This window comes from Blautia sp. HCP28S3_G10, from assembly GCF_052065235.1.
Classification (GTDB): domain Bacteria; phylum Bacillota; class Clostridia; order Lachnospirales; family Lachnospiraceae; genus Blautia_A.
On the sequence record NZ_JBQHUL010000019.1, the window covers coordinates 1 to 57154 of the forward strand.

A 57154-nucleotide genomic window follows, 5' to 3' on the forward strand; every position below is an offset into this window, starting at 1 on the left:
CTGTGAATGATCTTTCAACATGACAGAACCTCCTTCCTCATGATTCTATTATAACAGGGCCACTAAAAAAAGCCCAATTCTTTTTTGGAATCAGACTTTTTCAGTGCCCTTTTTCATAAGGGGTTCCTTCTATTTCGATATAAGGAAAATTATCCATATTTTTCCTCCTCTTTATAAAATCCCCAATTAAAAAGTATACAAAAAGAGGGTACAGTTCAATCACCTGCATACTGGTCAACCGCGCCCTCTTCCTTTTACCTGTTTCTACAGGCTATACTATTCACTTGTTTATTCGCAGGCAATATCCTCGCAGATTGCCGCATATCCTACCAGAGCCTCTTCCATCAGAGAAATTTTAATACGGTCTTTCGGACTGTGGCAATATTCTTCTTCAGCCGGAGAATATCCGATACAGGTAATTCCGCATTCTTTTACAAAATATGCTGCATCTGTTCCATAATCCCAGTAATAGGTCTTGGGATTCTGACCTACTTTTTTCAGTGCACCGATTGTTTTCTGCACATACTCGTTATCAATAGAAGTCACAAAACTTGGTTTATTCAGTTCGGCAAATTCATGAACTCCTGTATAACTGGTATGTTCCAACTGACGAACACGTACTTCATAAGAAGATTCCGGATCTTTTGCTTCCAGCTCATCAATGATCTTCTGGAATTTTGCAAGAATAGATTCTACTGTTTCATTCACCAGGAAACGATAGTCAATATTAATTGTACAGGTATCCGGTACTACACAGTTGAATCCCGGATGGCATTCAATATTAATGATAGACAGTGAACCTTTGAAAATATCATCCTGAGGCATATTTTTTGCCATTTCATCAATTGCTTCGATCATTGGGGCCATCTTTGAAACTGCATTAATTCCAAGCCACGGTGCGCTGGAGTGGCTGTTTTTGCCTTTTGAAATAACTTGAACTTCCAGTTTTCCTCTGTGTCCGAGCGCAATATCCATACTTGTAGATTCACCAGAAATACAGAAAGCGATCGGAGTATCTTTCAGATAATCCTGACACATTCTCAGAGCTCCCCACATATCTCCTGGCTCTTCTTCTACTACAAAAGTAAAAATAAGATCCCTTTTAAGTTTAACATTCAGGTTTTTGAGCATTGCTCCAAGGTAAATCTGCGTAGCAATCGTTCCTTTTGTGTCACTTGCACCTCTTCCGTGAATATATCCATCAGCAATAATGCCACCATAAGGATCATATTCCCATGCAGAAAGGTCACCCGGATCCACCTGATCCATGTGGCAATTAAACATCAGAGCGGCTTCAGAGCCGTCACCTTTCAGGATTCCAATAACATTCCCTGTTCTGTCTCTATTAACAACATCAAATCCCAGTTTCTGCATCTCTTCATAAATTGCATCTGCAGTTTCTTTTTCATGTCCTGTATCACTTCTTCGCCGAATAATCTTCTGTGCAAATGCAATCATTGGTTCTTTGACTTCCTGCGCTGCTTTTTCTAGCATTTCTCTGTTAATTTCCACCTTCATGCCCTCCTTTTCCAACCTCTTCTCAACGATATTGATGTTGGGGGCAAAAGCCCCCAACTATGATATCTACGAATTGTTCCGTGTAATACACTCCCACAATCCTACCCTGGTATCTAATATTTATTCAAGCACAAATCCCATCTGGTATGTAAGTTTTTTGGAAACTTCGTAAACTTCCAGTACAGAATCAAGATCTGCATATTCATCTACCTGATGATAATTTGCACCTTTCGGTCCATAAGACATACATTCAACGTTACCTGTTTCTGCTGCAATAACTCCTGTATCTGTATATCCTGTAAATACAGCTGTTTCAGCATATTCACCTGTAACATCTTTGACAACTTTCTGAAGTTCTCTCAGAAGTACAGAGTTTTCATTATGAAGAATATATGGTCTCTTCGCAATAATTTTGTATCCGCCTGTCAGTCCCGGAACCTTTTCGCACGCTTCTTTAATCGCCTCATCTACCAGTTCAAGAGAACCTTCTGATGTAAGCGGCGGTGCAAGACGCATATCAATTGTGATCGTACATTTATCTGCAACTACATTTGTATTAAATCCACCTTCAATAGTTCCAAAGCATACGGAACTTCTTCCAAACGTCTCATCTTCCGGAAGTGCATCAATTCTTCTCTTGATTCCACATACTACTTCAGACATACCCACGATGGCATCTACACCTGTCCATGGCATGGATCCATGAGCCTGTGCACCGTTTACTGTAATCTCAAACCATGTTTTTCCTTTATGTGCCATAAACACCTGTCCACAGCTTGGTTCATGGTCAATACAATAGCTGTTCTTTGTCGCATATCCGCTCTTCAGTGCCTGCATTGCACCTTTCATAATGCAGCCTTCTTCATCAGCTGTTGCAATAAAGATAATGTCTCTTTTAGGTTTTTTGCCAAGTTTCACCGCATCACGAAAAGCAAGCATTCCGGCCGCAAGACCGGCCTTCATATCTACAGTTCCACGTCCATACATGCGATTATCCACGATCACAGGGTCAAACGGTTCTGTTTTCCACCCTTCGCCTGCCGGAACAACATCCATATGGTGAATACTGATAAATGCCGGATCATGAATTTCACCCTCCAGTTTGCATACTACATTAAATCTGTCAGGTTCGAATTCGTCTTTTACTACCGGAAGACCGGTCTCTTTTTCCATCCAGTCTGCCACAAAATCTCCGATTTCTTTTTCGAATTTTCCAACGTTTGTACTTTCTATTCTTACAAGCTGTTCCAGAAGCTGAACAACTTCCTGTGACTTATAATCCATATTTTTATGTCCTCCATTTCAATTCATAAACATTAAATTGCTACTCACAGTAACTTAATCAAAATCGATTTCAAATCAGATAATACCCTGAACTCTCAGCAGTACTTCAGCAATTGCTGCTGACCAGAAGAAAGTTCCGAAGATAACAATAAGTCCTACAATGATAGCTTTCCAGCCAAGTTCTGCAAAAGCTTTCCAGTCACGTCCTACTGTAAGGCCTGCATAAGCAAGGATTGGTGTAACTACAGCCATCAGCTGAATTTTGCTTGCATATTCTACAATGATCGGTGCCAGTGGATGAATCGGAATCGTTGCGAGAATTGCAAGAATAGAAACATGCAGGAATGCCGGAAATTTCTTCAGAACGACCTTGCTCAGAAGCCAGCCCAGAAGACTGATAGCCGCAAATATAAGCATTCCTGGAATAGATTCCAGTGGCATTATATGATTGTAACCAACAAAGTTACCAACTACCCCAAAAACCACACTTATCAAAAGTGCTACTATACACTGCCAAAAATCCTCTTTTGTTAATTTTGCGTTTTCCTGCATATTAGTTTTCCCCCTCTGTTGATTTTTTTCCACGTCTTCCAAGCTTAGGCTCCAGTTTTTTATACATAAACTCAGCCAGCGGCAGTCCGATAAATACATTCAGATAAATTGCTATTGCGGTAGATATCAGGTTTGATATCGTTGCAAATGAGGTTATCTTGTCCGCCATCTGAGGATACAATTCTGTAAGTGTTCCAATTCCGGCTGTTGACATAGCCGCACTACCAACGCCACATGCCATTGATACAGAATATACATGGAAGATACCTGTTGTTGAAAGAATACTTGCCAGAAGGCCTACAAGAATCGTACCAAATACAGTTCCTACAATATACATTCCGATTACACCTCGGAATTCAGCTCCCGGACCATATTTCTGTTCAATAACCGCAATACCTGCCTCACGGGAAGCAGCAAATGTAAGACCTATAGACTCTCTCTTCATACCAAGAAGAAGAGCAATCGGCATTGCCATTACACAGGTAAACGCATCACCAAAGTTCTGAAGAAGAAGTGGAAGACCTGCACCTGCCATCTCACTTATAGTCGGACCTACGTTACAACCAAGCTTTGCGCCAAGCATCAGACAGGTTACTGTCATCATAATTCCACCACTCGGACCACATTTTTCATTAATCCATTTTATCGGTTTCAGAAGGTAAAGCACTGTTACCAGCACCATCGCATACAGCAATGGTAAAAGAGAAACTTTAATAATGGGAGTAATTGCAAATGTGATTGTACCTATCCTGTCTGATATCATACAGCAGATAAGCATTGTTACATGAAGCCGCCAGTCCTTTAACAGTTTTATTGCATCATTCATATTCCACTCTCTCCTTTTTCTTTTTTTAGCAAAAAAGTGCCGCACATAGTCTTCTTTTCGCAAAGAAGACGATCGCGACACCTTTGTCACTTCATCATATCTTTTGCGATTCCGAATAACTGTTCACTCCTTTTACAATAGTGAATAACTATTTAAAATTCAGAATCTATTTAGCCTGGTACGGGTCATCCCAAAGTTTTAATTTTGTTCCAATTCCTTTATCTAATGCTGTGTGATAAAGGTCATATCCCAATCCTACATCGAATGTAGCCATTCCACAAGCCACAAATGTAATTCTTTCTTTATCATCTGTACGACCTGCTTTTTCACCAAGGATAACCTCGCCGATACTTGTTGAATCTTCAAGTTTCGGCATCTTTCCTGCGTCGATCAGTGTATAGATTGGTCCACCGATAACGCCTTTGTAATATCCGGCTTTATCACCGGAATCAATTGCTTCCTGCACATAAGCTTCATGAAGTCTTACATTATCATAGATCAGTTTTGTACTCATCCAGAAAGAATCATCTGTCTGCATCGGTCCTGTAATCAGAACAGTAACTCCTTCTTTCAGCCATTCATCTTTCACATAAAGTGGTTTCAGTCTGGAAGCTGCTACTGTAAGAACATCTGCATCCTTAACAGCTTTCTCAAGATCCATTTCTGCTACTGCATCAATTCCGATCTCTGCTTTTTCCCATTCTACAAATTTATCTGCCGCAGCTTCAAAAATATCATAACATATAATTTTCTTAACATTTGGAAGCTGTGTCAGAATGGAACGGAGGCAGGATTTGTTGATCTGTCCGCATCCGAGAACTGCAACTACTTCTGAATCTTTTCTTGCAAGATGTCTTGCTGCAACTCCTGGAACGGCACCTGTTCTTGCTGCACTTAACAGGTTTGCTGACATGAATGCCAGTGGCTCTCCTGTTTCCTTATTATTTAATGTAACTGTAAGTACTGATCTCGGAAGTCCGTTCTTCGGATTGGCTGCGTTTGATCCGTACCATTTATTACCGCAGACATCGAATCTTCCGCCAAGGTAAGCAGGCATTGCCACGAATCTTCTGTCCGGCCCTGCAACAGGCATATTCGGAAATGGACTTTCTTTCGGGAAAACAAGTCCCATTCCATGACTGTTGTGATTTGCTCCACCCATCAGATAATCGCCTTTACTTAATAAGGTAAAAACCTCTTCCGCATTATTAATACATTTTTCCGCATCAAGAACACCTGCATCTATTGTATCCTGTTCGGATAAATAAAGAAATTCTGTTTTATGTGCCATTTGTTTTTCTCCTTTCATCATGCACATCTTGTTTTTTCGCTCTCAATGTTTTATTTAATACAGTCATATTATATCAATATATTGCATATGTCAACATTTTTCTGTAAATTCTAACGCTTTTAGATATTTTCACAATATTCAACATTCTTTTTTAGGTATTTTATACATTCTTTGAACCAAACACATTTTTCTATTGACTTTTGCGATATATTACTGTATTGTTTAAGTATAATTTAATACATTTTGTTTTTTACTTGTTGTTTTATTTAATACAAAAGTCACAACACACAAAACACAGAAATGGGAGATTTCTATAATGAATAAGATCAAAAACTATGAATCCCTCACTTCCCACGGTGATATTGAATCAAGGAAAATTGTACTGGATATTACAAATAAGACACTTCAACGCCTTGATTCTTATGAACGTATCAAAAGCATCATGCATCTTGATGGCGATATACTTCATATAGGAAGCAAAACCTGGGATCTATCAAAAAAGAAACATGTATATCTCCTTGGTGCCGGAAAAGCCTGCAACCATATGGCAATGGCCGTAGACGAAGTACTCGGAGATAAACTTACTAAAGGAATCGCTATTGTAAAGATATCAGAAGAAACTGATCATTTTCAGCATACAGATGTATATGTAGGAGGTCATCCTCTTCCCAACCAGGCCGGATATGAAGCCTGCCTGAAGATTCTCGATCTTGTAGATCACGCCGGTCCTGACGATCTCTTTATCGTAGTTATCAGCGGCGGAAGTTCAGCGCTTATGAGTTGTCCTATCGAAGGGATCTCTCTGGAAGATGAAATCAAGACAACCGATGTTATGCTGAAATCCGGTGCAGGAATTTATGAAATAAATGCAATTCGTCGTCATATTTCTGCAATGAACGGCGGTATGCTTGCCAAACGTATCCAGTCTGTCGGAGCAGAACTGATCGGTTTCGGAATCAGTGATGCAGTCGGAAATCCTGCAACAGGTGATATTGGTATTCCTTATGAAAAATATGCCAGCACTCCTATGGGCCCGGACAAAACAACTCTGGAAGATGCAAGGCGTGTTATCCATGACTACAACGTAGCAGACCGCCTTCCGAAGAATGTTGTTGACTACCTGATGAATGTAGGTCCGGAAGGTGAAACTCCAAAAGCTTTCCCGGACAACACCTATTTTCTTCTGAATACGCTTCCGGATTCCTGCATTTATGCGAAAGAAATCGCAGAAGAAATGGGACTTCAGGCAATTATTCTTACTTCCTTCCTGGAAGGCGAAAGCAAAGACGCAGGTTCTTTCTTCGCTTCTATTGCAAGAGAAGCTCAGACTTATGGAAATCCAATCAAACCACCATGCGTTATCTTAAGTTCAGGCGAAACTACAACTCAGATTCTGGATAACAGCATTATTACAGGCCACGGTGGTCCCGGTCAGGAACTGACATTAAGCTTCTCTATCCTGGCAGCTAAGACAAAAGGTGCCTGTATGCTTTCCATCGACTCTGAAGGCACAGATGGCACTACCCCTGTAGCAGGCGGAATCTGCGACTCTACAAGTTATCAGACTGCACTTTCCAAAGGTGTTGATGTTTATGGAGCACTTCGCGGACATGCCTGCTATGAAGCACTCGATGCAATGGGCGATGCTGTATTTACAGGCAACACCGGCACAAACCTCTGCGACTTTAATGTACTGTATATTCCTGCAACAGAAGACTGATTAGCACCGCAGGCACAGCAAATAATAACAGCCAGACTGACTGTTTCAGTTTTCTGACTATACATAGAGTCTGCCCATTACCAAATTATAACAACGAGGAGATATTATATGAATGCAAAAATCAAATCCGTACATGCACGCCAGATCGTAGACTGCAAATGCAGACCTATGGTAGAAGTTGATATCGTAACAGAAGATGGAAAGCTCGGTCGAGGCTGCGCTCCTACCGGCTCTTCCGTAGGCATGTTTGAGTCCTGTGTTCTCAGAGATAATAATCCTGATGAATACCATGGAATGAGTGTGCATAAAGCCGTTGACAACGTTAACAATATCATTGCTCCAGCACTTATCGGCACAGATGTACATGACCAGAGAAAAATCGACCAGATCATGATCGATCTGGACGGCACTGCCCAGAAAGAAAAACTTGGTGGAAATGCGATCTATTCCACATCAATTGCTGCTTTCCGCGCTGCTGCTGAATCAGAAAACCAAACACTTTATAATTATATTGCAGGTGGAAACATCAAAACAGTTCCTGTTCCAAGCTTCAACGTTGTAAATGGCGGGCATTACGAAACCCTCACTCAGCCTTTCAATGAATTTATCATTATGCCATATGGCGCATCCAGTATTTATGAAGCTGTAGAAATGGGTATCAATACTTTCCAGGAACTGGAAAAAGTAATCACAAAATACCTCGGTCACAAGCCGGCTGTAGCTCCTTCCTATGGATATGCAGCACCTTCTGAAGATGCCGAAGTGATTCTCGAACTTATTTCTGAAGCAATCAAGGTTTGTGGTTATACCGGAAAAATCGGTTTCGCTTTTGACTGTGCTTCCAGCGAAATGTACGACAGAGAAAATAACACTTACCTGCTGAAAGGTAAACGCGTTGATGCAGATGAACTGATTGCATATACAAAGATGCTTACCGAGAAATTCAACTTTGTATTTATCGAAGACCTTCTGGATGAGGAAGACTGGGAATCTTATCCCAAAGCCCACCAGCAGATCACAAGAACAAATATCATCGGTGATGACTTTATCGTAACCAACATGAAACGTCTGGAAAGAGCATACAGTCTTAATGCACTGGACGGCTTTATTCTTAAACCAAATCAGGTTGGTACTATTACAGAAGCTATGGACACTTACGAATTTGCAAAAGCCCACAACCTCCTTGCGATCCCATCCGGAAGAGCAGGCGGTGTAATCGGCGATGTTGTCATGGACTTTGCAGTCGGTCTCCAGGTTGGCTTCATCAAAAACGGAGCTCCACGTTCCGGAGAGAGAATCGATAAACTTAACTTCCTGATGCGGGCATGTGACCTTGCACCTGGCTGTAAGTTATCTGATATCTCACCTATATTAAGATTTTAAGGCCTTTAGGCCTTTGCCTTTTGTTTGATTTCCTTCGCTGCTGCTGGAAAGAGATTTCTGTGGCTCCAACCAGCAGCAGCAAACATCCGAAATCAAATCTCAGATATTTTATCTGATTTCATTTTCAGGCGTATTATTTTAGGCCTATTGCGATATATTGCATATCGCAGCGTCAGGTATTGCTATATCCAATTTAATATCTACACATATTAACACTCATTCAAGCAAAAATACATATGGCAAATTTGCCAGGAAAGGATGTCTTATTATGAGTACCACAAAAAAATACAATCCCTATGACAATGTACAGGCTGTAGTTAAGAACGCAGCTTCTATCCTGGGTTATTCCCACGATGATTATGAAGCTGTCCTTTTCCCTGAAAGAGAGCTGAAAGTCTCCATTCCGATCCGCATGGATGATGGAAGCGTTCATGTTTTTGAAGGCTATCGTGTACAGCACAGTACTTCTCGCGGCCCCGCAAAGGGCGGAATCCGTTATCATCAGAATGTCAATATCGATGAAGTCAAAGCTCTTGCTGCATGGATGACATTTAAATGTGCTGTTGTAAATATTCCTTACGGCGGCGGCAAAGGCGGCATTGTATGTGACCCCTCCAAATTGTCTGACAGTGAACTGCGCAGACTGACCCGTCGTTTTACAGCCATGATAGCTCCTATCATAGGACCGGATCAGGATATTCCAGCTCCTGATGTAGGAACAAATGCAAATGTTATGGGATGGATCATGGATACTTACAGCATGCTGAAAGGTCATTGCGTCCCTGGTGTTGTAACCGGAAAACCGCTGGAACTTGGCGGTGCCCTTGGACGTCACGAAGCAACCGGACGCGGCGTCATGCTCACCACACTCAACATCCTGAAAGCACTTGATATCCCTGTGAAAGGCTCCACAGCGGTTATCCAGGGTATGGGAAATGTCGGCAGCATTTCTGCCAAGCTGATTCACAAAGCAGGTCTTAAAGTTATCGCTGTAAGTGATGTATCCTGTGGTATTTATAACCCGGAAGGACTTAACATTCCTGAAATCATCGAGTATCTTTCCGCAAAGAAAGGCAATCTGCTGAAAGATTATAAAGGCGACGGAGTAAGCTATATCTCTAATGAAGAGCTTCTTGAGCTGAAAACTACTGTCCTTGTTCCTGCTGCTCTCGAAAATCAGATCAACGAAAAAAATGCAAAGAAGATCCAGGCAAAAGTCATCGTAGAAGGCGCAAACGGCCCTACTACTGTTGAAGCAGATGAAATTCTCAAGAAACGTGGAATCATTCTCGTTCCAGACATCCTTGCCAATGCAGGCGGTGTTGTTGTTTCCTACTTTGAATGGGTTCAGAACATCCAGTCCGTAAGCTGGAGCGAAGAATATGTCAACGAACGCCTGAAAACAATTATGGATCAGGCCTTCCAGGCAGTATGGGATATTGCCCGCGAAAAAGACACTTCCCTCAGAACAGGCGCATATCTTATTGCAGTCAAACGTGTCGTTGACGCCAAAAACCTTCGCGGCATCTGGCCGTAAATAAATTAATTCCAGTTAGATTTACTCCAAAATTCCCCCTCTCAATACAAAAGCGAAGATGAAATCCCATTCATCTTCGCTTTTTGCAATTTTCATCTCACATCTGATATATCTTCCGCCAGCACCGGCGGATCGCGGTGTTCTACAGATGTTGAAAAAACAATTAGTGTTTTTGTCCTGCCGAATTGTTGAAGAACATTAATAAAGTGATCCAGTTCAACCGTTGATTCAAAAACAACTTCAATCAGCATGGAGTAATCCCCTGTCACACAATTGCATTCTATAACATTAGGAATCGCCTGAATAAATGGATAAAATTCTTTCTTACGTACAGGTTCAACTTCCAGATTTACAAACGCTTTTATGTGATAACCCAGAAGTACCGGATTAACCTGTGCATGATAGCCTGAAATAACCCCTGTTTTTTCCATATGTTCTATTCTTGCAGATACTGCCGGTGATGACAGAAATACTTCTTTTGCGATTTCCTTTACAGAAGTACGCGCATTTTTTTGAAGCATTTCTATAATTTTTCTGTCTATATTATCAATTTTATAGTCCATATCTATCTGCCTCCCAGCTTTCGCATTTCTTATAAGTAGTATACCACTTTTTTCATGATCACGTGATTCTGTTGCTTAATATAATTAATAAAATTATGGATTTTACTTTTCTATTTTAAGTGCACATATCCATTTTCCCTTATAATAATGGTTTTCACTTTAAAGTCTTTACATCAGCAAAAATAAGTGCTAGGTTTTATGCATCAAAGATGACAGCCGCTGACATATAAAATTCTAACAACCACTATGCCACTAAAGAAAGAAGAGGTATTTTCGATATGAGCAGAACACGTTTGGAAGCAGATTCAATCGGAGTTATGGAAGTCCCGGCAGATGCTTATTATGGAGTACAGGCACTCAGAGCCAGTCGGAATTTTCCAATCACAGGGACGAAACTTCACCCGATTTTTATCAAAAATCTTGCACAGATCAAAAAAGCTGCAGCTATAACAAATGCCGAAGCAGGTGTCCTCGAAAAAAATGTTTCCGATGCTATTGTCAGTGCATGTAATGAGGTAATTTCCGGCAAGCTGCGTGAAGAATTTATTGTAGATGCTATTCAGGGTGGTGCAGGAACAAGTGCAAACATGAATATGAACGAAGTTCTTGCCAATCGTTCCGGAGAATTTCTTGGTGACACAAAAGGAAGTTATCTCAAAGTTCATCCAAATGATCATGTCAACATGGCCCAGTCAACAAATGATGTTATCCCGACTGCCGGAAAGCTGACTGTTCTGGATCTCCTCAGACCTCTGGTCAGTGAACTCAGCCGACTGGAAGCTACTCTTTCCGATAAAGCCCTTGAATTTGACGATGTGATTACTATGGGACGTACTCAGCTCCAGGATGCTGTTCCTGTACGCCTTGGTCAGATTTTTCATGGCTACGCTTCCATGGTAGCCCGCGACAGAAAACGTATAGAAAAATCTTTCAGAGAGATGTATTCTGTCAACCTGGGTGGTACTGCTGTCGGAACTGCGGTCAATGTTTCTGATTTTTATTTTTCACATATTGTACCGGTTCTTGAAAAAATTACCGGTTATCCTCTGAAACAGGCAGATGATCTTTTTGACGCTACTGAAAACCTCGACGGTTTTGTAACAGTTTCCGGTACTCTTAAAACCTGTGCCATAGATCTCTCCAAAATGTGCAATGATCTGAGGCTTCTCTCTTCTGGTCCCAAAACAGGTTTTGGCGAAATCAATCTTCCTGCCAAGCAGAACGGATCTTCCATAATGCCAGGCAAAGTAAATCCTGTTATTCCGGAAGTTGTCAGTCAGGTAGCTTTCCATATTGCAGGTCATGACACTACTATTACCATGGCGGCCGAAGCCGGTCAGCTTGAATTAAATGCTTTTGAACCTGTAGTTTTCTGCAATCTTTTTGATTCCATATCCACACTGGAAAAAGCTGTCACAACGCTCATTGACAACTGTATCTCCGGCATTACCGCCAATCGCGAACACTGCCGTGAACTCATGGAAAGCAGCGCCGGTATTGCCACTGCTCTCTGCCCTTATATTGGTTACAAGTCAGCTGCAGTAATCGCCAAAACAGCTGTAAAAACCGGCAAATCCGTACGTTCTCTTGTACTTGAACAGAGATTACTCACGGAAAACGAACTGGAGCAAATTCTTGATCCATATCTCATGACAGGGCTCAGCACCTCCAACAAAAACACTATTAAAAAAGCTATATAAGATAAACAGGCAGAAATTATGAACACTCATTCATAATTTCTGCCTGTTTTTATTTCGTAAATGTCATAGCATTCAGCTGACAAATCTGTCCTTTCAGCTGTTCTGCCTGTATTTTTAATGTCTGTTTCCTGCTCTGCGGATAATATCTTGTAGAAAATACTACCTCTCCATCATTAAGATAAATTTCAGCTGCAGTTGTATCCACAAGGATTCGAATATCTGTAAGCTTTCCTGAAGGAATGATCGCCTTTCGCTGTTTTCGTCCTGCACCAGCCTGCTCAGAAAGATTCAGAACGACTTTTCCATCTTTATATTCCACAGAAAAAGCATTCTCCAGTTCTATCAAAATCTCTGTTCCCTGAACTTCCGCTTCCAGATCAAACGGAACTTCTGTAAGTATTTCACTGTCACAGGTATCTATTTCTGTTGAATTTTTTCGGAGCCTGTTTATTTCTTCAACAGGCTTCTGATAAAGCCTTCCGTTCTTTAATGTAACTTCCCTTGGCACGGTAAGGCAATGCTGCCATCCCTCTTTTTCAGCTGTAGGATTGGTATAATCATCATCTGCATCCGGCATGCCCATCCAGCCTATCAGAATTCTGCGTCCTCTTTTATCCAGAAATGTCTGTGGAGCATAAAAATCAAATCCCATATCCCATTCCTGAAAACTTTCTTCTGAAACCCGATCATTCTGCAGGACAAAATATCCCGACTGATAGATATTCTGGAAACGGTATTCCTCACATTTCAGTCCCTGTGGGGAAACTGAAAGAATTTTTTCACCGGAAAGCTCAAATAAATCCGGGCATTCCCACATATATCCGAAAGCATTTTCGGTGGTAAGTTCTCTGTCAAATTCCCATGTATTCAGATTCTCAGACCTGTAAAAAAGCACTGCTCCACGTTCACCTTTCTGCCGTCCTCCGAGCACCATATGATATCCATCTGTATCTTTCCAGACCTTCGGATCTCTGATGTGACAGGTGTAATTTTCAGGATAATCTCTGTAATATACTGCTGCTTTTTTCACTCCGAACTGAAGTCCGTCTTCGCTCTCCACATGAAGTGTACTTGCCTGTCTTCCGTTATTTACATAGTCAAAATCGCCATCTTCTTCCTTGACATTTCCTGTAAAAAACAGGTGAAGTTTATCTCCTTCAGCAAGAGCTGATCCGGAATATACGCCATGACAGTCCATAACGCTGTCCGGATAAAGTGCCACTCCTTCGTACTTCCAGTTCAGCATATCTGCACTGGAATAATGTCCCCAGAATTTCAATCCACCTGTAGCATCAAAAGGATTATACTGGAAAAACACGTGATATTTTCCTTTGAAATAGCAAAGTCCATTGGGATCATTCAGCCATCCTGTCGGCGGCATCAGATGATGTGTCAGTCTGGCACTCTGCAACACTTTTTCTGCCAGTGCAGTATCTTCAATTTTTCTGACGGAATCGCAAAGTACCTTTGTTAATGTGCTCATTATTGAACCTCCAAAACCCTGGAATCATTATTAACTGTTCCCGCATTCAGGAAAGTAACTTTTTCAAAATCATCTGTATTTGTAACGATCATCGGTGTTGTCACATCATAGCCGGCTTCTTTTATTTTATCTATATCAAATGTAATCAACGTCTGGCCTTTTTGTACCTTATCGCCATCATTTACATGTACTGTGAAATACTTTCCTTCAAGTTCTACCGTATTCAGACCTACATGAATCAAAAGTTCCAGACCGTTTTCTGCGGTAAGTCCGATAGCATGTTTTGTATCAAACACCATAGAAACTTCTGCATCACAAGGTGCTTTTACTACACCTTCCGAAGGTGTCACAGCCATACCTTTACCAAGTACTTCTCCTGCAAAAGTTTCATCTTTTACTTCTGAAAGAGGGATTGCTATACCATTTAAAGGACTGTACAATGTGCGAGTTTTTGATTTCTTATCTGTATTATCTGTTGATTTTTCTTTTGTTACAGTTGATTCTGATATTTCTGCAACTTCTGTTACAGCTTCTTTTGTTGCTTCTTTCTCAGGAGTTTTTTTCTGTACTGTCTCTGCCGCAGGCTGTACTTCATCTTTGTATCCGAACAGCCATGTCAGAACAAAAGCCACACCGAAAGAAATCGCAAACATAAGGATATAAGTGATCGGATTATTCAGGCAGAGGAGCAATCCAAAGATACCTGTAACACCTGTTCCTGTAGCTCCAAGTCCTGTGACAGAAGCAAACAGCGCACCGCAGGCACCACCCAAGCAGCCCATGATAAATGGTTTACCAAAACGGATATTCACACCGAAAATTGCAGGTTCTGTAATTCCCATACACGCACTCAATGCGGACGGAACTGCCATGGATTTAATCTTCTGATTCTTTGTTTTAAGACCTACTGCAAAAGCAGCACCACCCTGGGCAACATTGGCTGCTGATGCAAGCGGAAGCCAGTACGTAACGCCGAATTTTGCAAGCTGGCCAAGGTCAATGATGGTATACATATGATGCACACCGGCAACTACTGTAGGTGCATAAAAAGCGCCCATAATAAAACTTCCAATTCCGAACGGAAGTGCGATCAGCCACTGAACTCCGTCCAGAACACCATTTTCTACTGTTACAAAAATCGGTCCAATAATGGAAAGTGTAAGGTAACCTGTTACAAAAACGCTGACAAGCGGTGTTACAAAGAGATCAAACATGGCAGGCACGACCTTGTGCAGCCTCTTTTCAATCTGCGCAAGCACCCATACTGCAATGATAACCGGGATTACATGTCCCTGATAACCAACCATATCAATTGAGTAAAGTCCAAACCATACTTTCTGTGTTGCCTGAACACCTTCTGTTGCCACAGTCCATGCATTCTGCAGGTTCGGATGGATCATGATCATGCCGATAACTGCACCAAGGTATGGATTGGCGCCAAATACTTTCGCTGCACTGTAAGCAATCAGGATCGGCAGGAATGTATAAGCAGTGTTACTGAAAAGCTGTGCAAATACATAAATCGAACCTGTCGTATTAATATGGATAAAGTTGTTGTTTACCATGAAATTCAGGGCTTCCATGATTCCCATAAGGAAACCACTGGCTACAATGGCAGGAATGATCGGAACAAAAATATCTCCCAGTGTTTTAATCAGTCTCTGGAACGGATTCGCTTTGGAAGCTGCTACTTTTTTCAGTTCTTCTTTGCTGCTTTCAGAAATCCCTGCAATCTGAATAAATTCGTCATATACTTTATTTACCACGCCAGTTCCAAGAATAATCTGCATCTGGCCCTGTGCAAAGAAAACACCTTTTACTCCATCAATATTTTCCACATATTCTTTGTCTGCTTTTGCATTATCTGCAATAACCAGGCGAAGTCTTGTTGCGCAGTGGGCTGCCGAAATAATGTTTTCCTTTTTTCCAATATGATCATAGATTTCCTGTGCCGTTTTTCTGTAATCCATGTTCGTCCTCCCTTTTCCTTTTATGGTTACTTTGTGGAATCGTTCTCACATCTTGTTTGTATTATAATCCCTGATTTTAGTTTTTGTAAATATGGAAGATGTTACAAAGATTTGGTTTGAGTTTTGTATACTTTCAACGAATTCAGATGTCTTCTGTACTTTTATGTTTCATTCACAAACTCATTTATCTGAGCAAAAAGGAATGCCGGACATATGAAATCAATCACATATCCGGCATTCTTTTTATCTGTGAGAATCTCTTTCTACCAGCTCACAGCTCATCTTTATTTCTTTATGTATTCCTTTTTCACTGTCAATAAGATCTGTCAGCATGGAGGCAGCCTCCATTCCACTGGTCTTATAATAAAAGTGTACTGTCGTTAGTTTCGGATCTATAAGCTTCCCCAGTGCTCCATCGCCAATTCCCGCTACCTGCACATCTTCCGGGATCCGAAGACCTTTTTCCTTTATACAGGTTATCGCACCAATCGCCATGGTATCTGTTGCACAGAGCAGGGAATCTATCTCCGAATCTGTTTCAAAAAGTTCGCATGCTTTCTCATATCCGGAATCCATGGTAAAATTGCCCTCTTTTATCTTGTCATCAGAGATGCTGATCTTATTTTTGTGAAGAACAGTCATAAAACCTTTTTTACGCTGCTGTCCAACCGCCTCATCACGGTCTGTCACACCAATATAGGCAAAGTTTCTTCCTTTTTCTGCCAGTTTTTCTGTCACAAGAACTGACGCTCTGTAATCATCCTGATAAATACAGGGATATCCCTCCAGGTGCTGTCCCAGAATTACGATCGGTACTTTATAATCTTTCAGCATCTGTTTATGTTTTCTTGTAAACATAGTGGCAATAAAAATAACGCCATCTACCTGTCGTTCCTTAAACAACGACAGATATTTCAATTCCTCTTCCAGATTATTATTCGTATTTGCAAGAATCAGCTGATAGCCTCTTGCAGTCAGCACATCACTGATCCCCGCTACTTCTCTGCTGATAGTATCAGAATTGATCTTCGGCAAGATCACTCCTACAAGGCTGGTTTTCTTTGTACGTAATGTCTGGGCCTGAGCCGATGGCTGGTAGCCTGTCTCTTCGATCACTTTACGAATAACTTCTTTTTTCTCTTCGCTTACATATCCGTTATTCAGATATCTCGACACTGTAGCCCGGGAAACCCCTGCCAGCCTGGCAATCTCGTTAATATTCATAAAATGTACCTCTCTCCACAACTCGTCCGTAAAATTTATCTGTTACTGTTCACAGGTAATATTTATCTTCTTTCCACATTATACACAAAAAATCCCCAGTTGAAAATGGGGCAACTGGGGTTAGGTCATTACCATGCTGGTCTTCCGGTCTCAATTAAACTTCCCATCTCACTCAATCCATGCTATGATAACCATAACATTGAACCGGCAGGGATTAATCTTTACCTCCTGTCCGGATTCCGGGGAGGCATTTATGTATCGGATTTATATTGTAGAAGATGATGAAACTATCGCCAATCTGCTTCAGAAAAACTTAAATTCCTGGGGTTATGATGTTTTCTGTGCAGAAGATTTTTCCAGTATTTTGCAGGAATTTGTGCGCCGGGAGCCCCAGCTCGTGCTTCTCGACCTGAAGCTGCCTTACTATAACGGTTTTCACTGGTGCGAGGAAATCCGCCGGATTTCCCAGGTTCCTGTTATCTTTATATCTTCCGCTTCTGACAATATGAATATCGTCATGGCAATGAGCCGCGGTGCAGATGATTTTATCGCAAAGCCTTTTGATACAGATGTACTGATTGCCAAGATCCAGGCACTTCTCCGTCGAACATATTCCTTTGGAAATCCGGGAAGCCTTCTGGAACATAAAGGCGCTGTACTGAACCCTTCCAAAGGCGTCCTCACATGGGAAAATACAGATATCGAACTGACCAAAAACGAACAGAGAATCCTCGAAATTCTCTTCGAACATGCCGGCAAAACAGTCTCAAGAGATGCCATTATGACACGTTTATGGGAAAGCGACAGCTTTGTGGATGACAATACCCTCACCGTAAACATCACCCGACTCAGAAAAAAACTCGATGCAGCCGGACTTCACGACTTTATTATTACCCGTAAAGGACTTGGCTATATAATACAGTGAATAGAATAACTGCCATGTTCACTGTGCTGATAAGAGGTTTTTTATGAACATACTTTTTGCTTATCTGAAAAAAAGCAGGCTTTATCTGATGTCCATGCTTCTGCCTGCAATCATCACCGGAGTAATTTTTTATCTGTATCACCTGCCCGCAGAACCAGCAATCTATGTAACAGTATTGTGGATTTTTTCCAGTTCCATGGCACTTTTATATGGCTATTGGGGCTATAGAAAAAAATACCGGCAGCTTCTTATTGTAAAAAATGCTCCCGAACTAAATCTTGACCGGCTGGATATTCCTTCCGACGCAGTTGAACAGCTTTATCAGGAAATTTCCCTGACTTTAAACACAATGCGAATGGATCTGGAAACAAATATCCAGAAATCAACAGAAGAAATGAACGATTACTACACAATGTGGGCTCATCAGATCAAAACTCCGATTTTTGCTCTCCGTCTGCTCCTGAAAGAAACTCCTGAGCAGAACAAAGCTGCGCTCACAGAATTGTTTAAAGTAGAAGAATATGTTGAAATGGTTCTCGGCTACCTGCGTACAGAAAATATTTCCTCGGACCTTACACTTTCAAAATATTCCCTGGACAAAATCATCCGGGATCAGATCCACCGATATGCAGGGATTTTTGTTTCCAAAAAACTGTCTCTTGATTACAACGGCACCTCAGAAACCATCCTTACTGATGAAAAATGGCTTGGTTTTGTCATCGGTCAGATTCTTTCAAACAGCCTGAAATATACGAAAGAAGGCGGACTCAAAATATATGTTCAGAACAACACTCTTTTTATAGAAGATACTGGTATCGGCATCCGCCCTGAAGATCTGCCCAGGGTATTTGAAAAGGGCTATACAGGTATCAATGGACGCACAGACAGACACTCCACAGGCATCGGTCTGTACCTCAGCAAAAAAATCCTCAACAGGCTCGGACATGATATTTCCATAGAATCACATGAAGGAAAAGGCACCTGCGTCCTTATTCATTTTCCACAGGACAACCTTACTTTATACTGACCTTACAGAAATGTAAGGTTTTTTCCTGTTTTGTAACCTGGTTCGATGGCTGAATGCATCAGATTTTTTTATACTTATTTCATCAACAACAGGAAAGGAGCCTTAACATGGCATTACTTGAAGTATCAAATGTAAAAAAAATATACAGCACCCGTTTTGGTGGAAACAAAGTACAGGCATTATCCAATGTGACTTTTTCTGTAGAAGAAGGCGAATTTGTAGCAATTATGGGCGAATCTGGTTCCGGCAAAACAACTCTTCTTAATATTCTTGCTTCTCTTGACTGTCCTACCTCAGGTGAAGTTCTTCTTGAAGGAAAAAATATCGTACACCTGACAGAAAAAGAAATCTCTGCTTTCAGACGGCAGAATTTGGGCTTCGTTTTTCAGGATTTCAACCTTCTTGACACTTTCAGTCTCAGAGATAATATTTTTCTACCTCTAGTACTCACAGGCGAAGACTACAGAGAAATGGAGCAGAAACTCCGCCCTATAGCACAAGCCTTAAAAATCACTCAGTTCCTGGATAAATTTCCCTATGAGGTATCCGGTGGTCAGAAACAACGTGCCGCTGTAGCAAGAGCACTTATTACCAGCCCCAAACTTATTCTTGCTGATGAACCGACAGGTGCACTTGATTCCAGAGCAGCTTCTGCACTTCTTACAATGTTTGGCGAAATCAACAAAGAAGGCCAGACAATTCTGATGGTAACACACAGTGCTCAGGCAGCAAGTCATGCCTCCCGCGTACTTTTTATCAAAGACGGCGAGGTTTTTCACCAGATTTACAAAGGTTCAAAAAATAATCAGGAAATGTATCAGATGATCTCTGATACTCTCACAATACTAACGACAGGTGGTGATCTTCATGCATAAAGGACTGTTCACCAGACTCGCCCTGCAGAATATCCGCAACAACAAAAGGACCTATATCCCTTATATAATCACCTGCGTCTTCTGCATCGCCATGATGTACATGATGGAATTCCTGCGCGACTGTCCAAATCTTGCTCAGGCAGTTCCACAGGTTTCTGAGGTACGGATGCTTCTGACTACAGGTGAAATTGTCGTAATTATTTTCTGCTGCATTTTTCTGATTTACAGCAACAGTTTTCTTATGAAAAGGCGTCAGAAAGAAATCGGTCTCTACAATATTTTAGGACTTGAGAAAAGACACGTTGGAAAAATTCTGTTTCTGGAAACAGTAATCACCGCATTTCTTTCAATCGTTGCAGGAATTGCTTTTGGCATTCTTGGAAGTAAACTTTCACTGCTTTTGCTTCTCAGAATTTTGCATGTTCCATCTATTCTCGGCTTTTATATTTCCCTTCAGGGAATACTTGTCTGCCTTATCATGTTCGGGATTATTTTTCTTATAATTCTGCTTCAGAACATGGCAAGAGTGAAGATGAATCAGCCAATTGAACTATTACGTGGAAATAACACCGGCGAACGTGAACCTAAAGCTAAATGGTTAATAGCTTTGCTTGGTTTTATCTGTCTCGGAACCGGGTATTACATCGCTGTAACCACAGAATCCCCGTTACAGGCTATTACTCTTTTTCTGGTTGCTGTACTGCTTGTTATGGCAGGAACTTATCTGCTGTTCACCGCAGGCAGTATCGTTATCCTGAAACTTATGCGCCGCAGAAAAAGTTTCTATTACAGGACCAGTAATTTCATCAGTATTTCCGGTATGCTTTACCGAATGAAACAAAATGCTGTAGGTCTCTCCAGCATCTGTATCCTCAGTACCGGTGTCCTTCTCATGATTTCCATGAGCAGCTCCCTGTACGCAGGTATGAATGATATTATGGTAAACCGCTATCCATACGAAGTAGATATGGATATTGCCGGAATCAGTCAGGAAGAAGCTTCCGCAACTCAAAAAACATTTGAACAGGTTATTGACGAACGCCAGATACCCGTTGACAGTATGACTGAGGAAATCTATCTGTTCCTTGCCGGCGTACAAAGTAATTACAACATTACTCTGGATGATATAGCCTATATCACCACTACAGGAAAAGAACTGCAAAAAGCTGTCAGTATTTATGTTATCCGCCAGTCAGACTATGCAGTCCTCACCGGCACTGACCCCAACTTATCTGACGGCTCTGTCTGGGCATGGTTCCCTGGTGCAGAAAGTAAAAAATCTCTGAAAATAAATGATACGGAATTTTCTGTCAACAAATGGCTGAAGGATTTTCCATTGAACATGAATTACGATATGATCATTGACTCTGCATCTTTTGTAGTTACAGATAATGATTTCGCCAAACTGGATCAGATGCGTTCCGAAGCATATAAAAATGTGTCTGCCTATCCTGCCGGTCAGGATCTATCGTTACATCTCGGACTGAACATTGACGGCTCCAAACAGGATCAGATTCTCCTTGGAACGCCTGTACTCAAAGCTATCAAAAATCTTAAAACCAGTGGACAGTTAAATGAATCTTCCAACATCACCTGTGGAATCCGCCAGCAGGAATATGAATCCTATTACGCAGACAACGGAACTCTGCTTTTTATCGGAATTTTTCTTGGGTCACTGTTTCTTCTCGGAACTGCAATGATTATTTATTACAAACAGATATCCGAAGGCTATGAAGACCAGGGACGATTTGAGATCATGCAAAAAGTAGGCATGAGCCATAAAGAAGTAAAGAGCTCCATCCAGCGTCAGATCCTGATGGTATTTTTCCTGCCTCTTCTGATAGCTATGGTCCATATTTCCATGGCATTTCCACTGATTCGGAGAATTCTTCTCCTCTTCGGTATGAACAATACGGACTTATTCATAAAATGCACTGCCATAACTGTCCTGATATTCGCAGTTGTCTATGGAGTTATTTACTCAATAACTGCAAAATCCTATTACCGGATTGTGGAAAGGAAATAATCTTATGTTGAAATGAGGGAATCCGCTGAATGGATTCCCTCGCTTTTTATCAGTTATTCTGTTCTGCTTCCATCTCTGCATTTATAGTGTCTTCACTTGCCGCCATTGCCTCCAGCGTCATTGTCAGAAGTTTCTGAAGCTCCCAGCCAAGCTGGTCTGTGCCACGCTAGATTACTTCTCTGGAACATCCTGCTGCAAAACCCTTGCTCTTATATTTTTTCTTAAGGGATTTCAGTTCCATGTCCTTTGTGCTTCTGGACGGACGCATCAGCGCAGCCGCCCAGATTAATTCCTGTCAGGTGAATTAATTTTTTCAAACAAATCCGCTATCACACATCCCGTGGTTTCAAAATGAACATAATCCGTTACTTTCTTGTCAAAAAGCACCTGTACCTGTGCCGGAAAATCTTCATCTGCATCCCAGAAGATTATCTGTACCTCCATAAAAGGAAAAGCGGCAAACTGAAATGCCACATCTCCCTTATCAAATTCTTTTCCTCCGGCATTTATACATGCCTGCTTTAATCCGGCACAATTACCGGACCATTTTCGGGCAAAAGGTGTCAGCAGCGGATCCGGCATATTTCTGTTTCTTGTCACCCTTTCATCTAACGTTGCATTTGGAACCCAGATTCCCGCTTTTCCCGGATTGTCTTTTGTGTATTTCAGCAGATGATAAATTACCATGCACTCATTAAAGTAGAGATTGTCCTGCCACTGTCCGTCTTTATCCTGTTTTGACAGTTTTCCTTCTTTTATTTCCAACCTGTACAGTACATCAAAATATGTAATGTAAAGATATTCCTCATCGTATTTCAGCTTCAGGATCCGGCTGATACGCTCCGGCTTAAAACCTGTAAATTCCTGTGTCCACTGTTCATATAACGCTTCACACTCTGCAAAAAGTACTCCTATATTCTGAAATGCATGAAAATTTACGCTCATATCATCAGTCCACCCCTTCTATCAAAAAACAAAACACTCCCCGAACTATACCGGGAAGTGCCTGTTTATATGTTTTATTTTACCTCAACCAGTTCAATTCTGAAGTTCAGTTCTTTTCCTGCCATCTCATGGTTTGCATCAAATGTAATTGTTTTTTCTTCTTTTGCAAGAACTTTCACTGGGAACGGCTGTCCATACTGGTTGGACAGATACACCTTTTGTCCGACTGTCAGGTCTTCGGAACCTGGAAGCTGTGCGATTTCAAGTGTAAAAACAGCATTCGGATCTGGCAGTCCATATGCTTCTTCAGGTGACAGATGTACATCAACGATCTGACCAACTTCCATATCTGCAACTGCTGCATCAAATCCTTTGATCATCTGACCTGCTCCGCAGACAAATTCCAGCGGTTCTCCACGGTCATATGAAGAATCAAACTGTGTTCCGTCATTAAATGTTCCTCTGTAATGTGTACGACAGGTTTTGCCTACATTACGGCCTTTTAAGGTACTCTGGGAACCACAGCCGCCGCCACAGCTGCCGCCGCAGGAATGTCCTTCTTCTCCGCAGGAATGTCCTTCTTCATGGTGATGATGGTCGCATGTTGTTCCTGCTGAAACCAGTTCTCCATTAAGGTAAGCTTCTACTGCTTTATCTGTATCTCCCTGTGCTCCTGAACACAGTTCAATTCCGGCATCAGCAAGGGCAGTCTGTGCACCGCCTCCGATTCCGCCACAGATCAGTACCTCAATTCCCTGATTTGCAAGAAGTCCTGCCAGTGCACCATGTCCTGTACCATTGGAACTGATCACTTCGCTGGAAACAACTTTGTTGTCTTCTACTTCATAAACCTTGAATGATTCTGTTTTTCCAAAATGCTGAAAAACATTTCCGTTATCATAAGTTACTGCAATTTTCATATAAAAATCCTCCATTAATCACAAATATATGTCTATTAAGTATAGACTGTCATACCGGTAAATGCAAGCATCCACCCAAAATCTCTCCTCTATTATCTGTTTTCAGGTTACTGTGAACAGTTACGTTTTCAGATCATATTTGTCTTTCAATCCATTTCATGATTACATCTACGATATATTTTTGTTCTATTTCTGTCAGTTCACGGCCCTTGGGAATGTGATGCCATTTTTCCAGGCATCCTCTGCAGCATGTTGCAGTCGCATGCTGTGCCACAAAAACCGGATGTCCACGCATAGGTGTTTGCTTTCCGTCATTCCGTGGTTCTGCAGGGGCAAGCCTTTTTCTGATAAAATCCTGTGCATGGCTCCGTACAGTATCTATTCCTTTTTCTGCTATGTAATTTCGGTCATTTGCCTTCAGTGAAAAACTGCTCCTGAACTTTGACTGTGACAGTCTTTTCCACAAATTTCCCTCATAAATTTCAGGAGTTTCCGTAACTATTGATGGCTGAATCCCACTTTTATACGTAATTTTTTGTACTGTTTCTTTCTGCTTCTGTGCTTCCGACTCTCTGGATTCTCTGCTTCCTGGTTTCAATCTTTGTACAAGTCCTGTATTCCTGCATGTAGTCGTCTCATTTTTTATTGCATAATATACTGCTCTTTTTTCACCCACCAGTACAAGAATTTTTTTGGCTCTTGTTACCCCGGTATAAAGAAGATTTCTCTGAAGCATCACAAAATGGCTCATAGTAAATGGCATAACAACAATTGGATACTCACTTCCCTGTGATTTATGTATTGTTACCGCATATGCCAGAGATAATTCATCCAGTTCTGTCACATCATAAACCACATCCCTGTTATCAAACCGGACTTTCAATTCTCTTTCTTCCATGTCCACTCTTGTAATTGTCCCAATATCTCCATTAAAAACTTCCTTATCATAATCATTCCGTATCTGCATTACTTTATCATTTAACCGATATTGCGTACCACCTCTTTTCAGAAATATTTTTGATGGATTTATGGCCTCCTGCAATACCTGATTCAAATTAACAGCTCCACATTCTCCTCTCTGCATCGGTGTCAGTACCTGAATATCCTGCAAAGGATCTACATGATAATATCTTGGAAGATTAGTTTTGCAGTACTGGACAACGGTATCTACAACTTCCTGATTTGTCTGTTTTGTGGCAAAGAAAAAATCCGAGTCTTTTCCGCCCCTCATATCAATATTTTCACCTTTATTGATTCGATGAGCATTCATAATGATTCTGCTTCCCTGTGCCTGCCGAAAAATTCTTGTAAGTCTTACTACAGGAACTCTGCCGGAATCTATAACATCTCTGAGTACATTTCCTGCACCTACACTCGGAAGCTGGTCAATATCTCCTACCAGAATCAATGACATATGTTCCGGCAGAGCTTTAAGAAGATTGTACATCAGCATTACATCAATCATGGAACACTCATCTAAGATCAGTACATCTCCTTCCAATGGTTTTTCTTCATTTTTCTGATATCCTTCCGGTGGTTTATATTCCAATAGACGATGGATTGTTTTTGCCTCCATACCTGTTGCTTCTGACATTCGTTTCGCTGCTCTTCCTGTCGGTGCTGCCAGAATAATTCTACATCCCGCCTGTTTATATGCGGCAATAATTCCAAGCGTAGTTGTCGTCTTTCCTGTTCCCGGTCCGCCCGTAAGAACCATTACTTTTGAAGAAATTGCTATCTTTACCGCTTCCAGCTGAATATCATCATATATGATTGAAGACTGTGAAACTACTTTCTGTAGTATTTCTTCCGGATCTGCTTTACGTCCCTGCCCACAGGATATAAGCCGTATCAGCCTTTTGGCGCAGCCACTTTCTGCGAAATAATAAGGTGGTAAATATATTGCCGTCTGACTGTTTTTTTCCGATATAATAATTTCCTGATCCTGAATCACATCATTCGTGCGAAGCATCTCATCCAATGTAATTTCCAGCTCCGGTTCTTCCACTTCCAGAAGTTCCTGTGCTTTCGCTATCAGCTGATCTCTTGTTGCAAAGCAATGTCCATCTTCTGCAAGCCTGTTCAGTGTGTAAAAAATCCCGCTGCGCAATCGGACAAATTTACCTTTATCAATTCCCATCTTCTGTGCAATCGCATCTGCTGTCTTGAATCCGATTCCCCATATATCTTCTGCAAGCCGATATGGATTTTCTTTTACAATGGCTATACTTTCACTTCCATAAGTTTTAAATATCTTTGTTGCATGAGAAGTACTGACATCATTACTCTGCAAAAACAGCATGATATTTTTGATCTCTTTCTGTTCCTGCCAGCTGATTTTTATCCGGTCTACCCGGACCTTTCCAATACCAGATACTTTCAGCAGTTCCTCTGGTGTATCTTCAATAACATCCAGAGTATCTTTTCCAAATTTCTCCACAATCCGTTTTGCAAACTTCGGTCCTACTCCCTTTACCAGTCCGGAGCCCAGATATTTTTCGATTCCATAAACAGTTGCCGGAAGCGTTTCTTCAAATTTTATTACAGAAAACTGACGCCCATACTTTGCATCCATTTTCCACATTCCCTCCAGCGACAAAACCGATCCCACATGCGTATCCGGCATAGTACCTACCACAGTAACCAGATCACTGTAATTTTTGACTGCACATTTCAACACCGTATAACCGTTTTCAGCATTCTGATATGTAATTCTCTCCACTACGCAACGTAGATTTTCCATACAAAAAGATCCTTTCACCCGGAATCATTCTTTTGTGCAACAGTGTAAAACTTCTCCTGAATATTCTTCATAAACCGCCAGATATTCATCTTCCACTTCTTTAAAGCTTCTGACTGTGTAGTCCAGGTTGATATGTAATTCCGGTGCCTTTTCAGATTGTTTTTCACCAAGAAGTTTCTCCAGATCATACCAGAGAAGTGCATTGTCTATCTCTTTCAACTGTTTCTGTTCTTCTTCTGTCAGATCAGATCCAAGAAATTTCTCATAGATTATCTTTAACAATCTGTCTTCATGTTCCTGATATTCCGGAAGTTCTTTCTTGAAAGGACTCGGCACATCTGACATATAACATTCACTGGCATCATGAAGTAGACACGTAAGAACCATACGATCTGATAATCCCCTGGCTGCTGCTTCTCTGGCACAGCAGATACAATGTTCTCCCACTGACCAGAAAGTTTTTACATGTCCGTTTCCACGGCATATCATTGAAAGCGCATGTGCAATATCTTCGATACGAATTTTCTCCGGATTCGGATTCAGCGGTTCAAAATGTAGTCCTGTATATGTTGTAATATGTTCACTCATTTTCAGTCACTTTCTGACATCATCATCTGATATCTGTCATTCATTAATTTCCATCATTATACAATTATTATAAATATGTTTTCTGATATTGTACATATTATTTATTTGCATATTGAGTTGCTGTTGCTGTGAACAGGTAATATCCCGCGAGGTGTTTTGCCATGAATATGGCAAAATTCCGAGACATACGGGGCAAAATGCCATCACCGAAGGTGATCTGGAATGCATTTTGACCAAGTTACTGCGAACGGAGTGAACAGTAACAGTTGCTGTTGCTGTGAACAGAGTGAATACGCTGTTACTTGTAATTTCTCTGCTTCTGTCTTGAACAGATTTTTATACCATGATAAAATATTAAAATCAAGCGGATTTTTACAGACTTATCTTTAACAGAAATATTAAAAATTTAGATGGGATTGATTAAAATGAAAACATATGAAGAATTACTTTCAGATATAGAAGATGATATGGAACTCATGGGAGCTTCACATATAGTTTATCTTATGAAAGAAAATGGTCTTATCACTGACTATGACTACCTTCCATCAGATTCCTATACAATTTCCATGACTTTAAAAGATCTCCAGGAAAATCTCCGTCAGAAAATACTGTTTGACAAAGCTGCCAGTCATTCTGCAGATTCTGACAAAACTAAACCGAAACTGGCTGTTGTTTTCCCGGGTATCGGATACACAGCAGACAAACCGCTCCTGTACTACACCATTCGTCTTGCAAAACACTGTGGATATCAGATCCAGACTGTATCCTATCATTCTCTCCCGGAAAATGTAAAAGGTAATCCGGGAAAAATGAAACAGGCTTTTGATATTGCTTTCAAGCAAACAGAAGAGTATCTGCAGAATGTTGACTGGACTTCCTATGGGGAGATTCTGTTTATTTCCAAAAGTGTCGGTACTGTTATATCCTCAGCTTATACTGCCAAACACAACCTGACCGTAAAAAATATTCTTTTTACTCCTCTGACGGAAACATTTAAGTTCCCACAGATCGGCAGCATCGCTTTTCACGGTACTACAGATCCATGGGCTCAGACGAACTCTGTCAAATCACTGGCTGCCGAAAAAGAAGTGCCCCTTTTTCTTACCCCAAATGCCAATCATTCCCTGGAAACCGGTGATGTAAAGACGGATCTTTCCATACTCAGAACTACAATGGAACGCGTTGAACAGTTCATAAAAGGATGAAATATAATAATCTTATACTCCCTGTATCTTTTTCCATTTTTCTTCAAAAAGAGCATAACTCTTCCACAAAACATCTGCTCCTGTGATATCTTGTTGCACTTCAGCTCCTTTATAACCTATCACGTAGGCTCCTGCTGCTTTTCCTGCCTGGATTCCGGAAGGAGAATCTTCTATAATCACTGTCTCTTCCGGCATGACTTCCAGATACTCCATTGCTTTCCTGTAACCCTCTGGGCTGGGTTTCTTCTTTGTTACCATATCCCCACAGATGAGAACCTCCGGAAAGCCCATAAGTTTCATCCGATTTAACGCTGTTACAATAAGTCTGGTACTGGTAGATGATACAATACCTATTTTATACCCTGACTTTTTCAACCATACAAGAAATTCTACCAGTCCGGTCATAGGCTTCAGATCCTGACTGTTCTCGTATACATTACCCAGTGCTCTTCTTTCTTCCAGAAATTCCTCCACTGTTTTACAGATTCCATTTTTTTCAAGCAATTTTCTGGTTGGTTCCTTTCCATCTGTTCCTATATATGAAATTTTTTCCTCCATACTCAAAACTGCACCATACTTTAAAAACTGCTTCTCAATATAAGCAATTGACTTCATTTCCGTGTCTGCGATCACACCATCAAAATCAAATAATACTGCCTTCTTCATTTTTTCCTCTTTTCGTGATTATTTATATTCCATACAGAGTTTATAGTTCCTGGCACCAAGAGTGTTCTGCTCCATGATACGTCCTATTTTTACCTGATGTCCTTTTGATTCTGCATAGATATCCATAGTGCTCTGAATATCCTTATGCCCCATGATCGACTGGATTATTTTCAGGTTCGTTTCTCTTTCACAAAGCCTTGTGCAAAATGTGTGTCTCAAGCTGTGCGCTGAAAAATCCGGCAACATAAATATCCAGACCGTCCATCTGATCTTTCATGAGCTGTGCTTCACCTTTCCGCAGGACTCTGCCCCGCAGATCTTTTCTTGTCTGTGCCATATAAAATTCTCCTTCAAATAAAGGAAGGACTACATATTATTCAGGTCTGTTCAATACTTTTTCCAGTCCCTGCAAGACAACTTCTGTCACAGTCATTTTGTGTTTCCTGGCATAATCACAGATACACTTATACATAGAATCTTCCACCCGGATACTCAACACTTTCTTTTTTACATTTTCCGACTTTGGTCTTCCTATTTTCGCCATATCTGTTCTTATTCCTCCACATTCACATTATAATTTTCGTATGACAAGAAATCAATCCCTATTTTTCGTCCTTCCACGATTTTCTGTTTCCTACGCAATCCGAAATGTCTCCAGATATTTCTCAAAAATCTCACAATTTACAAAAGCAACCTTGTCAGTCTTATACACTGCTTTGGCTTCTTTCGCCAACTCCTGGAATTTCGTCAGTCCAATGCTGTAAAGCTCTGCCCCTTCTTGATAGCGAACAAATTTCTTTGCTAATTTCTTTGTTTTCTCTACATCTTTACGTGCATATCCCATACACGGTACCTCCTTTTTTGCATGAAAAAAGCAGCTAACCTATTTTTCATAGACTAACTGCTCGTGTTTTTGTTCCATATTCTGTTTTAATTTACTGAAACGTCTTCTGTTTGACTTAACTGTTTATGAACATCACGTCCACCATACATAATTCGCACTACATATACTATTTCAGTTTCATCATCTGTTTTGTAAAATACCAGATAATTACCCACCGGAAAGAATCGAAGTCCTCTGCTGTGCCACGGTTCTTCCTCATAAAGCCGATTTCTGTTCGGCATAGTATCCAGCTTCCGAATTGCCGTCATAATCCGCTCTGTCTGTCCTGCAGCATTCTCCGGGGCTAACAGTTCCTCTGAAATATATCTGAAAATATTTCGCAGATCTTTCTTTGCTCCTGCTGTATACATCACTTTATATTTCATATACCAAATTCCTGTTTCATTTCTGCTTCAACTTCATCTGCTGAATACACTCTGCCAGCCTTAATATCTTCCATGCCTTTTTCTATTTCTGCATTGAACTGTTCCTTTGTCAGAGAGCCATATGCCACAGGCTCCTCATAAGCTGGAAGTTTCATCTCAAAAGGAATTCCTCTCTGGAGTACAATCTGTCTCAGAAACATTCCTACTGCATTGGACATTGGAATTCCAAGTCGCTCAAGCACCTGCTCTGCCTGTTCTTTTACTTCAGGCTCAACACGTGCAAATACATTTGCTGTTCTTGCCATAGATATCGCCTCCTCTTTTTTCTTCATTATATCTTGTTTGATTGCAAGTTGCAAGCGATTCGCAATCTGTTTTCGTAATTTCATACACCGGCAGACGGCAGGTGGCAGATCCCGTACTTTTAATTCCTCTGTAACACTCTCTGCACTTCGCATTTTTGCCTCAACCAATTCATACCGTTCCTGTGCCTGTTCATTCAGATCTGCCAGGTAACTGTCCAGTTTTCCAGTCAACAAAAGATAAGAATACATGATGCTTTCCTCCAAAATTAGATTCACTGTTTTACAGAAGTTGACTGCCGGGATATATTTTTTAGTACGAAAAAAAGCACCTCTCAGATTAACTCTAAGAAGTGCTCTTGTTGTCAAATTGTTGTCAACTACGGTCTGACATCATGGTTTTAGAGATTTTATATTTAATTTTAGTACAGCTTTGCACCTGCCGGAATATGGTTATCAACCATCAGAAGATGCAGTTCTTCACCCTCTGAATCCTTCAGGTTATTCACTGCTGAAAGCAGCATACCGCAAGACTCGATTCCCATCATCTTTCTTGGCGGAAGGTTGGTGATTGCGATCAGTGTCTTACCAACTAATTCTTCCGGCTCATAGTAAGAGTGGATTCCGCTTAAGATCGTGCGGTCTGTACCTGTTCCGTCATCCAGTGTGAACTGAAGGAGCTTCTTGCTCTTCGGAACTGCTACACACTCTTTAACCTTTACGGCACGGAAATCAGATTTGCTGAATGTATCGAAATCAACCTCTTCTTCAAATAAAGGCTCAACCTTTACGTTGGAGAAGTCAATCTTCGCGTTGTCTTTGAAGAATCCTTTGTTGTCGTTTGCAGTTGCTTCTTCTACTGCTCCGGATTTTCCTGCTTTTTTGTCAGAGTCAAGACTCTTCATTGTTGGGATTGTCAGAACATCTCTTTATATATCCCTGCTATATCCTACAAATGCCTGTTTTTCTGTACTTTTAAGATTTGGCTGGGCTGTGCAAATCTTTATATCTCTACGATATTTTTTACAGATTGGTACAAAATTGGTACATGATTGGTACAAAAATCAGAACCTCATATTCAGTAACAATGGTTTTGCATTCACCAGCATATGTAAGACTCTCAGCACGTATACTGTTCTAACTCTTTCATCTATAAAGAAATATATCTTATAGTTTTTATAATAGCACTTCCGGATTTCTCGCACCGCTAATTCTTCATCCTCATCCAATTCATGCTGTTTAGGACGATAAGCGGGAATCCTTGGCAATTCAATTACCGAGATGAAAGCGTAGAATTGTGCATATCTGCACATTGAAATAATATAATAATCCCTTTTCCCCCTTTGATATTAAGCTTGATATTAATGCCGTAACCGGCATACAATTAATCGAAAATATGTTCGATTTTTATTGTGCATTTCCACTCATTATGTTATACTATATGTATGAAAGAAAATCTAATACATTATAGAACTTGTGTATGTAATATTAACTACCATATGGTATGGTCGGTGAAATACCGACGGAAAATATTAAAACCAGAAATTGAGGAATACCTTCAGGAACTGGTGCAGCAGATTGCTGAGGACAAGGGCTTTGCCGTTCATTTATTTGAATGTGGTGAAGGTGACTATGTCCATTGTTTTGTATCAGCTCCACCAAAGCTGTCTATAACAGAAATTGTCAAATATCTGAAGGGGATCACCGGCAGAAAATTATTCAAACGTTTTCCGGAAATAAGAAACCAGCTATGGAAGGGAGAGCTGTGGAACCATTCCTATTATGTGGAGACAATCGGATCTGTATCTGAAGAAAATATCCGCCGTTATATTGAACATCAGAGCAAATCGTATTAAATCAGGGTGGAGTGTAAAGATCCATCTGTATAGCTGTCTGAAGGAGGAGAGAGGAATGCGGCTGTCACACAGAGCATCGTTAAAGATCTGTCCGGAATATTCTAACATTATAGGGCATATGTGTTATGCGGCTTCCAAACTCTGGAATGTCTGCAACTATGAACGCCATCATTATAAAGAACTGGGACTGGAAAAGTATCCTGACTGGTATTATCAGAAAAAAGCACATAAAGGAGATCTGTGGTACAGACAGCTGCCGGCACAGACAGCGCAGGAGACCTGCAAGCAGCTGGATAAAGCATGGAAATCTTTTTATGTCCTGAAAAAGACCGGAGGGATCAAAGAGCCAAATCCGCCCCGTTTTAAACAGGACAATATACCGGTCACATACATGCAGATGGGGATCCGGCATGAGAAAGGCTCAGACCAGCTGCGTCTGTCTCTGCCAAAAGATCTGAAAAGCTATATGGAAGAAACCTATGGAATCCATGAAGAATTTCTATATCTTGAAAATAAGATTTTCAGGAACATGGATCGTATAAAACAGCTGCGGATCTATCCACCAAAAAACGGAAAGTGCGACCTTATTGTCATTTATGAGATTGAAGAGCCGGAACAGCTTTCTCAGAATGGACATTATTTATCTATTGATCCTGGACTCCATAATCTGATGACCTGTTATGATTCCGGAAATGGCAGGACTTTTATCCTAGGAAGGAAATACCTTTCATTGGAAAGATATTTTCATAAAGAGATCGCCAGAGCGCAGTCCTTATGGTATGCACAGCAGTCGGAAAAAGGAATAAAATATCCAAAATCATCGAAACATATTCGGAGACTTTACAGGAAAAAGCAGAATGCAGTGAAGGATTATCTTCACAAAGTGACCAGATGGATTGCAGAATACTGTAAAAAAGAAGATATCCGCTGTGTGGTTGTGGGAGACATCCGAAACATCCGTAAAGAGAAAGATATGGGGCATAAGACCAACCAGAAGTTTCACGGACTGCCATATAACAAGCTGTATATCATACTGGAATATAAGCTGAAACTGTATGGGATACAATTGATAAAGCAGGAAGAAAGCTATACCAGCCAGTGCAACCCGTTATCACCAGAAGTATCAAAAAGATATGCAGAAGCATCAAATCGAAAAGAACGGGGTATATATATAACTGATGGAGTAAGATTTAACGCCGATGCAGTCGGCGCATTTAATATCCTGCGGAAATATCTTTCCCTATCCGGAAAACAGAAGGAACTGTCCGTAACCGGACTGAAAACTCCAGAAATAATAAAAGTAGCTGCATAGCCGAAAGGCAAGCAGTATTGGTGTTATGGACGCACCCTGAAAAAAGGCGGTATCCCGCCAGATTTCAGATGCTCTGGTAACTCAGTTGCCGAGTAGTTCACGCATAAACTCAAGTTTGGCAATGGTGTTACGAAAACCCATTGCCAATTCTAACGCTGTTTCAGGTGCTTTTTTCTCGAACGCAATATAATCCGTATTATTCATGATATCTTCCTCTGCCATAGGAAGCATCATAACTTTATACATTTGCATTCCTGTACCTGCTTTCTAATTCTGCAAAAAACTCTTTGTAATCTCTTCCTTTTCCTTTTTCAATATCATGGTAACTGTCCATTACCATCTTACGGACATCCTTTTGGTTCTCTTCCATTGCATCTATAAAATCTGATTTTCTCACTGTTGCTGTTGCTCCCATCGACACTTCCTCCTTTCAAATTATCCAATGTTTCATTCACTTGTTATAATCTATAGCTCCATAGCTTATCTTTTGTTTCCTTTACATTTATTATAATCTTACTACCACTGCTTATGCAATAAGATTTTTTCGACAAAACAGGAAGAGAATCATGCCTCCTCTTCCTGTCTGTTTTTCCACTCCTGCTTCTTTTCTTTCAGTTTTTTCTGGAAATCATCAAACTCTGTCTGTTTTAATTACGGTCGTATATATATCAAGTGTCACATCACTTCTACTATGACCACACAGGTTCTGGATCACTTTAATATTTACTCCTGCTTCTACCAAGCGTGTTGTAAACGTATGTCTGAGTGAGTGGCAGGAAGAATTCGGAAGTAACACCGGATTCTTTTTTTCTTTCAGGAGCTGTTTGTCATTACAGTCTCTTATAATACGCCGTAACCTGAGTTGGAAGTAACGGATAATTTCTGTCCGACCACTCGGCAGCTATATCCGGCAGAAGCGTTGCAAGGTTATTAAATCCTGCCAACACTTTATTATGAGAGCAATACGGGCAACCCGTTTTATTTATTGTCCTGCTCTTAACGACAGCTTCCCACTCGTGACCTTTCTCACATCTCCAAATCACTTTCTTATGAGAACCAATAGAAACCTCTGTCGGTTTTATCTTATTCTTTTTCGACCACTCCGAAACAAGCTCCGGGTGTACTTCTGGTGAACTGTTACTCATATCAAAACCTCCACTTCCTCTGTGCTTAGAGTATATGAAGTTTTATCTTTATCTTGAAGTTTGCGAATATCCGTATAAATAGAAAAAGCCCTTTAAGAAAAGGATTTTCTCCTCTCTCAAAGGGCAAGTTGACAAACTTGAATTTATTGGCGTGACAATGCAAAATATAGCATCCGCCTTTACTTGTTTTCTTTGATCACTCTGCAGGGATTTCCAACTGCAATTACATTGTCTGGAATGTCTTTCGTTACAACACTGCCAGCTCCGATTACGACATTATTTCCAATCGTAACGCCAGGCAGAATAATAGCGCCACCACCAATCCAGACATTGTCGCCGATAATAACAGGTGCCGTTCTAGTTTTACAAAGCTCAAATGAGCCATCCTCTTTCGGCTCACCGAAACGCTCCACCGCATTTATCGGATGAAATGCTGTATAAATCTGCACATTTGGTGCAATCAAGGCATTATCCCCGATACGAATTATATTGCCATCCAAAAAAGTGCACTTCATATTTACTTCGCAGTTATTTCCGAAATAAATATTGTTTCCATAATCCACATAGAACGGAACAGTAATCCACTCGAAAAGATTAAAGTCAAGTTTTTGAGTTGATTTCTTTTATTTTAATATTTTTAGTATTCTACTTTCCACATGTATCTACGTGTTGTGTAATCAGTTCCTGTTGCTTTTGATAATGCTTTCATATATACATTATTTAAAATTGGTGTGAAAAGAAGGTGATTGAAGTATTCTGAAACAGAATCTTTCAGATTATTTAATCCTAATTCTTTTGCATCTAATATGTATACTTTATCTCCAGCATATTTGTTCATAAATGTAATCGCTCTCTCATCTGCTTTTCTTGTTCTTCCATCAGCCACAAGGAGGAAAAACGGCTCATTTTTGTCTGTAATCTCAAAAGGACCATGGAAGAAATCACAGCTGTTAAATGTTGGAGACTGAATCTGAAGCATTTCAAGGATATTACATGTTGAGAAAATATGTCCAGATCCATATGCCGGACCACTTGCAAGTACAGTGATGCATTTTTCATCTTTCATCTGTTCTGCCCATTTTTCAGCCAATGGTCTGCAGTATTCACGAGCTTTCACATATGCTGGCTGAACTTTTGTGAATGCATCCATAGCATCTGCATAATTGTCATATCCTTCTACAATATCTACAATTGCCATCGCCATGCGAAGTGCATTTCCTGCATTGGTTTTGCTCTGATCTTTATCATCTTCCCAGATGCTTCCATACTGAACATTGTAATCACACACTTTTGTAAGTTCAGACTCATCCACATACTGGCTAATTGTAACTGCTCCAAGCTGTTTTGCAATTTTTGCAGCTTCGATTGTTTCTTTTGTACCTCTCATAGAAGTAAGAACAACTATTGTATTTTTGCCTACACATTTTGGTGCTGCATATACAAATTCACTGCTTGTGATCTGCTGAGAACGTACAGCTGTAGATTCGCGATCCATAAAGTACTGTGCCGCATAATGTCCATCATGAGATCCTCCAGCTGCAACCCATACAACACTCCTAAGACCTCCGTCTCGTTCCATATCTTTAATTACTTTTTCAATAAGTTCTCTGATTTCCATTTTATTCTTCTCCTTTTCTAATTGTTCTAACTTTTTGATTGCTACTGCAACCGCATCATGATTGTTATCTGTCAAATTTATATTGCCAATTTATAGTGCCTGACATCAATGTGCCACAGATCCGCAATTACGATCAACTCATCTTCCGGCTGAAGTGCTGTAAGTTTCTTTTCAATCTCCACTTTGATGTCATATTGTCCATCCGTATATGCACACACTACATCCACACACTCCTGTTCACCCAGGATTAATTCCAATGATGACTTCATTCCCTGGACCAGATACGCATGGGATGTTAACAAAAACTTTCTCCTCCTATTCGTTGACATCTCCACTCGTATCGTGACATCTGCATACATCTTGTTTCTAAACAAATCATAACATTGATTTTGTACTCTTGTAAACCCATATTTTTTATTTTGTGAATACATCACAATACAACACAGTTCATTTTATGCATTTTTTATCAGAATATACGTTTTTCGAAAACACATCTGCATACATCTTGATTTGCAATTTTTATTTGCTATAATATACATATAAACTTATTATTTATAAGTCGGAGGTATGTTTATTATGGAACAACTCAACACATCTATTAGTAAAACTTTATACGATCAGCTGGCCGATCAGATACGTTATGATATATATGAAGGAAAATTCAAACAAGGAGAGAAAATCCCTTCCGAATTCGAATTGAGCGATATGTACAAAGTAAGTCGAAGTACTGTAAGAAAAGCTATTTCTATACTTGTCCAGGAAAGTCTGCTCGAAAAAGCACATGGAAAGGGAACTTTTGTATCCTCAGCAACAACCAGACAGAACAATTCTTCCTTCTTAAGTTTTACCGATAACGTTCGATTGATGGGGCAAACACTCACCACAAAGACCATACTTGTGTCACATGAAATGCCAACAAAAGGGCAACAACATTTTTTTAATTTAAGTGGAAATAAATCTCTTTTAAAAATTGAAAGATTAAGATATGTAGACAATATCGCGATTTGTATGGAAACCACCTGGTTCACTACTGCTTTTGATTCTCTTCAGACAAAAAATCTGAATGGTTCACTTTATGCGATTTTACAAAATGAATATAACATCCGCCCATTAACAGGTAGCAAGACCATCGAACTGTGCTATGCTTCCTCAGAAGAATCAGAACTCTTAGATGTTACAAGAGGTTCTGCTTTGATGTTAATTGAAGACAAGGTATATGACAGCACTGGAAACCCATTACATATTTCAAAACAAGTGGTAAGAGGCGATAAATTCAAATATGCCTTGAAATAATCTAAACACTATTCCAACATTTTGTCATAAATTTCAATCAAAAAAAGCACTTCTCAGATTAACTCTAAGAAGTGCTCTTATTTTATATTTAATTTTAGTACAGCTTCGCACCTGCCGGGATTCTGTTATCAACCATCAGAAGATGAAGTTTTTCTTCGCCCTCTTCCTCATGGATTGCACTGAGCAGCATTCCACAAGATTCAATTCCCATCATGGCTCTCGGTGGCAGGTTGGTGATCGCAATTAAGGTCTTTCCAACCAGTTCTTCCGGCTCGTAATAAGCGTGAATACCGCTTAAAATCGTACGATCTGTGCCTGTTCCGTCATCCAGAGTGAACTGTAACAGCTTCTTGGATTTCTTAACAGCTTCACAAGCTTTTACTTTTACAGCTCTGAAATCAGACTTGCTGAAAGTATCGAAATCAACAAATTCTTCAAATAAAGGCTCAACCTTTACCTTGGAGAAGTCGATAACTTCTTCTTTCTCCGGTGCTGCTGTGGAAGTGCTGTTTTCTGACTTCGCAGCTTTCTTGTCAGCGTCCAGTGACTTCATTGTCGGGAATTTTTTTGATTTTTCTTCATTACCCTTCGTGATGCTTCGCTGAGCTATTCCTATTAAATTGTCTTCTCTTCATCACCATTCATGATGAATCATTGTCAAATCATATCTGTTGTCAATTTGATGTCATTTGGTTATTTCTGTTGTCAGATGAAAGGGTTCATAAGCCCTTCTTAAAATATATCCATTGTTGCAGCCAAATGTTCAAATGTTTCCTGTTTCTTCTCCTCTGTCGCTTCTGCATAGATATCCATAGTGGTCTGAATATCCTTATGCCCCATGATCGACTGGATTATTTTCAGGTTCGTTTCTCTTTCACAAAGCCTTGTGCAAAATGTGTGTCTCAAACTGTGCGCTGAAAAATCCGGCAACAGCACCGGCTCCCGATGCTCTTTTTTTGCCTCTATTTCTTCTGTTGCATTATAAGCAGATGAGATTCTCTTGATTGCCCGATTGACTGACTGGGCATTCATTATATTTCCATAACGGTTACAGAAAACAAAGCCTGTCATTCCATCAATCTCTGCATCTGTCCAGCCATTTTCTTTCTGCTCTTCCCAGATCATTTCAAAAGCATCTTTCACTGTATCCAACATGGGAATCGTACGCATTCCGGCTTCAGTTTTCGGCGTTGAAATGTGATTTTCCGATGCCCGGTCTTCTCCTACTGGATAATACGTCAGATTATGATTGATGCTGATAATTCGCTTCTCATAATTGATGTCTTCCCATCGAAGCCCTAAAACTTCGCCGATTCGGCACCCGGTTCCAAGAAAAATCGTAAAAATCGGCCACCAGTGAAAATAAATCGGATGCGTAGCAATATATTCCATGAATGCTCTCTGCTGTGGAATAGTCAGTGCATGTCTCACACCGGTTTTCATGCCTAAGTTTTTCTTTAATTCTGCCATGACTCCATCCGTAGGATTTTTTCTGATAATGTCATCCCTTACAGCCAGTTGAAAAGTCGGATGCAATAACGTGTGAATGGTTTCCAACGTGTTGATTTTCAGTTCCTGCTTCTCAATCAGGTGATTATAGAACTGCACCACATCAGAATACTTAATCTCTGCTATATTCCGCTTTCCAAATGTCTCCCGGATAAATCGGTCATACATATAAAGATAATTGCTCTTGGTCGTTGGTTTCAGATTGTTTTTGAGACTCATGTAACGGTCAAATACAAAATTTATTGTAGCCTTTCCGGCAACATAAATATCCAGACCGTCCATCTGATCTTTCATGAGCTGTGCTTCTTTTTCCCGAAGCGTTACAAGGTCTTGTGCATAAACATATTTACGTCTTCCGAGAGGATCCGTATAAGTATATACATATCTCCCATCTGAACGTCTCTGTGATTCACCTTTCCGCAGGACTCTGCCCCGCAGATCTTTTCTTGTCTGTGCCATATAAAATCCTCCTTTAAATAAAGGAAGGACTACATATTATTCAGGTCTGTTCAATACTTTTTCCAGTCCCTGCAAGACAACTTCTGTCACAGTCATTTTGTGTTTCCTGGCATAATCACAGATACACTTATACATAGAATCTTCCACCCGGATACTCAACACTTTCTTTTTTATATTTTCCGACTTCGGTCTTCCTATTTTCGCCATATCTGTTCTTATTCCTCCACATCCATATTATAATTTTCGTATGACAAGAAGTCAATCCCTATTTTTCGTCCTTCCACGATTTTCTTCTGTTCCCTACGCAATCCGAAATGTCTCCAGATATTTTTCAAAAATCTCACAGTTTACAAGAGCAACCTTGTCAATCTTATACACTGCTTTAGCTTCTTTCGCCAACTCCTGGAATTTCGTCAGTCCAATGCTATAAAGCTCTGCCCCTTCTTGATAGCGTACAAATTTCTTTGCTATTTTCTTTGTTTTCTCTACATCTTTACGTGCATATCCCATACACGGCTCCTCCTTTTTTGCATGAAAAAAGCAGCTAACCTATTTTTCATAGACTAACTGCTCGTGTTTTAGTTCCATATTCTGTTTTAATTTACTGAAACGTCTTCTGTTTGACTTAACTGTTTATGAACATCACGTCCACCATACATAATTCGCACTACATATACCGTTTCAGTTTCATCATCTGTTTTGTAAAATACCAGATAATTATCCACCGGAAAGAATCGAAGTCCTCTGCTGTGCCACGGTTCTTCCTCATAGAGCCGATTTCTGTTCGGCATAGTATCCAGCTTCCGAATTGCCGTCATAATGCGCTCTGTCTGTCCTGCAGCATTCTCTGAAGCTAACAGTTCCTCTGAAATATATCTGAAAATATTTCGCAGATCTTTCTTTGCTCCTGCTGTATACATCACTTTATATTTCATATACCAAATTCCTGTTTCATTTCTGCTTCAACTTCATCTGCTGAATACACTCTGCCAGCCTTAATATCTTCCATGCCTTTTTCTATTTCTGCATTGAACTGTTCCTTTGTCAGAGAGCCATATGCCACAGGCTCCTCATAAGCTGGAAGTTTCATCTCAAAAGGAATTCCTCTCTGGAGTACAATCTGTCTCAGAAACATTCCTACCGCATTGGACATTGGAATTCCAAGTCGATCAAGCACCTGCTCTGCCTGTTCTTTCACTTCAGGTTCGACACGTGCAAATACATTTGCTGTTCTTGCCATAGATATCGCCTCCTCTTTTTTCTTCATTATATCTTGTTTGATTGCAAGTTGCAAGCGATTCGCAATCTGTTTTCGTAATTTCATACACTGGCAGACGGCAGGTGGCAGATAAGGTATCTATAAAAATCTATATTTTCTTCAATGACTCTACCACCCATCATTCTTTTAATCGAATACTATTCTCCTGCTTTTCATTTACTTGGTACTCCAACTCATTCTTCATCCGTCTTCTCACATCACGCATTGTTCGCCCGGATATTCCCTGTTCCTTTGCTTTTTCATCTAATTCCCTGATTGAAATTTCTTTTTTATCAGCAAGAAGTTCCCTGATTAACTTTGCCCCTCTCTCCAGCTTTGTTTCTGTTGCTTTTCCTTCTTTTCCATCTAACAATTCATCTGCGGAAATCTCATAGGCTCCCACCCATCGAAAACCTTCTTCGTCTCCCAGTTTAAATGCCATTGTCTCCCCCGGTGGTGCAAGAGAACTTTTTTCATGAATCAATACCCTCGTGGTTGGATCTTTTCTTACTTTTCCAATGAACATCAAGCTTCGCACTGCTGCCATAATATCAATAGAACCAAGTCCCCGATACGTGCTCTGTGTCCCGGAAGATTTATTCAGATGTCCGATCAGCACAATGGCACATCCGGTCTTCTCTGCAATCATTCCCAGTTTTCGGAACACCGGACGTACTTCATTTGCCCGGTTCATATCCACATCTGCTCCAATAAATGCCTGTACCGGATCAATAATTACAAGTCTCACCTGATTCTGTCTGACTGCTTTTTCAATTCGATCATCAGATAAGGTTAATGCTTCTTCCGTATCATCAATTACCATAACCCGGCTCAAATCTGCTCCTGCCTCCACCAGTCTAGGCTTGATAGTATCACCCATGCCATCCTCTGCTGTCTGATAAATTACATTGAACGGCTCAATATCTTCCATGTTGGGAAACAACTTTCGATTGGTACAGGCTGCCGTCAGCATCATTGCAAAATAAGTTTTTCCCTCTCCCGGATTACCCTGAATAATTGTCAGTTTTCCAAATGGAATATAAGGAAACCACAACCACTCCACACTGGTCTGCTCAATATCTTCATAACATAACATCGGCACCAGTTCTTCTGCTTCTGGTACTTTAATTGTGATTGTTTCTGCGATTGCTTTCTTTCTGTCAGCATTTTTATCACAGAGGATTTCATTCCAATCTTTTCGTGACGGTTTCAGACGAATTACACTGTATCCTTCTAAGATTTCCCCTGCCAGTTTCTCACAGGCTTCATTCCCTGCCTGGTCATTATCCAGACACAGAAAAACAGAAGTAATCTGAGGGCGTTCAGAAAGAAAAGCCGTCAGTGCCATACTGGAGACACCACCCAGACTCAGGTAGCTGCGTTTCTTCCAGTCTTTTGGAAATAATTGGATAAAAGAAATCAGGTCAATGGCTGCTTCAAACACAAACAACTGATTATCTGTTCCTCTGTGGCAAAATCCAAAAGATTTATCAGAACCAGCTACATCTCCACGATATTTCGTTTCACCAGTTCCACGGCAATGTGCATATCTTGGAATACCATCTGCATCTCTGCCAACAAATATAACATTATGGTGTTTCTTTTCTTCGTAAATATCTCCTCTGACAATCCATTCCATCACAAAATTTTTCTCAAGCCCTCTGCTTTCTGTCAGATACTTTACGATCATTTCATTATCTTCATTTTTCTCTGGTAATTGGAAGTCTTTGGACGGGGCGGGGCAGGACTTCTGCCTGCCTTCGCCTTCTTCCCCGATCAGCATTTTCACTGCTTCCGGGAATGTTGCATAATAAAATTCCATCACAAAATCTACCGGATAACCTCCCTTACTCTGACTATGCCGATACCATCGGTTTTCGGATACCGTTACACTGTCATGCTTTTTCCAACGATATTCTCTGCCACTTTTCACCAACTGTTCTCCCTGTGCCTTCAGAAAAGAAACAAGATCAGTCTGGTTGGCTCTTGCAATCTGTTCTTCTGTATACTGCATTTTCATCATCCTTTCCTATTTGTCCTGCTGGCGGACTGTTATAAACTCATCTCATGGTTCCGTTTTTTCTTCACTGCCTGTTGTTTTGCATCACGCTCTGCACATTCTTTCTTCTTCTCATCCAATTTTCTCAGAAGAGAAGTCTTCTTTTCTGATTTCTGCTCCTGTTGATTCACCGGCTGTTGCTCTGTTTTACCGTTTTCTTCAAAAATATCTTCCGTCTGAACTGCGTGAAATGCCGGAAACTTTGTCTGCTTCTCAGTTTTTTCTTCTGATTGCCCGGAAGTATCTGCTTCTGCCATTTCCCGGTCACGTCTGGCAATATCCGCACAACTCTGTACCTTTTTTACAAACGCAAGTTCCTCCTTATACGGCTGGTTATCTGCTTTCAATTCTTCAATCACCGCCCGGAGTTCTTCTTTCTCACGTTTCCATCTGGCAGTTGGCACTTTTCCATTTTTGTCCAGGTGTTGTTTTAATTCCCGTTCGCATTTACGGTAATAATTGATTTCCTTTTTGTGCTGCTGATAATATTTATCCCGTTTTTTCTGAAAAAAGAAATGGTTGTACTCATCAATCAATGGCTGGTTTGTCTTTATTACCTCTGCCATCTTTTCCAGATTTTCCAATTTCTTTAATTGCTCTCGCTTTTCGGAAATTTCCCTTTTACTGACAGAAACAACACCCTTCAGTTCATCAATCCGTTCCTGCAAGTCATCCATCGTCTCTATCTGATGTGTCTGAAGATAACTGATTGATTTTGCAAACTCCTGTAAGTTGGAGAGATTTTTCCCCTTTCGTTTCATCTCCGCATAGAAATTGGGAAGTGGTGGCCTGCCCTGTGTCTTTTTATCATAATAATCCTGCAAGCTTTCCAGAAGTGTAGGGTTCTGTCTGCGATCCATCTCTGTCTTCATTTCTTCATAAGCGGTCTTCATCCACTGAATGGATTCTTTCAAAGAAATAAACATCTGATTGAACTGTCGAATAGCTCTGTTCAGTTCTCCGATAATTGTTTTTATCCCCTTTTTCTCCATTGCCCGGACTTCGTATCCTTCATGGATAGTCGGAATCAGATCAATTCCCTGCTCTTTGTAAGAACGGTGATCAATTCTGGCTGCCATGTGGCATTCCCGGAACTTTTCATTTACTTTCTCCGTCCACGCTCTTCTCCATTTCTTTAAAAGCTCCGGATCATTCCACCCGGTAGTTGAAACAGCATTGAATATATCCTTCCCTTTGGCATCTTTTATCCGATTTCCGTCTTCATCCAGAACATATTCCCGTTTCTGCTTGTTGCCCCAACTTCCTTTTTCTGTAAAAGGACGGATTGGAGCAAGTACATGAAAATGTGGATTATCTGGTTCATCCTCGTTCTTTGATTTTCCCTCGTGAACTGCCAGATCTACAATCATGCCACGTGCTACAAACTGTTCCCGACAAAACGCCCTCGCCAGTTCTATATTTTCATCCAGTGTCAGTTCATTTTGTAAAGCAATATCAAAAGAATAAGCTAACTGTGCCCGTCTACTTTTCTCTATCTGTTCTACTTCATTCCAGAGCGTTTCCCGGTCAGACAGACGTTCCGGCACATATTCCGGTGTCAGGATTTCTGCGAAAACCACTCCAGACTTTTTTGTATAGTCATGTGTCTGTCCATAATAATCGTTATAAAGCTTCTGCCCCGAAATATAAGCTGCGGAATTAACCACTGTCTGACCTTTCCCTCTGGAAACCTGCTTTACTGAAAAATGATACAGTGCCATTAGCCGCCATCTCCTCTTTCTGCTTTTTCAACTGCTTCTGCAATTTGCTGTTGTTCTTTGTGTAAAGCTGCTATGTGAACCTGTCGCACAATACTCTTGTTGTAACTACTGTTCTGCAACTGATCCATAACCGTCTGAACTTCTTCCTGCTCCAAATCTCTGGATAATGGAAATGCTTTTTCAAACTCTGCGCCTTTAACAATCAGTCTGTGGGAACGTTCCTTTCGCTCCACTATTCTTTTTCTCTGTTCAAGAATATTTTTATTGTGGATCGCATGTTCCAGTTCCTTTTTACTTTTTTCCATGTTGGTTTTCAGTTCTTCCAATGACATGGATTCATATTTGGGATTTTTTGCTCTGCTCAATTTTTCAACCTCCTACTCTTTCTGTAAATAAAAAGAACCGGTCTTCTCAAAAATGCCGATTCCTGAATATAAAAAACTGAGGTCATCGTTTCACAATAAGGAAATACTGACCTCTGTAATTTTAAAAATCTTTAATTGTTACAACAAGATAGGCCTTATGCCGCAAGGGGAAATTATCCCCTTGTCCGAAATCTGTGATTTCGCTATATTCCCGGATTGAAATCCTTCAAAATCGGGAATAGCACCGCAGGTCGCACGATACAGGCAGATGTAATTGCCTGTATAGAAGTGCGCTCTTAGCTTTGCTAAGAGAATTATGCCGTATCCGGCTTGCTATCTTTAATCTGTAAATTCCATCATCTCGTCAATAGTACAATCCATTTTCTTACAAATTTTCTCGATTGTTTCCATTGATACATATTGATTTTTTCCCATCCGGGCAAGAATATTTCCACTAATCCCGGTGAGGTGTTGCATTTCTATCCGCTTCATATTTTTATCAATGAGCTGTTTCCATAATCTGTTATAACTTACACTCATAAATAACCTCCACATTTTTATTAGCCAGATTTCTGCTTTTATTAGTCAAACGGAATTTCTCCGTCCTTCGCTTCCATAAAACCGTCTTTATCTGTTTTCGGGGTTTCTGATGAATCTGCTCCAGCACCGCTGTCCTTGTTCTGAGCAAATTCATGTTCTTCCACAATCACATCTGTGGTATAAATCGTCTTTCCATCCTTATCCTTATAACTGCCAGTGCTGATGCGACCACCGATCACAATCCGCATTCCCTTGTGAAGATATTTCTGTGCAAACTCTGCACTCTTGCCAAATGTTACACACGAAATAAAATCCGCTTCCTGTTCACCATCACGTTTATATTTTCTGTTCACTGCCAGTGTATATCTTGCTACTGCCATATCATTATCTTTTCCGGCATATTTAATCTCCGGATTCTTTGTCAGTCTTCCCATTAAAATTACTTTATTCATAGTCGTTACATCCTTTCCGGGCATTTTGCCCTGTAAACATTTTCAGTTACTTTTTTGCAGCGGTCTGTCGTGCGTTTCCCTGTCGCCTGCAGTCGTCTCAGACTGCCTCTGCCTGTATAAACAGTTCACTGACCATAAGGCTCTGGTCAGCCGCCCATCATCGGGAGTGTCATTATGATTCCGCTTGCTTCCTGAAAAGGAAGGTCATGGCAGAACTCCTGGTAGGCTTTCAGGGTGCACTTATCAGTTGTCAAGGTTCAACGAAGGAACATTCCAAACGTCCTCTAATTACTAAAGTCAAATGACTTGGCAAGATGCAAAAGATTCGTGATATTTTTTTGCATTTTTATCATTTTTTCTTTTACTTTTGTTAGTCCCTTCACATACTCTGTACTGGGACAAGCAAAAGCGGACATGATTTGGGGGATTCTTGAAAAATAATTATTCCTCTACCTATAAAGCGTTGGAAATGGTATTTACCAACCCCTTTTTGCAGGTTTTTTATGTGTAAACGAAATATTTCTTCACTAATTGCAAGTTTCAAAGGGCATTTGGACGGTGCTTTTCTAAAAAAATTTATTTTCCACTAATCACATGTGGCAGAGTGTACAATGTCAGATGCTTTTGAAAAAAATAAAAAAGAAGCACTAACTTTTACGGTTAATGCTCCTTGAATTAATCTTTGTTCTATTTTCTCTTATTTCTTCCTGCCGATCTTGCTTCCCACATTTTTTTCATATATTTGATCGTATTCGATGTACCGAACAAAAATTTTTGTCCCATTGCAAGCTGCATACAGTTATATGCGATTACACTATTTAATGATAAATTTATAACTCCATTCTCTGGCATATCTTTAGAAATAAGAGGTGCTGTTTTACCTTTTATTCTGAATATAAATGCCTTATTGGATGAAACAGGAATACATATATCATTAAATCCATTCCTTACAGTCTGTGCTGGATTATCGCTAATAACAAAATCCAACTCTGTATTATTCACCGCTTCATACCACTCATAATTATACTGTAACATCTGCATAGTTTCTAAAACAGGTTTTATTCCTAAAATTTGATATAGTTGTGTATTCTTTCCTGTAGAACAATTTGTCTCAATAGTTTTTTTCTTTGTCTCTTCATCAAGTCCCAAATTATCACACATAGAACTTAACCATTTCTCTGTTTTGTTATTTATAGCATCCATTTGATCTCTAAACTGTTTCGTTCTATATGCCAGGGAATGTAAAAATATTATCATTAAATTTCTATTTGAGCTTATATGAATTCTGCTGAGATCTTCCTGTAATTCATTAAGCATTTTACTAATAGCTGATTCTTCTCTTGCTAATGCGTGTTCTGTAAATTGTTCATCTGATAACTTTTCATTGTCACAGAGTTCTGGAAAAACTTTCAAATCTTCTTTTAATATTTCTACGATTTGTTCTTTATCTGCGTCATAGAAATAATTTTCCACCGCAAAATTTTTAACTTTTCGATTATCCAAAACAATACCATTATCCAGCTTGAGAACAGAAATATATTCATCGTCTATATTTCCATACCCGAATCTTTTTAAATACATTCTCGGCACATAATGTTGCCGTCTTACTTTTTCCATAAAATTCTTTCCTTTCTAAATATAGTGCAAAGGCATTAACCCACTACAAGTTAATGCCTTCTGTGCTAGTTATTAAGTTTTTCTTTGTAGATTTCTATCCTTTCCGTCTGCCGAGCTTTTTGATCTTTTGGGGGCAATTTTTCAGAAACTATCTCATACCATGATTTATCAAAACCTACTGCTTTCAAAATTGTTGATTTATCCATCTGATCAGGTTGTTTTATAGAAATATGTAATCGCTCTTGCGGTATTTTTTCTATAATTGTAAACTGGCTACCTCCTGGCTGCCATGTAAACTTATGTAATCCAGATTCTTTTTCATACCCCTCTAAATTTCCACGCTTATTCCACTTAAATTCATATAATTCCGGATCATATCGAATTGTATCAAATTCAAATATGAGGTAATCCTTATAATCTTTTGATTTGACCAAAACAACCGTTCTCACAAATTTAAAAATCTGACGTACTGCCGACACTCTTTCATTCCAAATTTGCAAAACCATCTTTCCCAACTCATTTGGATCAACCTCTGAATAATTGTCTACTCCAAAGCTATATGTAACAGCATTTCTACCACATATTAATCTAACCTTATCTTGATGTTCAATATCAGTTTGTCCAAAGACAGTTTTCGCACCCCAGCAACAATTGTCCAAAACAACATCATCAAGTCCTACATTTGACGGTTTCCACTCTGCTCCTACACATTCTGCAAATATCTGCTCCCATTCATTTCCTTCTAATGACATACTCTGTTTAGTAGCCATCATATATACAATATTTTGAGCTAATGTTTCCACAAATGATGACGGAAACTTATTTACTGCAAACGGGGCAACTGCCTTATTCACTGTTCTTAATCTTGGCTCAGCCATGTGCCGCATTCCTCCAAACATTAAATATATGAAGTAATTTTAACACAATTATGCTTAAAATGCCATTGGAATAAATCTTTCAATTACCATTTTTACCATATCTACTGGTATTGCATTTCCCGCCTGTTTTCTAGTTTGGCAATCTGATACAACTATTTTAAAATCATCGGGAAATCCTTGCAATCTTAACATTTCTCTTGGAGTTAATCTTCTTTCACCATTTACCAATAAATAATTATAACTAGCACCTGCACGCAGTGCACAACTATATGGATACGAAGAAATATTTCCTGATTTATTCTCATGCCATATCGATGGAAAAACTTTTGCCGTATGCATTGCTTTTCTTTTTGCAACAATTTCTGGTGAAGCATAATGTTTAGAATCAACTTTCTTTTCTAAAATATCATTTAATGTTTTTTTATTTTTTATTTCAAAATTCCAGTCCATCTTAAATGGTTTTTTTGATCCCACAATAATTATTCGCTCTCGTTTTTGAGGCAAGCCGAAATCAAGAGCATTTAACAAATGATAATCGACATGATAACCTAATTCATCTCTTAATGTTTCTAATATTGTTTGAAGTGTCTTACCTCCATCGTGGCTTGCCAAATTCTTTACATTTTCCAATACAAAAGCTTGCGGTTGTTTTTCTTTTATAATTCTTGCTATATCAAAAAATAATGTTCCTCTTGTTTTATCTTCAAATCCTTTCATTAAACCACAAATTGAAAATGCCTGACATGGAAATCCTCCAAACAACAAATCAAAATCAGGTATACTTTCTGCATCAACTTTCGTTATATCCCCAACAGGCTTCTCACCAAAGTTGGCTTCATAGGCCTGTTGTGCATATTTATCAATATCACTGCTAAACACACACTTACCATTTATCCCAAGCTTATCAAAAGCCCCCTTACTGGCGTATCTAAATCCTCCGATTCCGCAGAATAAATCAATATATCTCAACGGTTTTGGATATACTGTTATATTTGATTTAGGTACATCAAAAAATATCTTATCAATATCAACACTTAATGCTGTAGATATTCGAAATGCAACATCTACAGAAGGATTTGCAAGCTGATTTTCTACATTTGAAAGATATTTTCTACTAATGCCAGCATATTTGGCTAATTGTACCTGTGTAATATTTCTCTCTTTTCTAATTTCCTGCACCCTATTCATTTAAGCGTTTCCTCCGTTTTTGTGAACTATCATACTCAAAATATTATATTATGCTCACTATTATTTGTCCATCATTTTATAAAATTGTTTTTCATTTATGATAATTCTTCTATAATCAGTTTTATTAACTTCTTTAACTTCATTCCGTCTTTTAAGCCTAACCGATAAAAGAATTCCTCTGTTTCTGCCCCGCTGTTAAATATCGCATCACAATATTTTGTAATAATTTCTTCTTGCTCTGCCGGAAGTGTCTCAATCACTTTTTTGTACTCTTCCTCAATTTCATCTGGTTCTGTCACAGATGACTGGCTCAACTTCCAATCTGCATATGATTTTCCCATGTGTTCCGTTATTGTCAGATTGATAAATTCTTCAATTTCTTTTGTCATTTTCATTTGAAAATCCCATTCCTTTCTCCGGTACCCTACTCCATCAATGTGTCCAGTATAGTTTGGATAGCTTCTCTCAGCTTTAACCCATCTCTCAATCCCATACGGTAATAGAACTCATTCAGGTCACTGTTATTATTTGAGGTTTCTGTCATATAGTCAAAAATGACTTTTCCTTGTTTTGGCGGTAACTTCCGAATTACCTTTTGCACTTTCATTTCCAGTTCTTCATTGAATGGATCATACTGCTCTCCATCATTTTCCTGATAAACCTGTTCCATTCTTTTTCCGATCAGATCATTCAGGAACTCTTCCATATTTTCCGTTAATTCCATCTTTTTAATCTCCCATCAATCTGATTTTGATTGTTTCCAGCCACATCACCGCCCAACCAGAAAGTACAGGCAGGATATAAAGTATAAAACCTATCAAAAGCATTTTGCCCACTTCTGTGCCTGTTTCCTGTCTGAATCCATAGCCTAAGATTGCTGTAATGCAGATGATTCCCGACAGGGCATGAAATACAGTTGCAGACAGCCATGTGCTGAACATAAGTATCAGTTGTATCAACGTCAGGCATATCCGCACTGGCAATAACAAAATCCTTATAATTATTTTTATAACTACCATGACTGCCTATCCCTTTCACTGTTTTAAATATCTTCGGTAACTATCCAGAACTGAATCTGTAACACCGCTTTTATAGATTTTACGAATATCAACAATCTTTTCATCTTTCAGCAGTTTCATCCAATCCAGTAAATCTTTTCTACTGTTTGCGAAATTGCAGCATCTTCCATCTGCATATTCAATCCTGTATCTCATACGTTCCTCCTATACATATACCAATTCACTCAACACAATTTCCTGCACACGATTCCTGATGTTATTACACTGTCGCACCCACTCCATAGGATTCTGTACTTTCAATTCCTCGGTAACTCCCTCTGCACTTCGCATTTGTGCCTCAATCACTTCATACCGTTCCTGTGCCTGTTCATTCAGATCTGCCAGGTAGCTGTCCAATTTTCCAGTCAACAGAAGATAAGAATACATGCCTGATTTATAGTTTTTCATATATTCTTTCCGAAGCATTCCCCAGTAACCAATCGGTCTGGTTTCCTCTGGCAAGTCCATCATTGGCAGATAATAATCTCCTACCACCACATAATCTAATCCATTACTATCATCATGTAGTATATTTTTCTGATCGCTCATGTCCTTCTCCTCCATCAAATCTTTCTCTGCTCTCGCAGATATGCTTCAAATATACTTCTCCGAATCAGCACTTTCTTCCCGATTTTATATACTGCCCCAGCTTCATGTGCCATACGGACTACTGGTTTGATTCCCAGCTTGTAATATTCACATGCCATATTGTAGGTCACATAGTCATGGCTCATAAATTCCAGATCTTCGTCATCAATCTCATTTGAAAACATCCATACATTACCGCTCATCTTCCATTTCCTCCTTACCTTTTCCTGTCGCTGGTTCATGGAATCGTTCCAGGTAGGCATCAAAAATATCCCGGTTGATCAATACGGTTCCATCAATTCTGTAAAGCGCACCTGCATCACTGGCAAGTTCAAATAGCTTCTTATGAGAAATGCTGTAAATAATCTCTGCCTGCTGATACCGCAGATACTGTCGGCGTAATTTTCTAAGCTGCTCTGGTACTTCTTTCATACTTGTAATTGGTTTATAACTTTTACCCATGATGTTTTCCTCCAAAATTAGATTTACTGTTTTACAGAAGCTGACCGCTGGGATCTGACTTTCCAAGGACGAAAAAAAGCACCTCTTAGATTAACTCTAAAAAGTGCTCTTACTTCATTGCCCAAACCTGTGCCCTTTCACCTGAAATTCGTCATGCTTCATAACGATTCATCATTCTCCCAAATTTTGTTGTCAAATTGTTGTCAAATGCGGTCTGACATCATGGTTTTAGACATTTTATATTTAATTTTAGTACAGCTTTGCACCTGCTGGAATATGGTCATCAACCATCAGAAGATGAAGTTTTTCTTCGCCCTCTTCCTCATGGATTGCACTAAGTAACATTCCACAAGAATCAATTCCCATCATAGCTCTTGGCGGCAGGTTAGTGATAGCGATCAGTGTTTTTCCAACCAGTTCTTCTGGCTCATAATAAGCGTGAATACCGCTTAAAATGGTACGATCTATGCCTGTTCCATCGTCCAGAGTGAACTGTAACAGCTTCTTGGATTTCTTAACTGCTTCACATGCTTTTACCTTTACAGCTCTGAAATCTGACTTGCTGAAAGTATCGAAATCAACCATTTCTTCGAATAATGGCTCAACTTTTACTTTGGAAAAATCAATCTTCTCAACTGGCTTTGTTTCCTGTGCAGCATTGTTTGCTTCGTTCTTAGCAGCACCCTGTGACTTCATTGTCGGGAACAGCAGTACATCACGGATTGCCTGGCTGTCTGTAAGAAGCATAACCAGACGGTCGATTCCGTATCCGATACCACCTGTAGGCGGCATACCGATCTCAAGTGCGTTCAGGAAGTCTTCATCTGTATGGTTGGCTTCTTCATCACCAGCATCAGCAAGAGCATCCTGTGCTTTGAAACGCTCTCTCTGATCTATCGGGTCATTCAGCTCAGAATACGCGTTACACATTTCCCATGTGTTACAGAAGAGTTCAAAACGCTCTACCTTTGACGGATCAGACGGTTTCTTCTTTGTCAGCGGAGATATCTCGATCGGATGATCCATGATAAATGTCGGCTGGATCAGTTCCTTCTCACAGTACTCTTCGAAGAAGAGGTTGATGATATCACCTTTCTTATGACGTTCTTCATATTCAATATGATGCTCTGCAGCAAGTTTCTTAGCTGCCTCATCATCTGCTACTTCATCAAAGTCGATTCCTGCATATTTCTTGATTGCTTCGTTCATGGTCATTCTGGCAAACGGCTTACCAAGGTCGATCTCCACTCCATTATAGGAAATCTTTGTAGAACCACAAACCTTTTCTGCCAGATAACGGAACATGGATTCTGTCAGTTCCATCATTCCTTCATAATCTGTGTATGCCTGATAAAGCTCCATCAGAGTGAATTCCGGATTATGACGGGTATCAACACCTTCATTACGGAATACACGGCCAATTTCATAAACTCTCTCGAGACCGCCAACGATCAGTCTCTTCAGATAAAGTTCCAGAGAAATACGAAGTTTTACATCTTCATTTAATGCATTGTAATGTGTCTCAAACGGTCTTGCGGCTGCACCACCGGCATTGGAAACAAGCATTGGAGTCTCTACTTCCATGAAGTCACGACCTGCAAGGAAGTTTCGGATCTCTTTGAGAATCTGGGAACGTTTGATAAATACATTCTTGCTGTCCTGATTCATGATCAGGTCTACATATCTCTGACGATAACGGGTATCTGTATCTGTCAGTCCGTGAAATTTCTCCGGAAGAATCTGTAAACTCTTGGATAACAGGGTCATTTTTTCTGCGTGAATAGAAATTTCTCCTGTTCTTGTTCTGAATGCAAAACCTTCCAGTCCAAAAATATCACCGATATCAGATTTCTTGAAATCTGCATAGGATTCTTCTCCGATAGCATCTCTTGCAACATATACCTGGATATTTCCCTGAAGATCCTGAATATTACAGAAAGAAGCTTTACCCATGACACGTTTAAACATCATACGGCCTGCAATTGCCACATGGATCGGGCTTGCATCCATAATGCTTCTTCTCTCTTCATAGTCCTTCTTCTGGACTTCTCTTGCCTTTGCTTCGTCAAGACCTTCCACACTTGGAGCCTTGCGGTCTTTCAAGAGCTCTGCTTCATGTGCTTCATAGAGTTCTTTTACCTCAAGTGAATGATGTGTCTGGTTAAATTTTGTGATCTGAAACGGGTCTCTGCCGTTTGCCTGCAGATCTGCAAGTTTCTCACGGCGAACCTTCAGCAGCTGATTGGTATCCTGCTTCTTCTCTGCCACTCTGTTGGCCTCCTTCTGTTCTTTAAATATTATATTATTTACACGTTTCTCTGAATTTCAAGGACTTTGTACTTCATGATTCCTGAAGGCATTTCCACTTCGACTTCATCACCTGTATGAGCACCGATAAGAGCTTTTCCTACTGGTGATTCATTGGAAATTTTTCCTTCCAGGCTGTTTGCTTCTGTAGAACCTACAATCTTCAGTTCCATTTCTTCTTCAAATTCATAATCATATACTTTTACTTTACAGCCAACGCTGATACGGTCGAGATCAACCTCATCTTCTACAACAACTTCTGCATTTTTGAGGATTTTCTCAATCTCTTCGATACGTGCTTCAATATCTCTCTGCTCATCTTTGGCTGCATCATATTCTGCGTTCTCGGACAGGTCACCCTGTTCTCTCGCTTCTTTGATCTTACCTGCTACTTCTTTTCTTTTTACTACCTTTAAATCATGCAGCTCTTCCTCTAATTTTTTAAGTCCTGCATAAGTTAGTAAGTTTTTCTTTTCTTCCATGATCCTTACTCCCTTTCTATCTTCACATAGCGTTGCTGTTCATACCCTGCACAGCAACCTGGACATTCGTTCCCGGAACTATTTTATCGCCCTGAGGGCAGACTTATTCTAGGATATTCACAATTTCTGTATTATACCGAAAAGAGCCTGGATTGTCAAGCATCCGGGCTCCTTGCTGTTATTATTCTTTTCGACCTTTTTCGCCATTTTTTTCTGCATTTTTCTCTTTTAAAAGTCTCTTGAACTGATCTGACACATTATTCAGCTGATATTCAAAATTCTGTCTGTGCTGCTGTACAAGAGTAGACAAAATAATTCCCGAAAAGCAACAGATAATTGCTGTCAGTATTACAAAACAACACACGATCAGGCTTGGCATTTTGGTTACTGTTCCTGTACGTATATATTTTGTCAGTACAGGGATAAAAAAGATCACACCCAGTGCAAACAGTACTGCTGCTATTGCAGAAAAGAACTGAAGCGGCTTGTAATCTTTGTACATGCGGAAAATAGTCCTGAGTACTTTTGCTCCATCTGAATATGTATTAAGCTTGGATACACTGCCTTCCTGTCTGTCTCGATAATCCACGACAACATTATCCACATGCATCTTCTTGTCAATTGCATGTATTGTCATTTCTGTCTCTATTTCGAAATTTCCGGAAAGAACAGGGAAGGTTTTCACAAACTGATAACTCATTGCACGGTATCCGGTCATGATATCCTTGATATTACTGCGGAAAAGTCGGTTTATAAATGCCCTGACTATTGTATTTCCAAAATTATGAAAAGGTCGCTTGTTCTCTGTAAAATATGTAGAAGAAAGCCTGTCTCCAACAACCATATCCACGCCTTCTTCCAATACTTTCCTGCACATTTCCGGTGCAAACTCTGCCGGATAAGTATCGTCTCCGTCTACCATCAGGTAACATTCCGCATCTATATCACGAAACATACTTCTGATCACATTTCCCTTTCCCTGCTGACGTTCATAACGTACAACTGCGCCTTCTTTTCTGGCAATTTCATCTGTTCCGTCTGTGGAATTGTTGTCATATACATATATTTTTGCTTCCGGAAGTACTGTCCTGATGTCCCGGATAACCTTCGCTATTGATTTACTTTCATTATAACAGGGAACCAGCACTGCTATTTTATCCATTTATATTTTCTCCTGTGTTAGACTGCCGGTATTGCCGCCAGGCCTTGAATCTTGTAAAAATAATAATATCATGACCTGTTAAAAAAGGAAACATATTTATCAGGTTTTTCTTCTCTTTCAGCCTTAATGTGGTATACTAACCATATGATTAATCAAATGAAATGGAGCTTTTTATGAAAAATAAAGTTAATGCTTTCTGGATTTTTTTATACTCATTAATGATATTTATCTTTTTCTCATTTAGCATTCAGGAAGACCGGATTTATCTTTTCCGTTTTTCTACCAACGTTCCTGCCAACACTTTTTTATTCATTGGTATTTTATTCATATGTTTTAAAATCTCTCCCCTGATTTTCCAGTCCCGCACCAGGGGATTTTATTTTTTATCGCTGATCATTTCAATGGTATTTTCCATAATTTCAATTATGGCCAAATTTTTTCAGAGCGGAATTTCCATGGATTCTTATGTTTCAGCACACCCACTTGCACTGTCCAGAATTGGAATTGCTTTCATCGGAGGAATTTTTCTGTTTTTTGGTATTATTCAGATAGTTGGTTCACTGCGAACAATAACATTTTCCTTTAAAATTCCTGTTACCCTGAACAGACTCCTGGATTACATGTATGGAGAGCACTGCTTTCTGAAATCCCTGCTGCTTATGTTTATCATATGGCTTCCACAGATCCTCGTACGTTACCCCGGCGCACTCACTGTAGACACCAAGGTCAGCCTACGCCAGTATCTTGGCGTTGATGCGGCTACTACCCAGCATCCCATCCTTTACACTGTTTTTGCAGGTAAACTTATTGATTTTGGACGTTCCATTGGGCATCCGGCGTTCGGACATTATATCCTGGTTCTGCTTCAGACTATTCTCATGCTTCTGGTACTTGCCTATACACTGCATTCCATGAAGAAGTTTCAGATAAACCGATGGATTTACGGCATCACGCTTGTATTTTTCGCAATTGCGCCAATTTTTATTGCAACTGCTACATCTTCTGTTATCGACGGACCCTACAGTTCCTTTTTCCTTCTGCTCATAACAGAACTTGTGTATTACCTGTTTATGCACGAAGTTTACCGCAGATCCTGGATACACTATCTTCTGACAGGAATCGCTGTATTCGGACTTTTTCTCCGTCAGAATGGAATCTATATTATTGCTGCTATTACTGTAACAGCAGTTATCATGGAACTTTACTTTATTTTGAAAGAAAAACAGAATTTCATATATTCCATTGTTTTTCTGGCTGTGCTCATCTTTCCGGCCATCGGCTGT

Annotated in this window: 61 protein-coding genes and 6 pseudogenes (1 of these 67 cut by a window edge); 13 read left to right on the forward strand and 54 right to left on the reverse strand. The window is 40.0% G+C overall.

What is annotated here, in order from left to right:
* Positions 1-288: 288 nt before the first annotated feature.
* From ACTNB8_RS09125 to ACTNB8_RS09145, 5 genes are all read right to left on the reverse strand, one after another.
* Positions 289-1512, reverse strand: coding sequence for a M20 family metallopeptidase (locus tag ACTNB8_RS09125; RefSeq protein WP_441054036.1), 1224 nt, complete (start codon positions 1510-1512; stop codon positions 289-291).
* A 126-nt stretch (positions 1513-1638) separates the two neighbouring features.
* Positions 1639-2802, reverse strand: a complete 1164-nt coding sequence (locus ACTNB8_RS09130; RefSeq protein WP_441054038.1) for a M20 family metallopeptidase — start codon at positions 2800-2802, stop codon at positions 1639-1641.
* A gap of 75 nt (positions 2803-2877) precedes the next feature.
* Complete coding sequence (locus ACTNB8_RS09135) at positions 2878-3354, reverse strand: hypothetical protein (protein ID WP_441054040.1); 477 nt, start codon at positions 3352-3354, stop codon at positions 2878-2880.
* Between the two features lies 1 nt (position 3355).
* The gene (locus tag ACTNB8_RS09140) at positions 3356-4180 is read right to left on the reverse strand and encodes a DUF3100 domain-containing protein (RefSeq protein ID WP_441054042.1); all 825 of its coding nucleotides are present in this window, start codon (positions 4178-4180) and stop codon (positions 3356-3358) included.
* 166 nt (positions 4181-4346) lie between these two features.
* The gene (locus tag ACTNB8_RS09145) at positions 4347-5471 is read right to left on the reverse strand and encodes a tyramine oxidase subunit B (protein WP_441054044.1); all 1125 of its coding nucleotides are present in this window, start codon (positions 5469-5471) and stop codon (positions 4347-4349) included.
* A gap of 316 nt (positions 5472-5787) precedes the next feature.
* Between ACTNB8_RS09145 and ACTNB8_RS09150 the strand changes: the two genes are divergently transcribed.
* The 3 genes from ACTNB8_RS09150 to ACTNB8_RS09160 all read left to right on the forward strand — a co-directional run bounded on the left by ACTNB8_RS09150 (position 5788) and on the right by ACTNB8_RS09160 (position 10111).
* Complete coding sequence (locus tag ACTNB8_RS09150; RefSeq protein WP_441054046.1) at positions 5788-7191, forward strand: glycerate kinase type-2 family protein; 1404 nt, start codon at positions 5788-5790, stop codon at positions 7189-7191.
* A 108-nt stretch (positions 7192-7299) separates the two neighbouring features.
* A complete protein-coding gene (gene eno / locus ACTNB8_RS09155) occupies positions 7300-8574 on the forward strand; it encodes a phosphopyruvate hydratase (protein WP_441054048.1) in 1275 nt (424 codons plus the stop codon).
* Between the two features lie 268 nt (positions 8575-8842).
* Positions 8843-10111, forward strand: coding sequence for a Glu/Leu/Phe/Val family dehydrogenase (locus tag ACTNB8_RS09160; RefSeq protein ID WP_441054050.1), 1269 nt, complete (start codon positions 8843-8845; stop codon positions 10109-10111).
* Between the two features lie 92 nt (positions 10112-10203).
* Here ACTNB8_RS09160 and ACTNB8_RS09165 read toward each other — a convergent pair whose 3' ends face one another.
* A complete protein-coding gene (locus ACTNB8_RS09165) occupies positions 10204-10662 on the reverse strand; it encodes an Lrp/AsnC family transcriptional regulator (protein ID WP_441054139.1) in 459 nt (152 codons plus the stop codon).
* A gap of 290 nt (positions 10663-10952) precedes the next feature.
* Between ACTNB8_RS09165 and ACTNB8_RS09170 the strand changes: the two genes are divergently transcribed.
* Entirely contained in the window at positions 10953-12374 is a 1422-nt protein-coding gene (locus tag ACTNB8_RS09170) for an aspartate ammonia-lyase (protein ID WP_441054052.1), read from the forward strand.
* Between the two features lie 49 nt (positions 12375-12423).
* Here the strand turns inward: ACTNB8_RS09170 and ACTNB8_RS09175 are convergent, their stop codons facing one another.
* The 3 genes from ACTNB8_RS09175 to ACTNB8_RS09185 form a co-directional block, all read right to left on the reverse strand.
* Entirely contained in the window at positions 12424-13857 is a 1434-nt protein-coding gene (locus ACTNB8_RS09175) for a glycoside hydrolase family 32 protein (protein WP_441054054.1), read from the reverse strand.
* Positions 13857-15827 carry a glucose PTS transporter subunit IIA gene (locus tag ACTNB8_RS09180; RefSeq protein WP_441054056.1) on the reverse strand — a complete coding sequence of 657 codons (1971 nt, stop codon included), beginning with the start codon at positions 15825-15827 and terminating at the stop codon, positions 13857-13859. Before ACTNB8_RS09180 ends, ACTNB8_RS09175 begins: the two co-directional genes overlap by 1 nt.
* 243 nt (positions 15828-16070) lie before the next feature.
* The gene (locus tag ACTNB8_RS09185; protein ID WP_441054058.1) at positions 16071-17051 is read right to left on the reverse strand and encodes a LacI family DNA-binding transcriptional regulator; all 981 of its coding nucleotides are present in this window, start codon (positions 17049-17051) and stop codon (positions 16071-16073) included.
* 253 nt (positions 17052-17304) lie between these two features.
* Between ACTNB8_RS09185 and ACTNB8_RS09190 the strand changes: the two genes are divergently transcribed.
* The 4 genes from ACTNB8_RS09190 (at position 17305) to ACTNB8_RS09205 (ending at position 21904) form a co-directional block, all read left to right on the forward strand.
* Positions 17305-17976, forward strand: coding sequence for a response regulator transcription factor (locus ACTNB8_RS09190; protein ID WP_441054060.1), 672 nt, complete (start codon positions 17305-17307; stop codon positions 17974-17976).
* Positions 17977-18019: 43 nt separating this feature from the next.
* Entirely contained in the window at positions 18020-19003 is a 984-nt protein-coding gene (locus ACTNB8_RS09195) for a sensor histidine kinase (RefSeq protein ID WP_441054062.1), read from the forward strand.
* Between the two features lie 107 nt (positions 19004-19110).
* A complete protein-coding gene (locus tag ACTNB8_RS09200) occupies positions 19111-19878 on the forward strand; it encodes an ABC transporter ATP-binding protein (protein WP_441054064.1) in 768 nt (255 codons plus the stop codon).
* Positions 19871-21904 carry an FtsX-like permease family protein gene (locus tag ACTNB8_RS09205; protein ID WP_441054066.1) on the forward strand — a complete coding sequence of 678 codons (2034 nt, stop codon included), beginning with the start codon at positions 19871-19873 and terminating at the stop codon, positions 21902-21904. Before ACTNB8_RS09200 ends, ACTNB8_RS09205 begins: the two co-directional genes overlap by 8 nt.
* A 49-nt stretch (positions 21905-21953) precedes the next feature.
* On the opposite strand, the pseudogene ACTNB8_RS09210 reads toward ACTNB8_RS09205, so the two are convergent.
* The 5 genes and pseudogenes from ACTNB8_RS09210 to ACTNB8_RS09230 form a co-directional block, all read right to left on the reverse strand.
* Positions 21954-22193: pseudogene (locus ACTNB8_RS09210) on the reverse strand (hydrolase); the annotation flags it as partial.
* Positions 22190-22849 (reverse strand): DUF3786 domain-containing protein, encoded by a 660-nt coding sequence (locus tag ACTNB8_RS09215; protein ID WP_441054068.1) that lies wholly within the window; start codon positions 22847-22849, stop codon positions 22190-22192. The gene ACTNB8_RS09215 and the pseudogene ACTNB8_RS09210, both read right to left, overlap by 4 nt.
* Positions 22850-22923: 74 nt before the next feature.
* Positions 22924-23769 (reverse strand): FKBP-type peptidyl-prolyl cis-trans isomerase, encoded by an 846-nt coding sequence (locus ACTNB8_RS09220; protein WP_441054070.1) that lies wholly within the window; start codon positions 23767-23769, stop codon positions 22924-22926.
* Between the two features lie 133 nt (positions 23770-23902).
* Positions 23903-26512, reverse strand: coding sequence for an SF1B family DNA helicase RecD2 (gene recD2, locus ACTNB8_RS09225; RefSeq protein WP_441054072.1), 2610 nt, complete (start codon positions 26510-26512; stop codon positions 23903-23905).
* 24 nt (positions 26513-26536) lie between these two features.
* Positions 26537-27100, reverse strand: coding sequence for a hypothetical protein (locus ACTNB8_RS09230; protein WP_441054074.1), 564 nt, complete (start codon positions 27098-27100; stop codon positions 26537-26539).
* A gap of 425 nt (positions 27101-27525) precedes the next feature.
* Here ACTNB8_RS09230 and ACTNB8_RS09235 point away from each other — a divergent pair, with 425 nt between their 5' ends.
* Entirely contained in the window at positions 27526-28305 is a 780-nt protein-coding gene (locus tag ACTNB8_RS09235) for an alpha/beta hydrolase (RefSeq protein ID WP_441054075.1), read from the forward strand.
* A 12-nt stretch (positions 28306-28317) separates the two neighbouring features.
* Here the strand turns inward: ACTNB8_RS09235 and ACTNB8_RS09240 are convergent, their stop codons facing one another.
* The 9 genes and pseudogenes from ACTNB8_RS09240 to ACTNB8_RS09280 form a co-directional block, all read right to left on the reverse strand.
* Positions 28318-28971: an HAD family hydrolase gene (locus ACTNB8_RS09240; RefSeq protein WP_441054077.1), complete on the reverse strand. Its 654-nt coding sequence runs from the start codon at positions 28969-28971 to the stop codon at positions 28318-28320.
* A gap of 18 nt (positions 28972-28989) precedes the next feature.
* Positions 28990-29217, reverse strand: a pseudogene (locus ACTNB8_RS09245) (tyrosine-type recombinase/integrase); the annotation flags it as partial.
* Positions 29159-29308: a hypothetical protein gene (locus ACTNB8_RS09250; RefSeq protein WP_441054079.1), complete on the reverse strand. Its 150-nt coding sequence runs from the start codon at positions 29306-29308 to the stop codon at positions 29159-29161. The pseudogene ACTNB8_RS09245 and the gene ACTNB8_RS09250, both read right to left, overlap by 59 nt.
* Positions 29309-29344: 36 nt before the next feature.
* Positions 29345-29515 (reverse strand): hypothetical protein, encoded by a 171-nt coding sequence (locus ACTNB8_RS09255; protein WP_165853800.1) that lies wholly within the window; start codon positions 29513-29515, stop codon positions 29345-29347.
* 90 nt (positions 29516-29605) lie between these two features.
* On the reverse strand, positions 29606-29815 hold the full coding sequence (locus ACTNB8_RS09260; RefSeq protein ID WP_441054081.1) for a DUF6462 family protein: 210 nt from the start codon (positions 29813-29815) through the stop codon (positions 29606-29608).
* Positions 29816-29901: 86 nt separating this feature from the next.
* The gene (locus ACTNB8_RS09265; RefSeq protein ID WP_026649467.1) at positions 29902-30240 is read right to left on the reverse strand and encodes a type II toxin-antitoxin system RelE/ParE family toxin; all 339 of its coding nucleotides are present in this window, start codon (positions 30238-30240) and stop codon (positions 29902-29904) included.
* The gene (locus tag ACTNB8_RS09270) at positions 30237-30545 is read right to left on the reverse strand and encodes a type II toxin-antitoxin system RelB/DinJ family antitoxin (RefSeq protein WP_441054141.1); all 309 of its coding nucleotides are present in this window, start codon (positions 30543-30545) and stop codon (positions 30237-30239) included. The genes ACTNB8_RS09265 and ACTNB8_RS09270 overlap by 4 nt, the downstream gene beginning before the upstream one ends.
* 75 nt (positions 30546-30620) lie before the next feature.
* Positions 30621-30794 (reverse strand): annotated as a pseudogene (locus ACTNB8_RS09275) (TnpV protein); the annotation flags it as partial.
* A 170-nt stretch (positions 30795-30964) separates the two neighbouring features.
* Positions 30965-31471: pseudogene (locus ACTNB8_RS09280) on the reverse strand (lysine--tRNA ligase); the annotation flags it as partial.
* Positions 31472-31987: 516 nt separating this feature from the next.
* Between ACTNB8_RS09280 and tnpA the strand changes: the two are divergent.
* On the forward strand, positions 31988-32398 hold the full coding sequence (gene tnpA / locus ACTNB8_RS09285; protein WP_441054083.1) for an IS200/IS605 family transposase: 411 nt from the start codon (positions 31988-31990) through the stop codon (positions 32396-32398).
* 55 nt (positions 32399-32453) lie between these two features.
* A complete protein-coding gene (locus tag ACTNB8_RS09290) occupies positions 32454-33710 on the forward strand; it encodes an RNA-guided endonuclease InsQ/TnpB family protein (protein ID WP_441054085.1) in 1257 nt (418 codons plus the stop codon).
* An 81-nt stretch (positions 33711-33791) separates the two neighbouring features.
* Here ACTNB8_RS09290 and ACTNB8_RS09295 read toward each other — a convergent pair whose 3' ends face one another.
* The 7 genes and pseudogenes from ACTNB8_RS09295 to ACTNB8_RS09325 all read right to left on the reverse strand — a co-directional run bounded on the left by ACTNB8_RS09295 (position 33792) and on the right by ACTNB8_RS09325 (position 36775).
* Positions 33792-33962 carry a hypothetical protein gene (locus ACTNB8_RS09295; protein ID WP_441054087.1) on the reverse strand — a complete coding sequence of 57 codons (171 nt, stop codon included), beginning with the start codon at positions 33960-33962 and terminating at the stop codon, positions 33792-33794.
* Positions 33949-34125 (reverse strand): hypothetical protein, encoded by a 177-nt coding sequence (locus tag ACTNB8_RS09300; RefSeq protein WP_155512658.1) that lies wholly within the window; start codon positions 34123-34125, stop codon positions 33949-33951. Before ACTNB8_RS09300 ends, ACTNB8_RS09295 begins: the two co-directional genes overlap by 14 nt.
* Positions 34126-34341: 216 nt before the next feature.
* On the reverse strand, positions 34342-34506 hold the full coding sequence (locus tag ACTNB8_RS09305) for a tyrosine-type recombinase/integrase (protein ID WP_441054089.1): 165 nt from the start codon (positions 34504-34506) through the stop codon (positions 34342-34344).
* A 34-nt stretch (positions 34507-34540) separates the two neighbouring features.
* Positions 34541-34855, reverse strand: coding sequence for a zinc-ribbon domain-containing protein (locus ACTNB8_RS09310; RefSeq protein WP_441054091.1), 315 nt, complete (start codon positions 34853-34855; stop codon positions 34541-34543).
* A 179-nt stretch (positions 34856-35034) separates the two neighbouring features.
* Positions 35035-35439: pseudogene (locus ACTNB8_RS09315) on the reverse strand (sugar O-acetyltransferase); the annotation flags it as partial.
* Between the two features lie 53 nt (positions 35440-35492).
* The gene (locus tag ACTNB8_RS09320; RefSeq protein WP_441054093.1) at positions 35493-36473 is read right to left on the reverse strand and encodes a sugar isomerase; all 981 of its coding nucleotides are present in this window, start codon (positions 36471-36473) and stop codon (positions 35493-35495) included.
* Positions 36474-36550: 77 nt separating this feature from the next.
* A complete protein-coding gene (locus tag ACTNB8_RS09325) occupies positions 36551-36775 on the reverse strand; it encodes a hypothetical protein (protein ID WP_441054095.1) in 225 nt (74 codons plus the stop codon).
* A gap of 274 nt (positions 36776-37049) precedes the next feature.
* On the opposite strand from ACTNB8_RS09325, the gene ACTNB8_RS09330 reads away from it, so the two are divergent.
* A complete protein-coding gene (locus ACTNB8_RS09330; protein ID WP_441054097.1) occupies positions 37050-37766 on the forward strand; it encodes a GntR family transcriptional regulator in 717 nt (238 codons plus the stop codon).
* Between the two features lie 94 nt (positions 37767-37860).
* Here the strand turns inward: ACTNB8_RS09330 and ACTNB8_RS09335 are convergent.
* From ACTNB8_RS09335 to ACTNB8_RS09450, 24 genes and pseudogenes are all read right to left on the reverse strand, one after another.
* A pseudogene (locus ACTNB8_RS09335) lies at positions 37861-38328 on the reverse strand (lysine--tRNA ligase); the annotation flags it as partial.
* Between the two features lie 170 nt (positions 38329-38498).
* The gene (locus ACTNB8_RS09340; protein ID WP_441054098.1) at positions 38499-39734 is read right to left on the reverse strand and encodes a tyrosine-type recombinase/integrase; all 1236 of its coding nucleotides are present in this window, start codon (positions 39732-39734) and stop codon (positions 38499-38501) included.
* A 36-nt stretch (positions 39735-39770) separates the two neighbouring features.
* The gene (locus tag ACTNB8_RS09345) at positions 39771-39941 is read right to left on the reverse strand and encodes a hypothetical protein (RefSeq protein ID WP_441054100.1); all 171 of its coding nucleotides are present in this window, start codon (positions 39939-39941) and stop codon (positions 39771-39773) included.
* Between the two features lie 93 nt (positions 39942-40034).
* A complete protein-coding gene (locus tag ACTNB8_RS09350; protein ID WP_005609464.1) occupies positions 40035-40244 on the reverse strand; it encodes a DUF6462 family protein in 210 nt (69 codons plus the stop codon).
* A gap of 86 nt (positions 40245-40330) precedes the next feature.
* The gene (locus ACTNB8_RS09355; protein ID WP_441054102.1) at positions 40331-40669 is read right to left on the reverse strand and encodes a type II toxin-antitoxin system RelE/ParE family toxin; all 339 of its coding nucleotides are present in this window, start codon (positions 40667-40669) and stop codon (positions 40331-40333) included.
* Positions 40666-40974, reverse strand: a complete 309-nt coding sequence (locus tag ACTNB8_RS09360) for a type II toxin-antitoxin system RelB/DinJ family antitoxin (RefSeq protein WP_005339370.1) — start codon at positions 40972-40974, stop codon at positions 40666-40668. Before ACTNB8_RS09360 ends, ACTNB8_RS09355 begins: the two co-directional genes overlap by 4 nt.
* Before the next feature lie 157 nt (positions 40975-41131).
* Positions 41132-43006, reverse strand: coding sequence for an AAA family ATPase (locus ACTNB8_RS09365; RefSeq protein WP_441054104.1), 1875 nt, complete (start codon positions 43004-43006; stop codon positions 41132-41134).
* A 38-nt stretch (positions 43007-43044) separates the two neighbouring features.
* Positions 43045-44772: a MobQ family relaxase gene (mobQ, locus tag ACTNB8_RS09370; RefSeq protein WP_441054106.1), complete on the reverse strand. Its 1728-nt coding sequence runs from the start codon at positions 44770-44772 to the stop codon at positions 43045-43047.
* Positions 44772-45137, reverse strand: a complete 366-nt coding sequence (locus ACTNB8_RS09375; RefSeq protein WP_441054108.1) for a DUF3847 domain-containing protein — start codon at positions 45135-45137, stop codon at positions 44772-44774. The genes mobQ and ACTNB8_RS09375 overlap by 1 nt, the downstream gene beginning before the upstream one ends.
* A 339-nt stretch (positions 45138-45476) precedes the next feature.
* On the reverse strand, positions 45477-45677 hold the full coding sequence (locus ACTNB8_RS09380; RefSeq protein ID WP_117557461.1) for a helix-turn-helix domain-containing protein: 201 nt from the start codon (positions 45675-45677) through the stop codon (positions 45477-45479).
* Positions 45678-45718: 41 nt separating this feature from the next.
* The gene (locus ACTNB8_RS09385; RefSeq protein ID WP_441054110.1) at positions 45719-46129 is read right to left on the reverse strand and encodes a single-stranded DNA-binding protein; all 411 of its coding nucleotides are present in this window, start codon (positions 46127-46129) and stop codon (positions 45719-45721) included.
* 687 nt (positions 46130-46816) lie between these two features.
* Positions 46817-47746 carry a DUF4238 domain-containing protein gene (locus tag ACTNB8_RS09390; protein WP_441054112.1) on the reverse strand — a complete coding sequence of 310 codons (930 nt, stop codon included), beginning with the start codon at positions 47744-47746 and terminating at the stop codon, positions 46817-46819.
* A gap of 65 nt (positions 47747-47811) precedes the next feature.
* Complete coding sequence (locus ACTNB8_RS09395) at positions 47812-48624, reverse strand: hypothetical protein (RefSeq protein ID WP_243121382.1); 813 nt, start codon at positions 48622-48624, stop codon at positions 47812-47814.
* Between the two features lie 54 nt (positions 48625-48678).
* The gene (gene dcm, locus ACTNB8_RS09400) at positions 48679-49812 is read right to left on the reverse strand and encodes a DNA (cytosine-5-)-methyltransferase (protein WP_138376712.1); all 1134 of its coding nucleotides are present in this window, start codon (positions 49810-49812) and stop codon (positions 48679-48681) included.
* Positions 49813-49907: 95 nt separating this feature from the next.
* Complete coding sequence (locus ACTNB8_RS09405; RefSeq protein WP_243875219.1) at positions 49908-50207, reverse strand: hypothetical protein; 300 nt, start codon at positions 50205-50207, stop codon at positions 49908-49910.
* 29 nt (positions 50208-50236) lie between these two features.
* Positions 50237-50536, reverse strand: coding sequence for a hypothetical protein (locus ACTNB8_RS09410; RefSeq protein WP_441054115.1), 300 nt, complete (start codon positions 50534-50536; stop codon positions 50237-50239).
* A 4-nt stretch (positions 50537-50540) separates the two neighbouring features.
* Positions 50541-50771, reverse strand: coding sequence for a hypothetical protein (locus tag ACTNB8_RS09415; protein ID WP_441054116.1), 231 nt, complete (start codon positions 50769-50771; stop codon positions 50541-50543).
* Between the two features lie 75 nt (positions 50772-50846).
* Positions 50847-51026, reverse strand: a complete 180-nt coding sequence (locus ACTNB8_RS09420) for a hypothetical protein (protein WP_373103242.1) — start codon at positions 51024-51026, stop codon at positions 50847-50849.
* A gap of 9 nt (positions 51027-51035) precedes the next feature.
* Positions 51036-51419, reverse strand: coding sequence for a TnpV protein (locus ACTNB8_RS09425; protein ID WP_278826225.1), 384 nt, complete (start codon positions 51417-51419; stop codon positions 51036-51038).
* Between the two features lie 14 nt (positions 51420-51433).
* Positions 51434-51661, reverse strand: a complete 228-nt coding sequence (locus ACTNB8_RS09430; protein ID WP_118049521.1) for an excisionase — start codon at positions 51659-51661, stop codon at positions 51434-51436.
* On the reverse strand, positions 51651-51920 hold the full coding sequence (locus ACTNB8_RS09435; protein ID WP_441054119.1) for a DUF6462 family protein: 270 nt from the start codon (positions 51918-51920) through the stop codon (positions 51651-51653). Before ACTNB8_RS09435 ends, ACTNB8_RS09430 begins: the two co-directional genes overlap by 11 nt.
* A gap of 249 nt (positions 51921-52169) precedes the next feature.
* A complete protein-coding gene (lysS, locus tag ACTNB8_RS09440) occupies positions 52170-54188 on the reverse strand; it encodes a lysine--tRNA ligase (RefSeq protein ID WP_441054121.1) in 2019 nt (672 codons plus the stop codon).
* Positions 54189-54226: 38 nt separating this feature from the next.
* Complete coding sequence (greA, locus tag ACTNB8_RS09445; RefSeq protein ID WP_296158288.1) at positions 54227-54709, reverse strand: transcription elongation factor GreA; 483 nt, start codon at positions 54707-54709, stop codon at positions 54227-54229.
* A 181-nt stretch (positions 54710-54890) separates the two neighbouring features.
* Positions 54891-55871, reverse strand: coding sequence for a glycosyltransferase family 2 protein (locus tag ACTNB8_RS09450; RefSeq protein WP_441054123.1), 981 nt, complete (start codon positions 55869-55871; stop codon positions 54891-54893).
* 455 nt (positions 55872-56326) lie between these two features.
* On the opposite strand from ACTNB8_RS09450, the gene ACTNB8_RS09455 reads away from it, so the two are divergent.
* Positions 56327-57154, forward strand: the 5' portion of a protein-coding gene (locus tag ACTNB8_RS09455) for a DUF6020 family protein (RefSeq protein ID WP_441054125.1). Its footprint extends 732 nt past the window's final position; the window shows 828 of its 1560 coding nt (coding positions 1-828); its start codon is at positions 56327-56329; the stop codon falls past the right edge of the window.

Excerpts from the sequence above, each read along its gene's own strand:
- ACTNB8_RS09170 (WP_441054052.1), top strand. The coding sequence starts at position 10,953 with ATGAGCAGAACACGTTTGGAAGCAGATTCAATCGGAGTTATGGAAGTC.
- ACTNB8_RS09395 (WP_243121382.1), bottom strand. The coding sequence starts at position 48,624 with ATGGCTGAGCCAAGATTAAGAACAGTGAATAAGGCAGTTGCCCCGTTT.
- ACTNB8_RS09330 (WP_441054097.1), top strand. The coding sequence starts at position 37,050 with ATGGAACAACTCAACACATCTATTAGTAAAACTTTATACGATCAGCTG.
- ACTNB8_RS09215 (WP_441054068.1), bottom strand. The coding sequence starts at position 22,849 with ATGAGCGTAAATTTTCATGCATTTCAGAATATAGGAGTACTTTTTGCA.
- ACTNB8_RS09350 (WP_005609464.1), bottom strand. The coding sequence starts at position 40,244 with ATGGGATATGCACGTAAAGATGTAGAGAAAACAAAGAAAATAGCAAAG.
- ACTNB8_RS09265 (WP_026649467.1), bottom strand. The coding sequence starts at position 30,240 with ATGAAATATAAAGTGATGTATACAGCAGGAGCAAAGAAAGATCTGCGA.
- ACTNB8_RS09200 (WP_441054064.1), top strand. The coding sequence starts at position 19,111 with ATGGCATTACTTGAAGTATCAAATGTAAAAAAAATATACAGCACCCGT.
- ACTNB8_RS09435 (WP_441054119.1), bottom strand. The coding sequence starts at position 51,920 with ATGGGTAAAAGTTATAAACCAATTACAAGTATGAAAGAAGTACCAGAG.
- ACTNB8_RS09380 (WP_117557461.1), bottom strand. The coding sequence starts at position 45,677 with ATGAGTGTAAGTTATAACAGATTATGGAAACAGCTCATTGATAAAAAT.
- ACTNB8_RS09130 (WP_441054038.1), bottom strand. The coding sequence starts at position 2,802 with ATGGATTATAAGTCACAGGAAGTTGTTCAGCTTCTGGAACAGCTTGTA.
- ACTNB8_RS09195 (WP_441054062.1), top strand. The coding sequence starts at position 18,020 with ATGAACATACTTTTTGCTTATCTGAAAAAAAGCAGGCTTTATCTGATG.
- mobQ (WP_441054106.1), bottom strand. The coding sequence starts at position 44,772 with ATGGCACTGTATCATTTTTCAGTAAAGCAGGTTTCCAGAGGGAAAGGT.
- ACTNB8_RS09425 (WP_278826225.1), bottom strand. The coding sequence starts at position 51,419 with ATGAGCGATCAGAAAAATATACTACATGATGATAGTAATGGATTAGAT.
- ACTNB8_RS09340 (WP_441054098.1), bottom strand. The coding sequence starts at position 39,734 with ATGGCACAGACAAGAAAAGATCTGCGGGGCAGAGTCCTGCGGAAAGGT.
- ACTNB8_RS09385 (WP_441054110.1), bottom strand. The coding sequence starts at position 46,129 with ATGAATAAAGTAATTTTAATGGGAAGACTGACAAAGAATCCGGAGATT.
- ACTNB8_RS09230 (WP_441054074.1), bottom strand. The coding sequence starts at position 27,100 with ATGAGTGAACATATTACAACATATACAGGACTACATTTTGAACCGCTG.
- ACTNB8_RS09320 (WP_441054093.1), bottom strand. The coding sequence starts at position 36,473 with ATGGAAATCAGAGAACTTATTGAAAAAGTAATTAAAGATATGGAACGA.
- ACTNB8_RS09310 (WP_441054091.1), bottom strand. The coding sequence starts at position 34,855 with ATGAGTAACAGTTCACCAGAAGTACACCCGGAGCTTGTTTCGGAGTGG.
- ACTNB8_RS09420 (WP_373103242.1), bottom strand. The coding sequence starts at position 51,026 with ATGAGATACAGGATTGAATATGCAGATGGAAGATGCTGCAATTTCGCA.
- eno (WP_441054048.1), top strand. The coding sequence starts at position 7,300 with ATGAATGCAAAAATCAAATCCGTACATGCACGCCAGATCGTAGACTGC.
- ACTNB8_RS09220 (WP_441054070.1), bottom strand. The coding sequence starts at position 23,769 with ATGAAAATTGCAGTAACTTATGATAACGGAAATGTTTTTCAGCATTTT.
- ACTNB8_RS09250 (WP_441054079.1), bottom strand. The coding sequence starts at position 29,308 with ATGGCACAGACAAGAAAAGATCTGCGGGGCAGAGTCCTGCGGAAAGGT.
- ACTNB8_RS09405 (WP_243875219.1), bottom strand. The coding sequence starts at position 50,207 with ATGAAAATGACAAAAGAAATTGAAGAATTTATCAATCTGACAATAACG.
- ACTNB8_RS09290 (WP_441054085.1), top strand. The coding sequence starts at position 32,454 with ATGCGGCTGTCACACAGAGCATCGTTAAAGATCTGTCCGGAATATTCT.
- ACTNB8_RS09390 (WP_441054112.1), bottom strand. The coding sequence starts at position 47,746 with ATGGAAAAAGTAAGACGGCAACATTATGTGCCGAGAATGTATTTAAAA.
- ACTNB8_RS09175 (WP_441054054.1), bottom strand. The coding sequence starts at position 13,857 with ATGAGCACATTAACAAAGGTACTTTGCGATTCCGTCAGAAAAATTGAA.
- ACTNB8_RS09430 (WP_118049521.1), bottom strand. The coding sequence starts at position 51,661 with ATGAGCGGTAATGTATGGATGTTTTCAAATGAGATTGATGACGAAGAT.
- ACTNB8_RS09185 (WP_441054058.1), bottom strand. The coding sequence starts at position 17,051 with ATGAATATTAACGAGATTGCCAGGCTGGCAGGGGTTTCCCGGGCTACA.
- ACTNB8_RS09410 (WP_441054115.1), bottom strand. The coding sequence starts at position 50,536 with ATGGAATTAACGGAAAATATGGAAGAGTTCCTGAATGATCTGATCGGA.
- ACTNB8_RS09240 (WP_441054077.1), bottom strand. The coding sequence starts at position 28,971 with ATGAAGAAGGCAGTATTATTTGATTTTGATGGTGTGATCGCAGACACG.
- ACTNB8_RS09145 (WP_441054044.1), bottom strand. The coding sequence starts at position 5,471 with ATGGCACATAAAACAGAATTTCTTTATTTATCCGAACAGGATACAATA.
- ACTNB8_RS09345 (WP_441054100.1), bottom strand. The coding sequence starts at position 39,941 with ATGGCGAAAATAGGAAGACCGAAGTCGGAAAATATAAAAAAGAAAGTG.
- ACTNB8_RS09180 (WP_441054056.1), bottom strand. The coding sequence starts at position 15,827 with ATGGATTACAGAAAAACGGCACAGGAAATCTATGATCATATTGGAAAA.
- ACTNB8_RS09365 (WP_441054104.1), bottom strand. The coding sequence starts at position 43,006 with ATGCAGTATACAGAAGAACAGATTGCAAGAGCCAACCAGACTGATCTT.
- ACTNB8_RS09150 (WP_441054046.1), top strand. The coding sequence starts at position 5,788 with ATGAATAAGATCAAAAACTATGAATCCCTCACTTCCCACGGTGATATT.
- ACTNB8_RS09260 (WP_441054081.1), bottom strand. The coding sequence starts at position 29,815 with ATGGGATATGCACGTAAAGATGTAGAGAAAACAAAGAAATTAGCAAAG.
- ACTNB8_RS09360 (WP_005339370.1), bottom strand. The coding sequence starts at position 40,974 with ATGGCAAGAACAGCAAATGTATTTGCACGTGTCGAACCTGAAGTGAAA.
- greA (WP_296158288.1), bottom strand. The coding sequence starts at position 54,709 with ATGGAAGAAAAGAAAAACTTACTAACTTATGCAGGACTTAAAAAATTA.
- ACTNB8_RS09205 (WP_441054066.1), top strand. The coding sequence starts at position 19,871 with ATGCATAAAGGACTGTTCACCAGACTCGCCCTGCAGAATATCCGCAAC.
- ACTNB8_RS09160 (WP_441054050.1), top strand. The coding sequence starts at position 8,843 with ATGAGTACCACAAAAAAATACAATCCCTATGACAATGTACAGGCTGTA.
- recD2 (WP_441054072.1), bottom strand. The coding sequence starts at position 26,512 with ATGGAAAATCTACGTTGCGTAGTGGAGAGAATTACATATCAGAATGCT.
- ACTNB8_RS09235 (WP_441054075.1), top strand. The coding sequence starts at position 27,526 with ATGAAAACATATGAAGAATTACTTTCAGATATAGAAGATGATATGGAA.
- ACTNB8_RS09135 (WP_441054040.1), bottom strand. The coding sequence starts at position 3,354 with ATGCAGGAAAACGCAAAATTAACAAAAGAGGATTTTTGGCAGTGTATA.
- ACTNB8_RS09450 (WP_441054123.1), bottom strand. The coding sequence starts at position 55,871 with ATGGATAAAATAGCAGTGCTGGTTCCCTGTTATAATGAAAGTAAATCA.
- tnpA (WP_441054083.1), top strand. The coding sequence starts at position 31,988 with ATGAAAGAAAATCTAATACATTATAGAACTTGTGTATGTAATATTAAC.
- ACTNB8_RS09190 (WP_441054060.1), top strand. The coding sequence starts at position 17,305 with ATGTATCGGATTTATATTGTAGAAGATGATGAAACTATCGCCAATCTG.
- ACTNB8_RS09295 (WP_441054087.1), bottom strand. The coding sequence starts at position 33,962 with ATGCAAATGTATAAAGTTATGATGCTTCCTATGGCAGAGGAAGATATC.
- ACTNB8_RS09355 (WP_441054102.1), bottom strand. The coding sequence starts at position 40,669 with ATGAAATATAAAGTGATGTATACAGCAGGAGCAAAGAAAGATCTGCGA.
- ACTNB8_RS09255 (WP_165853800.1), bottom strand. The coding sequence starts at position 29,515 with ATGGCGAAAATAGGAAGACCAAAGTCGGAAAATGTAAAAAAGAAAGTG.
- ACTNB8_RS09140 (WP_441054042.1), bottom strand. The coding sequence starts at position 4,180 with ATGAATGATGCAATAAAACTGTTAAAGGACTGGCGGCTTCATGTAACA.
- ACTNB8_RS09270 (WP_441054141.1), bottom strand. The coding sequence starts at position 30,545 with ATGGCAAGAACAGCAAATGTATTTGCACGTGTTGAGCCTGAAGTAAAA.
- dcm (WP_138376712.1), bottom strand. The coding sequence starts at position 49,812 with ATGAATAGGGTGCAGGAAATTAGAAAAGAGAGAAATATTACACAGGTA.
- ACTNB8_RS09300 (WP_155512658.1), bottom strand. The coding sequence starts at position 34,125 with ATGGGAGCAACAGCAACAGTGAGAAAATCAGATTTTATAGATGCAATG.